General features: G+C 63.4%; 52 protein-coding genes, 3 pseudogenes and 1 riboswitch. Of the genes and pseudogenes, 30 read left to right on the forward strand and 25 right to left on the reverse strand.

All coding sequences use genetic code 11. The features are described from left to right. Positions 1–318 (forward strand): annotated as a pseudogene (locus tag ASE70_RS20090) (hypothetical protein); the annotation flags it as partial. A 16-nt stretch (positions 319–334) separates the two neighbouring features. Here the strand turns inward: ASE70_RS20090 and ASE70_RS02575 are convergent. Together ASE70_RS02575 and ASE70_RS02585 are read right to left on the reverse strand one after the other, a co-directional pair. Further along, positions 335–1,485, reverse strand: a protein-coding gene (locus ASE70_RS02575; RefSeq protein ID WP_156355931.1) for an IS3 family transposase whose coding sequence is annotated in 2 segments (ribosomal slippage) — positions 335–1,221 and positions 1,221–1,485 — 1,152 coding nt in all. Because the reading frame shifts where the segments join, the coding sequence is not laid out codon by codon here. Between the two features lie 157 nt (positions 1,486–1,642). Continuing rightward, positions 1,643–1,935: pseudogene (locus ASE70_RS02585) on the reverse strand (IS481 family transposase); the annotation flags it as partial. An 871-nt stretch (positions 1,936–2,806) separates the two neighbouring features. Here ASE70_RS02585 and ASE70_RS02595 point away from each other — a divergent pair. From ASE70_RS02595 to ASE70_RS02625, 9 genes are all read left to right on the forward strand, one after another. Beyond that, complete coding sequence (locus tag ASE70_RS02595; protein ID WP_082450570.1) at positions 2,807–3,919, forward strand: glycoside hydrolase family 43 protein; 1,113 nt, start codon at positions 2,807–2,809, stop codon at positions 3,917–3,919. Positions 3,920–4,068: 149 nt separating this feature from the next. Beyond that, the gene (locus ASE70_RS02600) at positions 4,069–5,562 is read left to right on the forward strand and encodes a diguanylate cyclase domain-containing protein (protein ID WP_056501184.1); all 1,494 of its coding nucleotides are present in this window, start codon (positions 4,069–4,071) and stop codon (positions 5,560–5,562) included. Between the two features lie 433 nt (positions 5,563–5,995). After that, positions 5,996–6,973: a glucokinase gene (locus ASE70_RS19040; RefSeq protein WP_082450572.1), complete on the forward strand. Its 978-nt coding sequence runs from the start codon at positions 5,996–5,998 to the stop codon at positions 6,971–6,973. Positions 6,974–7,044: 71 nt separating this feature from the next. After that, positions 7,045–7,278, forward strand: coding sequence for a hypothetical protein (locus ASE70_RS19465; RefSeq protein WP_156355933.1), 234 nt, complete (start codon positions 7,045–7,047; stop codon positions 7,276–7,278). 47 nt (positions 7,279–7,325) lie between these two features. Then, entirely contained in the window at positions 7,326–7,865 is a 540-nt protein-coding gene (locus ASE70_RS02605; RefSeq protein WP_056501186.1) for a TadE/TadG family type IV pilus assembly protein, read from the forward strand. Beyond that, positions 7,862–8,398, forward strand: coding sequence for a TadE/TadG family type IV pilus assembly protein (locus tag ASE70_RS02610; RefSeq protein WP_056501189.1), 537 nt, complete (start codon positions 7,862–7,864; stop codon positions 8,396–8,398). Before ASE70_RS02605 ends, ASE70_RS02610 begins: the two co-directional genes overlap by 4 nt. A gap of 62 nt (positions 8,399–8,460) precedes the next feature. Further along, entirely contained in the window at positions 8,461–9,738 is a 1,278-nt protein-coding gene (locus ASE70_RS02615; RefSeq protein ID WP_056501193.1) for a pilus assembly protein TadG-related protein, read from the forward strand. A gap of 762 nt (positions 9,739–10,500) precedes the next feature. Continuing rightward, positions 10,501–10,905, forward strand: a complete 405-nt coding sequence (locus ASE70_RS02620; protein WP_156355934.1) for a hypothetical protein — start codon at positions 10,501–10,503, stop codon at positions 10,903–10,905. 3 nt (positions 10,906–10,908) lie between these two features. Continuing rightward, complete coding sequence (locus ASE70_RS02625) at positions 10,909–11,892, forward strand: TerB family tellurite resistance protein (protein WP_056501197.1); 984 nt, start codon at positions 10,909–10,911, stop codon at positions 11,890–11,892. Between the two features lie 86 nt (positions 11,893–11,978). Here the strand turns inward: ASE70_RS02625 and ASE70_RS20505 are convergent, their stop codons facing one another. From ASE70_RS20505 to ASE70_RS02655, 6 genes and pseudogenes are all read right to left on the reverse strand, one after another. Next, on the reverse strand, positions 11,979–12,170 hold the full coding sequence (locus ASE70_RS20505) for a hypothetical protein (protein ID WP_156355936.1): 192 nt from the start codon (positions 12,168–12,170) through the stop codon (positions 11,979–11,981). A gap of 237 nt (positions 12,171–12,407) precedes the next feature. Further along, the gene (locus ASE70_RS19050) at positions 12,408–13,202 is read right to left on the reverse strand and encodes a site-specific integrase (RefSeq protein WP_082450579.1); all 795 of its coding nucleotides are present in this window, start codon (positions 13,200–13,202) and stop codon (positions 12,408–12,410) included. Positions 13,203–13,329: 127 nt separating this feature from the next. Beyond that, a pseudogene (gene hsdR, locus ASE70_RS02640) lies at positions 13,330–15,705 on the reverse strand (EcoAI/FtnUII family type I restriction enzme subunit R); the annotation flags it as partial. 783 nt (positions 15,706–16,488) lie between these two features. Beyond that, a complete protein-coding gene (locus tag ASE70_RS02645) occupies positions 16,489–17,508 on the reverse strand; it encodes a hypothetical protein (protein WP_056399234.1) in 1,020 nt (339 codons plus the stop codon). Positions 17,509–17,654: 146 nt separating this feature from the next. Further along, a complete protein-coding gene (locus ASE70_RS02650; RefSeq protein WP_082438941.1) occupies positions 17,655–18,575 on the reverse strand; it encodes a uracil-DNA glycosylase in 921 nt (306 codons plus the stop codon). 209 nt (positions 18,576–18,784) lie between these two features. Then, positions 18,785–20,743: an ATP-dependent nuclease gene (locus ASE70_RS02655; protein WP_200909504.1), complete on the reverse strand. Its 1,959-nt coding sequence runs from the start codon at positions 20,741–20,743 to the stop codon at positions 18,785–18,787. Positions 20,744–21,026: 283 nt separating this feature from the next. Here ASE70_RS02655 and ASE70_RS02660 point away from each other — a divergent pair, with 283 nt between their 5' ends. Then, complete coding sequence (locus ASE70_RS02660; RefSeq protein WP_056399240.1) at positions 21,027–21,386, forward strand: hypothetical protein; 360 nt, start codon at positions 21,027–21,029, stop codon at positions 21,384–21,386. Between the two features lie 130 nt (positions 21,387–21,516). Here ASE70_RS02660 and ASE70_RS02665 read toward each other — a convergent pair whose 3' ends face one another. From ASE70_RS02665 to ASE70_RS02685, 5 genes are all read right to left on the reverse strand, one after another. After that, positions 21,517–22,215, reverse strand: a complete 699-nt coding sequence (locus ASE70_RS02665; RefSeq protein WP_056399243.1) for a hypothetical protein — start codon at positions 22,213–22,215, stop codon at positions 21,517–21,519. After that, a complete protein-coding gene (locus ASE70_RS02670) occupies positions 22,212–23,015 on the reverse strand; it encodes a hypothetical protein (RefSeq protein WP_056399246.1) in 804 nt (267 codons plus the stop codon). The genes ASE70_RS02665 and ASE70_RS02670 overlap by 4 nt, the downstream gene beginning before the upstream one ends. Before the next feature lie 2 nt (positions 23,016–23,017). Continuing rightward, entirely contained in the window at positions 23,018–23,845 is an 828-nt protein-coding gene (locus tag ASE70_RS02675) for a hypothetical protein (RefSeq protein WP_056399251.1), read from the reverse strand. Between the two features lie 44 nt (positions 23,846–23,889). Further along, the gene (locus ASE70_RS02680; RefSeq protein ID WP_056399254.1) at positions 23,890–24,768 is read right to left on the reverse strand and encodes a 3'-5' exonuclease; all 879 of its coding nucleotides are present in this window, start codon (positions 24,766–24,768) and stop codon (positions 23,890–23,892) included. Between the two features lie 112 nt (positions 24,769–24,880). Next, entirely contained in the window at positions 24,881–25,678 is a 798-nt protein-coding gene (locus ASE70_RS02685; RefSeq protein WP_056399257.1) for a hypothetical protein, read from the reverse strand. 206 nt (positions 25,679–25,884) lie between these two features. Here ASE70_RS02685 and ASE70_RS02690 point away from each other — a divergent pair, with 206 nt between their 5' ends. Together ASE70_RS02690 and ASE70_RS02695 are read left to right on the forward strand one after the other, a co-directional pair. After that, positions 25,885–26,181, forward strand: a complete 297-nt coding sequence (locus tag ASE70_RS02690) for an ArsR/SmtB family transcription factor (RefSeq protein ID WP_162236187.1) — start codon at positions 25,885–25,887, stop codon at positions 26,179–26,181. A gap of 9 nt (positions 26,182–26,190) precedes the next feature. Next, a complete protein-coding gene (locus ASE70_RS02695) occupies positions 26,191–28,932 on the forward strand; it encodes a UvrD-helicase domain-containing protein (protein ID WP_056399262.1) in 2,742 nt (913 codons plus the stop codon). 103 nt (positions 28,933–29,035) lie between these two features. Here the strand turns inward: ASE70_RS02695 and ASE70_RS02700 are convergent, their stop codons facing one another. Together ASE70_RS02700 and ASE70_RS02705 are read right to left on the reverse strand one after the other, a co-directional pair. Then, positions 29,036–30,853, reverse strand: a complete 1,818-nt coding sequence (locus ASE70_RS02700) for a hypothetical protein (RefSeq protein ID WP_056399265.1) — start codon at positions 30,851–30,853, stop codon at positions 29,036–29,038. Positions 30,854–31,034: 181 nt separating this feature from the next. Continuing rightward, a complete protein-coding gene (locus ASE70_RS02705) occupies positions 31,035–32,027 on the reverse strand; it encodes a helix-turn-helix transcriptional regulator (protein ID WP_056399268.1) in 993 nt (330 codons plus the stop codon). Between the two features lie 64 nt (positions 32,028–32,091). On the opposite strand from ASE70_RS02705, the gene ASE70_RS02710 reads away from it, so the two are divergent. From ASE70_RS02710 to ASE70_RS02740, 7 genes are all read left to right on the forward strand, one after another. Further along, a complete protein-coding gene (locus ASE70_RS02710) occupies positions 32,092–35,427 on the forward strand; it encodes a TM0106 family RecB-like putative nuclease (RefSeq protein WP_056399274.1) in 3,336 nt (1,111 codons plus the stop codon). A gap of 217 nt (positions 35,428–35,644) precedes the next feature. Then, entirely contained in the window at positions 35,645–35,923 is a 279-nt protein-coding gene (locus tag ASE70_RS02715; protein ID WP_056399283.1) for a hypothetical protein, read from the forward strand. 13 nt (positions 35,924–35,936) lie between these two features. After that, on the forward strand, positions 35,937–36,737 hold the full coding sequence (locus tag ASE70_RS02720; protein ID WP_056399286.1) for a DUF1883 domain-containing protein: 801 nt from the start codon (positions 35,937–35,939) through the stop codon (positions 36,735–36,737). A 140-nt stretch (positions 36,738–36,877) separates the two neighbouring features. Continuing rightward, the gene (locus ASE70_RS02725; RefSeq protein ID WP_056399289.1) at positions 36,878–38,275 is read left to right on the forward strand and encodes a DUF2235 domain-containing protein; all 1,398 of its coding nucleotides are present in this window, start codon (positions 36,878–36,880) and stop codon (positions 38,273–38,275) included. After that, a complete protein-coding gene (locus ASE70_RS02730; protein ID WP_162235911.1) occupies positions 38,265–39,068 on the forward strand; it encodes a DNA/RNA non-specific endonuclease in 804 nt (267 codons plus the stop codon). The genes ASE70_RS02725 and ASE70_RS02730 overlap by 11 nt, the downstream gene beginning before the upstream one ends. A 53-nt stretch (positions 39,069–39,121) precedes the next feature. Next, on the forward strand, positions 39,122–39,973 hold the full coding sequence (locus ASE70_RS02735) for a hypothetical protein (RefSeq protein WP_056399297.1): 852 nt from the start codon (positions 39,122–39,124) through the stop codon (positions 39,971–39,973). Then, positions 39,970–40,341 (forward strand): hypothetical protein, encoded by a 372-nt coding sequence (locus ASE70_RS02740; RefSeq protein ID WP_156347384.1) that lies wholly within the window; start codon positions 39,970–39,972, stop codon positions 40,339–40,341. Before ASE70_RS02735 ends, ASE70_RS02740 begins: the two co-directional genes overlap by 4 nt. Before the next feature lie 128 nt (positions 40,342–40,469). Here ASE70_RS02740 and ASE70_RS02745 read toward each other — a convergent pair whose 3' ends face one another. From ASE70_RS02745 to ASE70_RS02765, 6 genes are all read right to left on the reverse strand, one after another. Continuing rightward, positions 40,470–41,327, reverse strand: coding sequence for a PDZ domain-containing protein (locus tag ASE70_RS02745; RefSeq protein WP_235512279.1), 858 nt, complete (start codon positions 41,325–41,327; stop codon positions 40,470–40,472). A 267-nt stretch (positions 41,328–41,594) separates the two neighbouring features. Next, positions 41,595–41,705 carry an SOS response-associated peptidase gene (locus ASE70_RS20510; protein WP_162235912.1) on the reverse strand — a complete coding sequence of 37 codons (111 nt, stop codon included), beginning with the start codon at positions 41,703–41,705 and terminating at the stop codon, positions 41,595–41,597. A 150-nt stretch (positions 41,706–41,855) separates the two neighbouring features. Beyond that, complete coding sequence (locus ASE70_RS02750) at positions 41,856–42,263, reverse strand: hypothetical protein (RefSeq protein WP_056399317.1); 408 nt, start codon at positions 42,261–42,263, stop codon at positions 41,856–41,858. Next, positions 42,263–42,481: a hypothetical protein gene (locus ASE70_RS02755; protein WP_056399325.1), complete on the reverse strand. Its 219-nt coding sequence runs from the start codon at positions 42,479–42,481 to the stop codon at positions 42,263–42,265. Before ASE70_RS02755 ends, ASE70_RS02750 begins: the two co-directional genes overlap by 1 nt. Next, positions 42,478–42,837 (reverse strand): hypothetical protein, encoded by a 360-nt coding sequence (locus tag ASE70_RS02760; RefSeq protein ID WP_156347385.1) that lies wholly within the window; start codon positions 42,835–42,837, stop codon positions 42,478–42,480. The genes ASE70_RS02755 and ASE70_RS02760 overlap by 4 nt, the downstream gene beginning before the upstream one ends. A 230-nt stretch (positions 42,838–43,067) precedes the next feature. Further along, the gene (locus ASE70_RS02765) at positions 43,068–43,730 is read right to left on the reverse strand and encodes a hypothetical protein (RefSeq protein ID WP_056399340.1); all 663 of its coding nucleotides are present in this window, start codon (positions 43,728–43,730) and stop codon (positions 43,068–43,070) included. A gap of 511 nt (positions 43,731–44,241) precedes the next feature. Between ASE70_RS02765 and ASE70_RS02770 the strand changes: the two genes are divergently transcribed. Then, complete coding sequence (locus ASE70_RS02770; RefSeq protein WP_156347386.1) at positions 44,242–45,243, forward strand: hypothetical protein; 1,002 nt, start codon at positions 44,242–44,244, stop codon at positions 45,241–45,243. Positions 45,244–45,320: 77 nt separating this feature from the next. Beyond that, positions 45,321–45,773, forward strand: a complete 453-nt coding sequence (locus ASE70_RS02775; protein WP_056399348.1) for a nuclear transport factor 2 family protein — start codon at positions 45,321–45,323, stop codon at positions 45,771–45,773. 387 nt (positions 45,774–46,160) lie between these two features. On the opposite strand, the gene ASE70_RS02780 is transcribed toward ASE70_RS02775, so the two are convergent. Further along, complete coding sequence (locus tag ASE70_RS02780; protein WP_235512280.1) at positions 46,161–46,391, reverse strand: DUF190 domain-containing protein; 231 nt, start codon at positions 46,389–46,391, stop codon at positions 46,161–46,163. A gap of 26 nt (positions 46,392–46,417) precedes the next feature. Then, the gene (locus ASE70_RS02785) at positions 46,418–47,776 is read right to left on the reverse strand and encodes a voltage-gated chloride channel family protein (protein WP_056501209.1); all 1,359 of its coding nucleotides are present in this window, start codon (positions 47,774–47,776) and stop codon (positions 46,418–46,420) included. Positions 47,777–47,799: 23 nt separating this feature from the next. After that, positions 47,800–47,876: riboswitch (Fluoride riboswitch) on the reverse strand. Positions 47,877–48,040: 164 nt separating this feature from the next. Between ASE70_RS02785 and ASE70_RS02790 the strand changes: the two genes are divergently transcribed. Genes ASE70_RS02790 through ASE70_RS02805 form a run of 4 tightly spaced genes read left to right on the forward strand, consistent with a single transcriptional unit; the run spans position 48,041 to position 51,125 of the window. After that, positions 48,041–48,406, forward strand: coding sequence for a DUF305 domain-containing protein (locus tag ASE70_RS02790; RefSeq protein ID WP_200909505.1), 366 nt, complete (start codon positions 48,041–48,043; stop codon positions 48,404–48,406). Position 48,407: 1 nt separating this feature from the next. Next, complete coding sequence (locus ASE70_RS02795) at positions 48,408–49,847, forward strand: beta-propeller fold lactonase family protein (protein WP_056399353.1); 1,440 nt, start codon at positions 48,408–48,410, stop codon at positions 49,845–49,847. 1 nt (position 49,848) lies between these two features. Further along, positions 49,849–50,358 (forward strand): RNA polymerase sigma factor, encoded by a 510-nt coding sequence (locus ASE70_RS02800; RefSeq protein WP_055998753.1) that lies wholly within the window; start codon positions 49,849–49,851, stop codon positions 50,356–50,358. Beyond that, a complete protein-coding gene (locus tag ASE70_RS02805) occupies positions 50,355–51,125 on the forward strand; it encodes an anti-sigma factor family protein (RefSeq protein WP_055998755.1) in 771 nt (256 codons plus the stop codon). The genes ASE70_RS02800 and ASE70_RS02805 overlap by 4 nt, the downstream gene beginning before the upstream one ends. A 51-nt stretch (positions 51,126–51,176) precedes the next feature. Here ASE70_RS02805 and ASE70_RS02810 read toward each other — a convergent pair whose 3' ends face one another. Together ASE70_RS02810 and ASE70_RS02815 are read right to left on the reverse strand one after the other, a co-directional pair. Continuing rightward, positions 51,177–51,689 carry an MgtC/SapB family protein gene (locus tag ASE70_RS02810; RefSeq protein ID WP_055998757.1) on the reverse strand — a complete coding sequence of 171 codons (513 nt, stop codon included), beginning with the start codon at positions 51,687–51,689 and terminating at the stop codon, positions 51,177–51,179. Further along, positions 51,686–52,753 (reverse strand): sulfite oxidase, encoded by a 1,068-nt coding sequence (locus tag ASE70_RS02815; RefSeq protein ID WP_055998759.1) that lies wholly within the window; start codon positions 52,751–52,753, stop codon positions 51,686–51,688. Before ASE70_RS02815 ends, ASE70_RS02810 begins: the two co-directional genes overlap by 4 nt. 146 nt (positions 52,754–52,899) lie before the next feature. Between ASE70_RS02815 and ASE70_RS02820 the strand changes: the two genes are divergently transcribed. The 4 genes from ASE70_RS02820 (at position 52,900) to ASE70_RS02835 (ending at position 56,742) form a co-directional block, all read left to right on the forward strand. Next, positions 52,900–53,772 carry a LysR family transcriptional regulator gene (locus ASE70_RS02820; protein WP_055982119.1) on the forward strand — a complete coding sequence of 291 codons (873 nt, stop codon included), beginning with the start codon at positions 52,900–52,902 and terminating at the stop codon, positions 53,770–53,772. After that, positions 53,769–54,920: a TDT family transporter gene (locus ASE70_RS02825; RefSeq protein ID WP_055982116.1), complete on the forward strand. Its 1,152-nt coding sequence runs from the start codon at positions 53,769–53,771 to the stop codon at positions 54,918–54,920. The genes ASE70_RS02820 and ASE70_RS02825 overlap by 4 nt, the downstream gene beginning before the upstream one ends. A gap of 89 nt (positions 54,921–55,009) precedes the next feature. After that, on the forward strand, positions 55,010–56,245 hold the full coding sequence (locus ASE70_RS02830; protein ID WP_056399355.1) for a molybdopterin-dependent oxidoreductase: 1,236 nt from the start codon (positions 55,010–55,012) through the stop codon (positions 56,243–56,245). 14 nt (positions 56,246–56,259) lie between these two features. Continuing rightward, the gene (locus ASE70_RS02835) at positions 56,260–56,742 is read left to right on the forward strand and encodes a c-type cytochrome (RefSeq protein WP_055998767.1); all 483 of its coding nucleotides are present in this window, start codon (positions 56,260–56,262) and stop codon (positions 56,740–56,742) included. The last annotated feature ends 67 nt before the right edge of the window (positions 56,743–56,809 follow it).

Below are 56,809 nucleotides of genomic sequence, written 5' to 3' on the forward strand. Positions count from 1 at the left end.
CTGGACCTCGGCGAACGGGATCGTCATCGGGCGCGCGACCTGCTGGTCAAGCAACGGACGCAGCTCGTCAACATGGTGCGGGCACTGCTTGCCGAGTTCGGCATCAACATTCCTCAAGGCATTCGTCTGGCGTTGGAGATGGCGAGCAAGATCATTGACGGCGAGGGGCCTCCCGTGCCGAGGGAAGCGGCAAAGATCGCTGGAAGATTGTCGCAACAGGCGCTCGATACCCATGCGCAGCTTCGGGAGATCGATCTGGATCTCCTCGCTTGGCAGCGGACAAACGATACAGCCCGTCGCTGGACTTGCCCCGCTTAAGTGGAGAGGCATTTGCTCAGCGTGACGCGGTTCGTTCGAACTGCGAGGGGCTGGTGTAGTCGAGCGCGGAATGACGCCTGACGGGGTTGTAGAAGCCGTCGATATAGCGGGCAATGGCATCCGCGGCTTCGTAACGGGTATAGAAGACGGTACGCCATACGAGCTCGGATTTGATGGTCTTGAAGAACGTCTCAACCATGGCATTGTCGTAACAATTTCCCTTGCCCGACATGGAGATACGGATGCCGTGGCGACGCAGTTCGGCCTGGTACTCCACTGAACAATATTGGCTGCCACGGTCCGAATGATGAATGAGCCCTTCGGGCGGACGCCGCATGACGAGGGCCTTGCGCAACGCCGCCAGCGCCAGATCGCGGTGCAGTCGGTCGCCGACGGCCCAGCCGACGACGCGGCGGGAGAAGAGGTCGATGACCACGGCCAGATAGAGCCATCCCTCCCGCGTCCAGATGTATGAGATGTCCACGCCCCACTTCTGGTTGGGTGCCGCCGCGGTGAAGTCCTGGTCGATCATGTTCGGCGCGATCGGCCAGGCGTGCTCGCTGTCGGTGGTCCGCTTGAACCGCCGCTTCTGCCGCCCGCGCAGGCCGTTCTCGCGCATCAGCCGGGCCGTGCGACGCCGCCCGATGGCAAAGCCATCATCCTGCAACTCGCGCGTCATGCGCGGGCTGCCATAGGTGCCGTTCGACAGCGCGAACGCCGAGCGGACATGCGCCAGCATTACCATGTCATCGCGCTGGCGCCGACTGGCCGGCCGATCCTTCCAGGCGAAATAGCCGCTCTGGCTGACGCCGAGCACCCGGCAGAGGCGGTGGACCGGGAAATCCTTCTTCGCCCGATCGACGAGCTGGAACCTCATCGACTTCCCTCCCGGGCGAAAAAAGCGGTCGCCCGCTTCAATATATCGCGCTCCTGCCGGAGGATCTCGTTCTCCCGCCGAAGCCGCTTCAACTCGGCAGCCATATCTGCCTGCGGCGTTTGATCCGGCGTATCCACCAAACGATCCCGGCTGCGGCCGATCCAGCGCACCAGCGTCGATAACCCAACACCCAGGTCCTCCGCGATCTCGCGCTGCGTGCGTCCGCTGGTCGCCGCCAGCCGTACCGCTTCGTTTTCAAATTCCTTCGTGAACCGTCGCTGCTTCGTCATCGAGTTCGCCTTTCACCTTAAGGAGAACTCTCCACTTTTCCAGGGCAAGTCCAATCCAACGCGACGCCACTCGACCCTGGGTTATCTCAGCCCCATGGACTTCGAGCGGCAGGCGCAGGTAGCTTAACCTCGTGTCTACCAGACCGGCAGCAGCTCACAGATGCGGGATCGACGGCTGCAGGGCGTAGAGGCAGTCGTCGAGCGGCAGCAGCGTGTGCCGGCGGAACGCCACAACCATCGCCTCTTCGGCCTCGGACAAGGTGGTGGAATGGGGGGGCCTTCGGCCCGGTCTTTAGATCCTCGACCGTGGCCCGCTTCCGCCATTTGGCCACGGTCTTGGGATTGATCCCCAACTCACGGCTCAGCGTCGTGAGCGAAGCTTGCGACAAGCTGTATTGCTGCTCGGACGGCGTGCGTGGTCGTGGCGCACCCATGACGTACCTGTCCCATACGGCTTCCTTCCATTCCAACGAAAGGATCGCACCATCAAACCGTGGGATCAAACAACTAGCCCGGTCGCTAGCTGCGTCCCTGCTTAAAAGGGGTATAGCGTAAGTCGGCCCCAGTTCCCTATTCAGGGCGACCCAAGCGGCTTCCCAACCGAACGCCCTTTCGCGAGCAAGTGCCGAAGATTCCTACTGGAAGGGGTGGTGCCGCTTACAGGACTCGAACCTGTGACCCCCGCATTACGAAGGCTACTGAAGCGGATTAGTAAGTACATGTAAAATAACGAAGTTTTTGCGTTACGGCTGGTTCCTTTGCCGCTGACCCACGCACATCCAAATCGGGCAGAAGTTCGGGTTTTGGCGGTTGCCTACCCAAAGTGCGTTGGCTTGGAACGGGCCGCGGAATCGACCTGCGCTATACCTGCGCGGGCTACTTCGTACGGGACTGATTGAGAGCCTCCCCGTCGGTCACTCCCTTTTGGTAAATTTGGCACTGTGTCGACAGCGAAACCCGTCCGTAACTGGACAGTCCGTTGCGATCCGCGAACGCTTTGATGAACCCGTCGGGGTCGCTCGTTGCAAGGGCGTTTCGGCAGACTTCGACGATCGCTGGCACCTGCCGCGCCGCGCGCCGTTCCGCCGCTCCAACTTCTCCCGCGGCTGGTGGGCGCATGTCGAGGTCCGTCGACAACCGTTCGGGGGTTTGGAGCGCGAGGATGAATAACGACAGCATAACCCGGTATGCCACGGCAAGTGTTCGATCGCGAGCGGCACGTCGTTCTTGCTTATGGCGACCGTAGAATGTTAGCGTTACCGGAAAGCAGCATAAGCTGCGGGCAAGTGGATGAGAGGGTGGTCCGTTGCGAATTTTGCCTATGATTTCCGTGGCTGTGGCCGCCATTGCCGTTCTTGCTGGCTGTTCGGGGAATGGCCCTGAACAGAATGAAACGGCGTCGAATGCTGTAGCGTCTGAAAATGCAGCTTCGGAGCCGCGCAGCCCGGATGGTAAGCGGTATCTGGCGCAGCCGCTGGTAAAGGACCTCTTCTTCGCCGATCCTTCCGCGCACGTCTTCAACGGCAAGATTTACGTGTATCCCAGCCACGACGTTGATGCCGGCATTCCGGACGACGATCTTGGCAGCCAGTATGCGATGCATGACTATCAGGTGCTGAGTATGGATCGGCCCGGTGGTCCGGTAACCGTGCATCCGGTTGCGCTCGATCTGAAGCAAATCCCATGGGCATCCGAAAAGGCGTGGGCACCGGACGCTGCGTACAAGAACGGTACCTATTACCTGTATTTCCCAGCCAAGGATAAGCAGGGCGTGTTCCGCGTTGGCGTAGCGACGTCTTCCACGCCGGTTGGTCCGTTCAAGGCGGAGCCGAAGCCGATCGAGGGTGCCTACTCAATGGACCCGGCGGTGTTCACCGACGATGACGGCCAAAGCTACCTGTACGTCGGTGGCATCTGGGGCGGTCAGCTTCAGCGCTGGGCGACTGGCAAATATGATCCGAATGCTGGCGATACCGATTTGAAGAAGGACGATCAGCCTGCTTTGTCGGGTAAGGTTGCGCGTCTGTCCGCCGACATGAAGTCGCTTGCCGAACCGCTGCGCGACGCGACCATTCTCGACGAGAACGGCAAGCCGGTCCTTGGCGGTGATCATGACCGTCGCTTTTTCGAAGGATCGTGGACCTTCAAGCGTGGCGGCAAATATTACTACATGTACTCGACCGGTGACACGCACTTCCTGGCTTACGCGATCGGCAACAGCCCATACGGGCCGTTCAAATATACCGGGCGCGTCCTCGAGCCGGTTCAGGGCTGGACCAGTCACGGATCGGTGTTCGAGTTCGACGGCAAATGGTATCTGGCGTATCACGACAGCCAGTTGTCGAATAAGAACCACCTGCGTTCGGCCAAGATTACCGAACTGCGGTTCCGTCCGGACGGCACGATCGAAACGCTCAATCCGCTCAAGGACTGAACACAGCGTTTCGGACCGGGTTCGTCAGCAGGATATGAGTGAGCATTCCGGCGGAGCGAACCTTCAGCCTACCTCTCTCGGATCGCCATCGTCGCATCATCGGCACGAACGCCATAAGTCCTTAATAAAATACGTGAATAACGACCGATATGGACCACGCTTCTGTAACGACCGAACGCCGTGAAGCCGAGCGGCTGCAAAAATTGCAGAGCTTCGCGATTCTCGACACGCCGCAAGAGCATGAATTCGACACGGTCGTGCTGCTAGCGCAGCGGCTATTGAACGTACCGATCGCGCTGGTGTCGCTGCTCGACGATCACCGGCAATGGTTCAAGGCGAAGTGCGGTCTGGATGCGACTGAGGTAGGGCGCGGCGACGCTTTCTGCAGCTATGCGATCATGGCTGACGACATGATGATTGTAGAGGACACGCTCCTTGACGAACGTTTTGTCGAGAATGATTTTGTCGTGCGTGCGCCGTTCATCCGTTTCTACGCTGGCGTCCCGTTGCGTCCCCATGCTGCAGGATACGCCGACGACCTGCCTGGTATCGGCACGCTCTGCATCATCGACACCAAGCCGCGGACGCTGTCGGCAGCGGACCGTAAGGTGCTGCGGCAACTGGCAGCGATGGTGAGTTCGCTTATCGCCGCCCGCTCAAGTGCCGCGGCCGCGTTGCGTCTGTCACAGGAAGCGGTGCGCCATGCTAACGCGTTGGAGCGGCAGCACCTTCAGCTGCGGCAGGCGGAACGAATGGCCGGCATCGGTTCGTGGCGGCTCGATCTGACGGACATGAGCCTGCATTGGTCGGATCAGGTCTATGCCATTTACGGCCTGCCGGTCGGACAGATGCCGTCAGTCGAACAGGGACTGAGCTTCTACCCCGAGGGCCGGCGCGCTGAGATCGCGGGAATGATCGAGCACGCTGCGACGGTCGGCACCCCGTTCGACTTTGAAAGCGACTTCTATACTGTTGACAGACATAAGCGCCGCGTGCGGTCGATGGGCGAAGCGCAGATGGTTGATGGCCGTCCCACGGCTCTGATCGGTGTATTCCAAGATATTACCGATCGCTACGCCCGCGAGCAATCGCTGCGATTGACCGCCGACACCGACTCTCTAACCGGTTTGCCGAACCGCGCCTGTTTTGAACAGCACCTGCGGGAGGCCGTTGATCACGCCAGCGTTGAGCAGGAGCCGCTTTGCCTGCTTTTGTTGGATCTGGACGGGTTCAAGTCGGTCAACGATGCCTTCGGGCATGGCGCGGGCGACGAGGTTCTTCGGATCATGGGCGAGCGCCTGCGTGCGCTTGCCTTCACCAGTACCTTTGTGGCGCGGCTCGGCGGCGACGAGTTCGTCATGCTGCTGACCCGCCCGCGCGATTGCGCTCGTATCGACAAGCAACTGCGCCTCGTCCTTCGCTCGCTACAACATGTCATCGAACGTGACGGTGCTCGACGATACGTCTCGGCAACAATTGGCGCTGCGTTTCTCGAACCGGACATCGCCAGCCCAATCGATCTTGTCCATCGTGCTGACCTTGCACTGTATCAGGCGAAGCGCACACAAAGGGGAACCGCTTGCATTTATGGCGTTGAGCAACCCGTGACCGTCGACGTGCAACTACGATTAGCAACGAACTGATGAACCTCGCAGTTGCAAGGCAGACGGCTGACCCTCTGCCGATTGCCGCCAAATATATCGCAGCACAGATGGGGGTAGAGTATATCGAGATCGGCGCACATCGACCCCGCCGCCTACTCCGTGAGTGATCAAGACGCCAACCGACGGTTCGTTAGCGAGGCGATCAAGCAGCATAAGCGTGATTTGAGCGGAGTTTGCGAACTTTGATGCCGCGGAACGAATGCCCCATCCAGCGGCCGACGTGCGATTAATGGCCTATCATCCCGTGACGCTGTGCAAACCCTGCTCGCCCCGAAGCCTCCACCGTCCAGCAAATACCGTATAAGAACAATGTGAAGATTATCGCCTAATCGTAATTACTTGCGAACTATTCCGGTCTACAGGTGCCTGCCATAATAAGCGGCAAAACGCGTCGCCAATATGGGGGGATCTAATGCACGCGGACAACGCTGTTTTAGGATCGATAGGCCGAAAGCGCGTTTGCTTGGCGTTGTCGACGGTGAATGGTTCGGTTCTGCACGAGACCATTCGGACGTATGATGCGCAGGTTGTAAACGGCGTCTCTGCCGCCCTGACGACCTTTCAGCGCGATCTTGGCATTTCCGCCCTTCCGCGTCGATCGGCGTTCTCGGTTCCGGGCCTGGTTCGGGGAGACGCAATATCGATCACCAAGACCAGCTGGTTCTTGTCCCGGTCCGGCTTGAAAGCGATGTTGGGGGAGCCGCCGCTCGTACTGAACGACTTCGCTGCTGAAGCTTGGGCGCTCTGCGCGGCAGAAGGGCAAGTTCGGGAAGCATTCAGTGGATCGAATGGAAGCCCTGCGAAACGGTCGGGTACCTTCTTGGTGATGGGGATCACGTCGGGATTGGGCGTCGCCGCAGTCCATCGCAGCGAAACGGGCGTGGTAACGGTGCTGCCAACAGAGGCGGGGCATGGTGCTTTTGCGGCTGCTACACCGGAGTTGGCCGATTTAGCGGCATCGCTTTCACTTGGACGCCAACCGGTAACGGCGGAGGGACTGGTATCCGCGCCCGGGCTGCTGGCTATTTACACCGCATTGTCGCGCCAGCGGGGTTGCTTGCCCCGTGCTAAATCCCCGGAGGAAATAACCCGATCGATGGCAACCGATCCGATCGCACATGCCGCTTGCGATTTGCTTGCCAAGGCGTTCTGGGCGCAAGCCGGAAGCCTCGTAATGACCCTCGGTGCTTGGGATGGCCTGCTGGTTGCAGGAGCGGTCGCTCATGCGATCCTGCCGTCTTTACGAAAACCTGAAGCACAGGCGCTGTTCGCAAATTCGATAAAATACCGGCGCGCACTCTCGGATGTCCCAAGATCACTGGTTTCTTACGAGAATGCCGAGCTAGTCGGTTTGGGAGAAGCGTTACGACACCGTTGGGGTCGCGCCTGACCGAGTATGCGATGCAGGGCATCTAAAGTGTCGTTACCGATACTGCCGGCGATCGACGCGTTTTTTCGGCCATGTCGACTCTGGCTGTGAGCTTCTCCAACGCGTTCAGGACGCGACGCTGGTCAATGGAAAGCTTCGTGCACACGCTCGTTGGCCAGCTTGCGGAGCTGCCATTCGTCGAGCGCTCGCTGCGCACGGCTCCGGTTGACGTCGGGAAATTGTCCGATCGTCAGCGGCAGCTTTCGATCATCGAACCGAAATCGCGTTGCCACTCGCAACCGTCATCTTCTGGCGCTAATCAATGACGGTTGGCCCTAACCTGTTCTTAATATGTGAATATTATGGACAATCGATGCATTACGATCTTCCAAAAAGTTGGATCGCTCGTCGCCTTTTCGCGGATAAGCGAGGTGCCGCTACCATCGAGTTTTCCCTTTGTGCTGCTGGTTTTTTAGCGCTGCTGATAGGCACGCTACAGGTCGCGGTTGTCTTTTTCGTTCAGAACGTCGTGCAGACCGCTGCAGAGAAAGCAGCCCGAGAGGTGCTGACGGGCCAAATTCCTTCGGGAACGACGCAAGACCAGTTTCGTCTACGAACATGCGGCAATCTTCCGCCGTTTCTGACGTGCAGCAACCTGTATGTCGACGTTCGAAAGCTGAGCGACCTGAGCGCCGTTGGGTCGGTCGATGCCGGGGTTAGCGTCAACGCCGCCGGTCAGGTAGTAGATGCTACGCGCTTTGAATTGGGCGGTGCCGGTGACATCGTTGTGTTGCGGCTACTTTACAACTGGCCTATCGGTACAGCTCCATTGGGGCTAAAGTTGAGCAATCAAGACGGCGACACCCGTTTGATTGTAGGCACTATGGCGTTCAAGGCGGAACCGTACGCATGATCCGCGCGCCTTTTTCTTCCCTACTGGATGATCATCGTGGAACCGCGCTTATCGAGTTCGCTATACTTTTGCCAGTGCTGCTGATCCTATTCCTTGGCGTATACCAGCTAAGCGACGCAATTATGGCTAAGCGCAAAACGACGATCATGACACGGGCGGCAGGTGATATGACCTCGCAATACCGTGGGTTGACCACCGGCGAACTAGATAGTTTGTTGGATGCCTCGACAAAAATCTTGATGCCGTATTCCGCTGCTTCTGCCAAGTTGCGTGTTACCCAGATAACGGTTGAGAGCAGCGGCACCGTTTTCCGGGTAGACTGGAGCCGCAGTCGCAACGCTTCTGCGCTTGCTACCGGACGCTATTACGCAACCGCGATCCCGGCTGCGTATCGTCAGCCGAATACGGTCTATATCTACACGCAGTCAGCTTACACCTACGACAACGCGCTCTCCAGTTTCTTTGGGCCAATCACGTTCTCCGATGACCTCTGGCTACTACCCCGCCGCTCTTCCACCATCACCTTGTCATGAGCCAAGCGATGCTAATATCATTCTTACGCGCATTCGGGTGTAATCAGCGCGGTAACGTATTGATGATCTTCGGGCTGGGCTTGGTGCCGATAACCTTCGCTACCGGTATGGCGATCGACTACGGAAAGGCGATGCGGTTGCAGACCGAATTGAACGCTGCTGCGGACGCTGCGGCACTGTCCGCAACCAGTGCAGCTATGATGCGCCAATCGCTCGCGACTGCACAGGCGCAGGCACGCGTTATGTTTCAGGCGCAAACCACGGATCTGCCCGGCCTCATCCCCTTGAACTATGCGGACACAGCGCAAGTCTCGGTTACCGTTACTGAAGGAACGTCACAAGTAGAAGGCTTCGTCCGTACGTCAACGGTTACCTACCGTGGTCAATCAACCAACAGTTTCGCCGGAATATTGGGCAAGGAAACGCTAACGGTTTCAGGTACAGCTACTGCGAAGGCGTCTACGGCCCCTGATACCGATTTCTACGTGCTGCTCGATGCGTCGTCATCCATGGCACTGCCGACCACAACCGCCGGCATCAATTTTCTGAAGTCAAGGACGGTTCGCAACGGAAATCCTGACGGCTGCGCCTTTGCTTGTCACCAAACGAACCCGGACAATCCAAACATTCGTAATTCCAGCGGTCAGATTATTGATTATTATACCTTTGCGCATGACAACGGCATCGAGCTACGAATTGATGCCGGCAAGCACGCCATCCGCGATATGGTCGCAAACGCGCGCAGCGAGGGTGCATCGAACGGCGCGGCTTATCGCTTCTATCTCGCCACATTCGATCGCAGTGCCAATTATCGTGAACTGACCGGCGCTACACCGTCAGCTGACTTCAATTACGTCAGTTCAAAGGCTACCACGGCGGAGACCATTGCCGTGCAGATGCACGGCTACATGTACGATCGACAAACAGAGCATGCCGGATCACTGGCCAAGCTGAACGCCGCCGTGACTTCCAACCCGGGAAATGGCCTTCGCACGCCCGGCGATCGTCCGAAAGCAACATTGTTCCTAATTACCGACGGCATGCGCGATGAGGAAATAAACGGTCGGCAAATGGGTCCAATAGCCCCAGATCAGTGCGACGCTATTAAGGCGCGCGGCATTCGCATTGCTGTCCTGTACACAACCTATACGCCTGAATCTATCAATTACGAGGCGTGGTCGGTTAACAATGTCGTCCCACGGTTGCCCGAAATTGCCCCGGCTCTCAAGCGTTGCGCATCGGATGACCTATTTTTCGAAGTTTCGACAGACGGCAACATATCGCAAGCGCTGGCCGCACTGTTTCAAAAAGCTGTGCAAACGTCGCGGCTGACACGCTAGCCAGTCCAATACCGTGGCCGTCAAATATCTTCCACGACATAAAGTCTCGGGCATGATCACCGTCCTGCTCTAGAATGACGTAAGCCCGGCCCTTCAGGCGTAGTTCCTGCGAATTGAACCGGTTGTCGCGTGGGCGCTCGGGGAACAGCTTCGCGGCTGATCCGAACAGGTCGGCGGGTTCACCCGAAGCGGGCGCGGTTGCACATTTTGGCGAAGATGGGATGCGGCGGCGGCGGACGGAAGTCGAAAATTCTCTTCGATAGATTCGCCCGTCGCATAAGGCAGGAACGCGAACAGTCGATTTCGGCTGGTGAAGGAGGGCGGACGCATCGAGGCGTTGTGCGGTCAGGAATTGGCGCTCTTATCGGATGAACAGGCGTACGAAACGCAGCTTCTGCTACTCGATCTTAGTCGAGGGCCATCGGATGGCGCGTCACCCGACCGTCGAACGTCGGCTTCGTTGGGCAACCGCGATGCAGGGTAAAGTGCTCAAAGTGCGCTCTCGTACCGGTGCTGTAGGCTCGAAACGCTTTCACTCGGCCGTGGCAAGCCGGACAGCGTTTCACCTCGCGCGGTCGTTTGAGAGCCTCATCAATGCCGACGATGACCCATTCCGCCCCGTCCCGCATCTCGCAAGTGTCGCCCGCCACGTCAGTCCTCTCTTATTCGGGTCTAATTTCGTCCTTGGACCTGCTTGGAGGACGATGAGGAATCGGGCAAGCATCTGAACTCACAGAACAGCAACTAAGGGGGGAGAAGGCAGTGGCGGACACAATCGTCGTTCCTATGGCGTCGAAACGAGAAATTCTCGACCGCATCGAACGGTTGACGGTTTCGGCTGATGCGAAGGTTCTGTTGCATCAGCTTGCCGGTGTCACGATGCGGGTGGGGAACCAGCTTGTGGAAGTAGGTCGCTGCATCCTTTCCTTCGTTTTCGAGGCTGTGAAGCTCTTTCCCCACATCGCTTTGGGGGTCGTGGTCGGCTTCACGATGTGGTGGCTTATTGGATCGGCGGCGCTCTTGGGTGCGTTGCTCGGTCCCATTCTTGGTCCGCTTCTGGTGGCGTTTGGTCTCGGCATGGGTGCGATCGCGGACGTCGCCGACGGCGGGCTGCGGTCGCGAGTGGAGGACTTCGCGGGATCGTTCGATCCAGCGGATCGAAACTGACGAATGCCGGCAAGCATCGACCGGGTTGTCGCTGACACCCTACGCTTTAAAAACAGGCTTCAAATAGGTGAAGACGCGTATGCGCTCCTTCGCGCCCGAAAGACGCTTTTTTCGCTGTGGGACGCTGGGGGTGCTGGTTGGACCGGCGTCGGGGTCGCGAAATCATCTTGGGTCGCCACCTCGTTCTTCGCGCCGGCAGCATCGACCGGTGTAATGAGCTGGTTAGGGCTGGCTGCACCGGCAGCTGCGGTGACGCCGCTCGGCTGGTTGGTTGTGGCGGGATTGGTCGCCGGCGGCGGTTATTACGGGGTAACCCGATGGATGGCGAGCGGTCCGGATAAGTTCGTCGACACCATTCCAAAGTTCATCAACACGCCAATCGATTTGCTGGGTGCCGGCCTTTTCGACTTGACCGCACCATTGGCGTTGCAGGTTGCGCGAGCCGACGGCTTCATCCACGAAACCGAGCGGGAAACGATCGCGCGACATTTCGTAGAGGATTGGGGCTTCGACCCGGTCTATGTATCGGAAGGTTTGCGGCTGCTGGAAAATCGGCCCGACGAACGGCGGGTTACGGCGTTGGCGAAAGCCCTATCCGATTTCCAACGCGCCAGCCCGGACTGCAACCCGGCGGCGATGCAACACGAATTGATGCAGTTTCTGAACGACGTTGTCGAAGCCGACGGTGTGATCGCCTGGCGCGAGACGCGAGCCTTAGCGGCGATTGAGGCTGTGTTCAAAGCTGAGAACGCACTGCTTTCCCGTGACACGGTTCGCCGAGCGAGGGGAATGGCCAAAGGTGTTCGAACAACTGTCGAGAAGGCGGTGACGGCTGCGAGCGGGGCGGTGGTCGAGGCTACACAATCGGGCACCGCCATTTTTGACGAAGTGTCATTGGCAGTGAGGGCGAAAGCTACCGAAGCGTTACGGCGTTCCACGCAATCGGAGGGTGTCACCGAGTGGCCTCGACCGCCCGGGGACGAGTAGCGTTATTGCGACCAGCCGGCGGGACCAGATGAATGTGGCCATCCCTACGCCGCGGATCAACGCACGCAGGGATGGCCGTTCTCCCCTTATTCGAGCAGGAAATATCTGCCGTCTGGTCCAACATTCCAACGGTGTCGCCGTGGGTCAGCGCCGGTGCCGGTCGAAATCCTGATGCCGAAATGTTGTGAATTGAACCCGAGCGTTCCCATCACCGCTCGTAACCGCGGCAGGGTGTCGATGCCCTCAGTAATGCACGCCATGATGAGTACGTCGGCCATGTCATGCCGGTTGTCGCCACATTCGTTCATGAGCTTACGCAAACGGCAAAAGACGTCGTCTTCACGGTCCGGTGACGGTTTGATGGGGCGGGGTTTGATAATTATTCCTGCCGCCGACTTTGGTGTAGTCATTAGCTTATACCTTCATGATCGGGGCTTGCGCCCAAAAAAATAGCCTGAGCCAACGAGGAAGCTGCCCGTCCCCGGCCGAAGCCAGGAACGAGCGAAAGATCGAGATTAGGATGGGGTCCAGTCTACGCCTTGACGGTTCGCGCCGGCCTCCACCGCGGCCAGCAGCGTGTCGTTCGCCAGATGGCTGTACCGCTGGGTCGATTTGTGGTCCGCGTGCCCGAGTACCCGTCCGACGGCGAATAGATCGATGCCGGCGTTGATCATGAAGGACGCGGCGCTGTGGCGCAGGTCGTGTATCCGCAAACCCGGCAGGCGCGCCTTGTCGCGAGCGTGCTGCCAAGCGTGCTTGATCTCCGTGAAGGGCTTCAACGTGTCCGGGTTCGGCAACAGGTACGGACATGTTCCGAACCGGGGTATGCTCTGGATGACGTCGACGGCCTGCTTCGAGAGGGGAACGTGCCGGGCCTTTCCCGTTTTCGACGTGGGGATCAGCCAGGAACGACGCTCCAGATCAATGTGCCGCCATTCCGCGTTCAGCAACTCCGACACTCTCGCGCCGGTCAACAGCAGCAAGGCCACGATGTATTTCAGCTGCTTATTCCGGGACTCTGAGACGGCCGCTTGAAGCCGCTGGGCTTCCGCGGGGTTGAGATAGCGCTCGCGAGCGTTGTTGATGGGCGGGCGCTTGATGCCGTGGGTCGGGTTCCGGCTCGCCCCGGTCACGTTCCATTCGATCGCCAGTTCGAACGATCGGCCGAAGATGACGCGAATCTTCTCGACGGTCGCGGGAGCCAAGCCTTCCGCACTCTTGGCGGCGAGCCATTGCGCGACGTCCGGCTGGTGGATTTCCGACAGCCGAAGCTTGCCCCACCGCGGCAGGATGTGACGACGCATGTACATTTCGGTCGTATCGTACGACCGTTGATAGGTCTTGGCGTGCGTCAGATGGCGGCCGGACAGTTCCGCGTAGGTCGGAATGGCTTTGACGTCGGCCTTCTTCGCCGCGGGGTCGCCGCCCAGCACGACTTCGGACTGGCGTGCCGAGCGTGTTCAGCGGCGGAATGCGCAGCACGTTAGTATCGTCAAGATTGAGCACCCCCTCGTCGGCATATTTGTCGAGCAGGGCGCGTAATACGGCGCGGGCCTGCTCGCCATATTTGGCGAAAACATCGCGTTTCTGAACATTCTCCGCTCGCTCGCGGCGGGTCAGCGGATTGCGATCAAAGGCAACGTGGCAAATCAGGTCGAACGGATCGAGGTCCTTGCCGAGTTCATCCGCAATGACATCAAGCGCGAGGCCTTCCGCTGATATTTCCTCGACCAGCGCCTGTTTGCGTTCGGCACCATTCCACCGGGTAAGGAACTCATCCAGGCTCGAAAAGTGCTTACGCAGCGCCTTCTTGGTGAAATCACGCAGGCTTTCGGTAACGAGCTTTCCGCTTTCTTCCAGATATTCCACGCGCTCGGCTACGATGACGACGGGCACGCCATCGACATAGACCTTGCCACGCCTGCCGCCGTCATCTGTGATGGTCACATCCGGCGTGTCGCCATCGTCGATGATGATTTCGTCCTCGCCCGGTTGGTCGCCCTGATCGTCGGCGGGATCGCCGACAGTGCTGTCGTCATCGGGTGGCGTAACAGGATCATCCTCGCCCGGCTTATAAATTTGAACGGGTTCGCCATCGAAATCCGGGTCGGCGAAATGGTTTGTTGCCCCTCGGAAATCCATCAGCGTGAAGAAAAATTTGCGACTGTCTTCGTGAACACGCGTGCCGCGCCCGACAATTTGCTTGAACTCGGTCATCGACCCAACGTCTCGATCGAGGACGATCAGACGGCAGGTCTGGGCATCGACGCCGGTGGACAGCAGCCGTGACGTTGTGACCAGCACCGGATTGGGGCTCTCGGGGTCGATGAAATTCCCGAGTTGCGCCTGACCCTCGGGATCGTTGCTCGTAATCCGCATGACATAGCGGGAACTCTTTGCCGCAAGGTCGGCGTTCTCATTTATCAACGCCTGTCGCATTCGCGCCGCGTGTTCCTGATCGACGCAGAACACGATGGTCTTCTGGTAACGGTCGCCGCTGTCCTTCAAGAATTCCGTAACCTTGCGCGCCACGAGCTTGGTCCGGTCATCCAGGACCAACGTCCGATCGAAATCGCGCGTATTGTAGATGCGATCCTCGACCTCTTTGCCGTCGCGATCAAGCTGGCCCTTCTCGGGGCGATAGCCCTGAATGTCGCGATCTACATGGACCTTGATGACCTTATAGGGCGCAAGGAAGCCGTCTCGGATGCCCTGTTTAAGGGTGTAGCTGTAAGCCGGTTCGCCGAAATAGTGGATGTTGGAGGCATATCGGGTTTCTTTGGGCGTGGCCGTCAAGCCGATCTGCGTGGCGTCAGAGAAATGCTCAAGAATTTCGCGCCATGCGCTGTCCTCCGCCGCGCTACCGCGGTGGCATTCGTCGATAACGATGAGGTCGAAGAAGCCGGGCGAGAACTCCCTGAAAAGCTTCTGCCGTTCCTCCGGCCCGGTGATAGCCTGATAAAGGCCGAGATAAATCTCGTATGCCGTGTCCACGCGCCGCTTCTTATCCATGGCGATTGGCAGGTCGATGTTCGTGCCGTCATCACGTTCGATGGTCTTCGCGTTGGCGGAAAGCTTGGCCATAGCCGGGCCGAATGGCCGAAAATCGTTGACCATGGTCTGATCGACCAGCACGTTCCGGTCAGCGAGAAACAGGATGCGCTTTTTGTGCCCGCCCTTCCACAATCGCCAGATGATCTGGAATGCGGTGTAGGTCTTCCCGGTGCCGGTCGCCATGACCAGCAGAATGCGGTTTTGCCCAGTCGCGATGGCTTCCATGGCCGCGTTGACCGCATTGACCTGATAATATCGCGGCTGCTTGCCGCTGCCGTCGTCATAGTAATCTTCAAGGACGATCTCCTCACCTTCTGGCGTCAGGCCCTTCCAAGCAGCATATTGCCGCCATAGCTCGTCCGGTGACGGGAAAGCTTCCAGGGGCAACGTGATTTCGCGCGTGTCGCCTGCGCCCGTGCGGTTATGGAATACGAACCCATCGCCATTCGACGCGAACACGAAGGGGATATCGAGGGTTTCAGCATATTCCAGCGCTTGCTGCATACCCGCGCCCATGGGCTGGGTATTGTCCTTTGCCTCAATCAGCGCCAGCGGGACGTTCGGTTTGTAATAAAGGATGTAGTCAGCACGCTTGCCTTTGCCACGACTGACCATCTTTCCGCGAACGATGATGCGGCCTTTTGTGAAACTGACCTCTTCTCTAATCTGCATCATTTCATCCCAGCCGGCGTCCTTGACAGCAGGCGTTATGAATTTTGTGCAAATGTCTCGTTCGCTCAGAGATCGTTTATTGAACATCGAAGGCCCATCCCGTGTGACCTCACCCTAGAGGCATGATGACGATCTTGCCAGTTGGCATGTGAATTTGCCGATTCGGGCGCATTCTCGATGTTCCTGCGCTCGGGAGCCGATAGGCAAGGCGCCGCCAGCGCAGCGATAGGAAGGCTCATAATTGAAGGGTCTGGTTCCGCCGGAAGCAGCCGTTGACGGGCGCTACCCCTAATGGCCGCAATGTCCCAAACCCTGCCGTTCCGTGCACCTGCACGGGCTGGCTGAGGGAGTGAGCCTAATCGTCTTCAAGAATGGCGGGTTGGGAGGGGAGTTCGAACGGCGATGAACGCCCGTAAATGAGTCGTAGAGCCTACCCATTTCGCCCTTTGGCTTAAGGTCAGCCGTCATTATGGCGTGGTCCGGTGTCGGCGGGGAAAGCGACAGACCGGCTAGGGCAGGCGGGCTCAGATGTTTTGTCGATTAGCGCCTCGCTCTGCACGAGCCGCTGTTCCTACCCAAAGGCGTCCCAAACAGGACCCACGCAACCAACCAGCCGAACGCACGTTCGCTGGGCCGCTTCATTGTTTCCTACTGAAAGGTGACACTGCTACTTAAGGACTTCGCAAGTGACACGAGCGTTTATAGCGGCTTAGCCGGAAAATTGCTACTTATGAAAAGCGGTTAGCGGAAAAAGTGCTACTTGGCACCTTCGCTGCCCCGACCCGACTGCGCCACAGGGCGACGCCACCGTGGCCATTACGGGCAGATCGGCGATGATCGGTCTGCTCTACGTCGTATGGTCGGATCTCATCAGTCCAGTCCACACAGACCCAGGAAGGCATCGTCGAACTCCACCTTGGCATACGCATCTGGGGACTGGCGTCGGTAGGTGTGGAGGAGAACGCCACATTCATCGATCGCGCGAACGAGCGCCGGCTGAGGCAGGCCCGGGAGCAGCAGGACGAGTCGATGGTCCCCAAGCCTCGGCAGAAGCCTTGGATAGAGCTGAAGCTGGCCCATCCCACCGTAGACATCCGCGGCCGAATTACCCGTCTTGATCTCGACTAGGAGGGCACCGGCGGGCGCGGCAATGACCGCGTCTACTTCGTAGCCTGCAGCGTGCCTCGGCTTGTCGATCAGGATGCCAGCCGAACGAAGGAGAAGGGCGAGCTGCTGCCACACCTCGCCCTGCAGCCGCCGCACCTCCTTTGCATCGACCGCGATCCTTGGCCCGACGGTGTAGCCTTCAGCCTGCTCGTCACGCCCAAGTCCCTCCACAGGCGCGGTGTCCGGCAGATCGCCATCGACCTCGGCGTCGCGCAGTCGCGCCAAGGCGCAGCGATCGACGAAGCGGCCGGTCGCATCCCTGATGTCCTCCGCATCGACGTCCAGCCGCGTGACAATGTGCCACTCCCGCTTCTTCCCGCTGGTATCGCCGTTCAGGACGGGGGTCGGTTCAAGGTTTGTGAGACGACGAAAGTCAACCTCCAGGATGTGCGGATTACCCGCGATGGGCGAATTGAGCCGCCCCTGCCTTATCAAGAAGGGCGCTCCCTGCTCGTTGACGGCGATTCCCGTGGTCACGTTAGCGTTGCCTGGTGTGTCGGCCTCGTTGATCTGCACGGCCCAGTAACCGCCCGTCGGGTCGGTCCCAAGCGCCGTCCGCTCGCCCAAACTTTCGCTACGGTTGTCAGCTTGGTTGCGGAAGACGATGCGTTGCTCGGGCAGGCGCCATAGTAGGCCGTCCCTTACGCCAGTCTCTATGAGCGCTCGACGCCATGTCTCGAATCCATGACCGACGACCTTCGGGTCCGAACTCATCGTCAACATCGAACCGCTCCTCCGCATGATCGAAGTGGATCGTGCCCGACGACCTACTCGGTCAGCAAGGGTCTCCTCAGAACGGAGCGCTTCGAAGACCTATCCGTCAGCCCCTGGACCCGCCCGGGGTCGTCTCCTCCCAGCTCTCGAAAGCGCTAGGAGGATCGCCGCCGCCTCGTCGACGCTCGTTGCCCGGACGAGGCGTCACGGCGCCCGCGGGCCGGACGTGGGCCAGCCGGCGGCAAGGACCAGTCGATCTCGGGAAGGCGTTCATCCCTCAGGAAAGCGTTGGCTGCGCTGAACGGCTTGCTTCCGTTGAACGGAACGTCCGTCGAGCCTTCGACCAACTTCCGGCTGGCGCAGGGGTGGTCCGAGAGTAGCACCTTGTGGTCGGTGCCGTCGAAGACCGACTTGAACTCGCCAGCCTTGCCTCCCCATAGAAGGATCACGGTCTTGCGTTCCCGCCGCGCCATGACGCCAAGCACGGCCCGAGTGAACCTCGGCCAGTCGAGGTCGCCATGCGCCCACGTGTAGCCGACGAGGTTGGTCAGCGCCGCGTTGAGAAGTAACACGCCCGACTTCGCCCACGGCTTCAGGTTTCCACTTTTCCTCCCGTTCCACCCAAGGTCTCGCCGAGCCTCGGCCAGGATCTTGGAGAGAGCGCTCGGCAGCTTGGCGTCGCGACGCACGCTGAAGGCCAAGCCATCGGCGTCACCGGGGTTAGGATACGGGTCCTGCCCGACTATGACGGCACTCACCTTATCCACCGATACGAGGTTCAGCGCCCTGAAGATGTCGGACCGGCAAGGCGCCACCCTCGCGTCGCCACTCTCCGCAGACAGTTCAGCCGCCTCCAGGGCGTTGGCTATCTCTGCCATGTATGGCTGATCGAATTCAGCCCTCAGGGCGTCACGCCACGACGGCTCCACTAGCAAAGAGAACAGCTGGTCCGTGGAAGATGGCGTAGTCATGGCGCCGAGGTGCGCGGACGCAGGCGTACGATCAAGCCCTCCATTCCATGGAGGGCCAAACATGGACCGGTATGCCATCAACGACGACATTGAACATGTCTTCATGCCTGGCCGATTCACGGGAGTTCCCGGGACGACGTAGCTGGACTAGCAGACGATAAGCATCTCGCTCCGGGGCGCTGATTTCAGGCTCGATATCAGCTGCCCCGTAGCGATCGTCGCCATGATGCTCGGAAGCCGCCTCGGTGACGCCGTTTCCGACTCCACCGGAGCGCAGAACTTCGCTTTACATAGCAGCGATGCCGACGCTCCGATTAGGCGGTGACCGGCATTGGCGCCAGACACGCTTCCAGCAGTTGCCGAAGATCAGGCGCTACTTCGTGACCAGGCACGATGCGATAGGAGTTCAGCAGCTTGTCGTCGTGACCATCGGCCTTCACGACGACCTTCAAGGCCGCCAAGAGCTTCTTACCCTTGACGGTTTCCGGCCGGGCGCCGCCGGCCGCATCCCACAGCGCGTCCGAACTCGGTGAACCGCCGTTGGGGAAGAGTTCCCAGTTGACCACCTTCCGCTTGGCGAAGAACGTGTCCTTTGCCTGCCCGACCTTGGCGGCCGCTGCGACACGCCAGCCTTCGGCGACAGCCTCATCTACACCATAGATGGCCACGAGGTGGGCGGCAGCGCAGAAGTAGGCCTCGACGTCGCATCCGGCCGTAACCCATGCAAACGCGCCGTCCGTCTTGAAGCGTTCGGCCCACGTAGTTGCCTCGTCCGGCGACATGAAGTCGCCGTCCCGGTGAATGATCGCCTTGATCTTGAGCTGTCCGTCCACGAGCAAGCCGTTCAGCAGCTTGTCCTTCGGCAGGTTCTCGATGCCGAAGCAGCGGCACACCGCGAGCTGCCGGGACAGTTCGGGCCATTGACGCAGGATCGCACGAAGCGCCGTGTCGTCCTCATCCTCGACGAAGAACAACGCGGACTTGTCGAGGCCTCCCCAACCTAGGAGGCGACGGATCGCCTCGCCGTCGTCCGTCTCGATCCGGCCGTCGTTCATCCATACCAGCTTGACCGCCGGGCTTGCGCTCCGCGCGATGTGGGGGCTGTGCGTGGTCAAAATGATCTGGGTGTCCGTATCCGCCGCCGCGAGCTCAAGCGCCTCAATGAGCCTCTCCTGCTTGTCGGGATGCAGATGGGCATCAGGCTCGTCGATGAGCATGATCTTCGGCTCGAAGAGAATCAGATACGCGAAGATCTGGATGACCTGCAGCAGGCCGGTGGCCGCGGTCTCCAGCGGCCGGTTCTGATTGCCGAGGCCCGGAGACGTGTACGTGGCCGAGATGTGATAGTCTTCGCGCTCGTCGAACGACACGTCGACCTGAATGCCGGGATGCACGGTGCCGATGTAGGCGTTCAGCTGATCGAGCCGCGCCACGCCACCGTTTCCGTCGGTCTCGGTAACGCGTCGGCTGCGCAGGCTGAGCAGGATGTTCCTCAGCACGCCGCCGGCGTCGCCGCTAGCCGCCTGCCTGCGGAGGGACGGCTGCGCCAGGATGCTCTCGCGTTCGGACAGTCCGGCCAGGCCGGGTATGTAGGCGGTTATGAACTGGACGCGTTGCTTGTATGGCGTCACCGCCGCGCCGCCCTCCATGTAGGCGGTGATGCCGCCACGGTTGCGAGCCGCCCGGATCCTGACCGTCGCCTGCGAACGCTCCTCGCCGATCGGAACGTGACCGAAGATCACCTCCACCGGGGTCGAAGTCTTGTCCGTCTTGAGTTCGCTTTTGTGGGCGGTGCGCAGTGGCTCGCTACTCGGCAGGTAGTCGAGCCGCTCGAACGAGATCATCTCCGTGGTGTTCCGGTGGGCGATGTAGCTCGCCGAGCGTGCGGCCCAGTGAACCGCCTGCAGAACGGAGGATTTGCCCGAGCCGTTCGGGCCGACAAGGATTGTCACCTGCCCGAGCGGTATGACGGCGTCCTGCGTCGCCTTGAAGTTCCGGACGGTGATCGACTCCAGCCGGGTCCAACGTCTCGCCCGGGTGGAGCGGGTGTCGGTCACTCCGGTTGCCGGCTGCCCATCACCCATAGCTGCATCATAGGCGGGCTCAGGTATGTCGCTGACGAAGGCCACCGTGCTTGTGAGATCGCCTGCATCTTTGAGAATCTGAATCTCATCCCCGGTTGAGATAGCCGTGGCCGCGGCCTGATCGACAACCGGCTCGACCTCGTTGATTTCGAGTTCAGACGCCGACACGGTTTGCTCGTCATCGTTCAAGTCATTGCCCCCTCTCGCCGAGGTTGTAGGATCGGAAGTCAACACCGCCAATAGGATATCCGTAGAAGCTCGGACCGCCGGCCTTCCGAAGAAGAGAGATCTGCGACATGGATCCGCTCGGACAGCAACCCCCCGCAACTCCGTTTGAAGCCCGCCGCCCGTCCGGGTCCGCGAGCCAGCGGCCTTAATGGACTGATCGAGGCCGCCAACGTATTCGCTCAGGGGTCAGGCAGCCGATCCGCTGAACTTCGTATATATCAGCTCAGGTGGACTGGGCGGCCGTATGACCCGCTCAACCGCGACCAAGTGGATCGTCCCGGGATTCACCTACTTGGGCATGAGATTCGTCAACGGGCAGACCCTTTTTCACCCCGGACCGAACGGCGAGACTGCCGGTGTCACCTTCATCGCGCCTCGGGACGGCGACTATCGGTTCGTCGGGAAGTTCCAGATCACAGCAAGGTGCGGCAATGGGATCATTGCGGAAGCAAATGGGATACGCGCGCCGCTTGTCGACGGGGATCTGCCGTTCTCGTTCACGAAGCGACTGTCGAGAGGCGAGACGGCATCGTTCGTCGTCGATCCCAATAGGGATGCGGGTTGTGACGAAACATCGATCGAACTCACCGTGGATCGACAATGATGCTCGGCAACGAGCCGAGCCGCCCACCTGCAGCAAATCAAAGGTATCCTGCACTTGGCCGGCTAGTTTCCGCACGGTCATTGGCCGGACCGATCGTGCCGAACCACCGTGCCCCCCTCCGGGTCGCTGGTCAGGGTCGCCACGGCATCTCGATGTCGACCCGGCCGACGTCGAATGAAAGCCGCGTCGAACCCGCGACCTGCGCCGCCCGCTCGATCACGAAACCACCCGCGCGCAGAAGCGGATGATCCACGACCTCGACGAGCGGACGCCCGACGCATGCGGCCGTGACGGTGGCGGGCAACGACCCCGCCAGCTTCAGATGCGCAGCACCCGCATGGGTCGACAGTTCGTAGCCATCGCTGCGCAGGACGATCTCGAGGGAGTCACCCAGGATGGACGCTTCGATCCACTCTCCCGGTGCTCCTTCCGAGATGATCGCGTCACCGACCAGCGGCGTCAGGGGATAGGTAGACGTGCCGGGGTTGGCGAACGACGGGGACGGGGCGACCCGGCGAAACAATGGCGGGGACTGCGGACGGCGCCGCACCTTGCGCACCATCGTGCTCCCCGGCCACCGGTGGCCGGGCCGGATCCGCTGCAGCGCGGACCCGACGTCAGACCCGGCCATGGCCAGCACGTCAGGCACGATCGCCGACATGGAGTGGACCGTAGCGACCAGGTAGGAGCGGAAGCTCGCAAGGCGCATAGTCTCGACCAAACGGTCGAGCATCAGACCCTCCTTGCGCGCCCGGGCTCCGGCCGCGTCGCGGGCGAGCGTCCGCTCGTCGGCGATGGTCAGTTCGGCCATGCTCATATCGGCGATCATGCTTCACCTCCCGGCGCATGCGACGCCACGATCAGGCCGAGGAGGTGCTGCGTGAGCACGTCCGATCCCCTGCAGTGGGCGAGTTCACCCCAGTCGTCCCAACGGTGCACGCGCGTCGCCAACCAGCCGAAGAAGTCGTCGCGGACCTCGGCATCCGTGAACGACGTCGACCACGAGACGCGAAGGGTCGGCATTCGCACGCCGGCGCCGGCCGCCATGCCGGTCAGCGTGACGAGATGCGTTCGCCCGACCTGTTCGCGTGCGAAGAGATGGCGGCGGCGACCGATGGCCTGCTCGAAGGAGCGAAGCGCGCGGTCGCGATCCTCGTGAGCCGAGCCTCGGCCTCGCGCCACAACCGCGTCGACGACTTCCGGCAGGGGCAGATCCTCCCATTCCGGCTCGCGCGTCGCCTGCAGCATCAGCATGACCGATCGACCCTCGGTGCTGAGCGGTGCCTCCAGGCAACTGACCGGACGCCCAAATCTGTCAGCGGTCTCCAGCAGGCCGATGCTGGAAAGCCAGCACATGTAGAATCGCCACATGGCCATATCGCCGTCGAACAGGTCATGCCTGCGCTCGATGGTTCCGGTCCACGGGTCGTCGATCGAGGTCAGTACGCGCAACAGCAGCTCGTGCTGCTCCGGGGCGAAATGGATGTCGGGGAAGTCCATCCGCCCGTTCCAGAACGCATCGCGGACGCTGCGGAAGGTGCGTCCCTGCTCATCCTCCAGCTTGGAGCCGTTTGCGCGCAGCCACCAGCCCCACGGCAGGTCCACGCCGGCACGGTTGCGATCCACCATGGTCAGCCCCCTTTCCGCGGATCGAGGCCGATAGCCGGAAGCGGCGGACCCTCGCGCGGCTGGACCGGCTTCCCGTCGGCGATGGCGCGCAACTGGGCGGCGAGGTTCGTGACCTCCCGCACCACGTAGGCGTCGTCCCGATAGACCGCCGCGGTCTCGGCCGCCAGGAACGACCGGGGGCGACCATCGGGGATCGGGACCTGGTCGTAGAGGTGGTTGCAGTCGAAGCCGAACCACCAGACGTGCCCGCCGCTCTCGACGCGATACTCGCTTCCGTGCCTCAGCGGCTCCCACATCTTCGGCGTCACCGGCACGTGGCAGATGCGGCGGGACTCCATGACGAGGCCGCGCTGCGGCGACGGACCGTCCTCGTCGCAGATGCGCGAATAGGTCAGTCCGCCGTGCACCTCGATGCCGAGGTCCGGCGCGACGGCGTCCTGGTCCCATCCCCAAAGCGGATGCCCTTCGGGAACGCCGACGTAGCCGCTGAGGTACGCCTCCTTCCTGTCGCGAAGCATGATGCACTCGTACCCGCTGGCCGGATCCCGCCAGGCGACCTTATCGGCCTCGCCAAGCCACGGGCCGGTCCCGCGCGGTTTGGCGCCATCGACGAAATAGATCTCGGCTGCCGGGATCGTCATGTCGCTGGTCGCGTATGGGCGGTCGGTCACGAGGGTGACGCCGTGCTCGCGGGCGACGCTGCCGCCGTCGCCCGGCAATTTCGCCAAGGCTCGGGGCGACTCCAGGATGGGCGCCAGTGACGTGCCGGTTATCGGTGTCAGCGCCGAACTGTTGGACTTGGGTGACGCGCTCTTCTTCTTGCCGGGCATGATGTTCTCCTTCGATTTTGGTCCGGGGGTGCGATCCTGCTCGCTCAGGCGAACCGTGTTCTCGGGGTGATGCGGACGAGTTCGGGACAGAGCGCCTTGGCGTTGGCCTCGACCGCGTAGACGTTGGCGGCGAGCCAGAACTGTTCGCCGACGAGGTCGTCGTCATCGACCTCCTTCGCCCACATCTTGATGTCGGCGAACCAGCGATAGCCACGGGCGCGCAACTGATCCTTGACGTCGAACGCGGCCCCGCGGGCACGGACCAGCCAGCTGGACCTGCCACCGCGCTCGATCATCTCAGCGAGCGCGGTGCGCCCTTCGGCGTCGCGTCCGCGCAGCATCTGGATCAGCGCGTCGACGTCCGAACTGGCGCGGTGGCCACAGTGGTAGAAGCCCGACTGCAGTAGCAGATACCCCAAGACGCGGCCGTCGAACCCGCGTGCGCGCCAGTCGACCTGGCGCATCGAGCAGCACCAGCTAAGGCCGCGCGCGTCCGGCAGGCGGTTCTCGATCCAGCGGCGGTCGAAGACCGAATTGTGCGCCACGACGAAGCTGGCCGACCTCAGCAGCCGGGTGGCGTCGTCGGTGTCGATCTCGCGACCCGCCACGTCGGCGTCGGTAAGCCCGGTGAGCGCGGTGATGTCGGGATGGAGCGGATCACCCGGATCCTCCCGCCATTCGAACGCCTCGTCGATGTCCGTGATGACGCCGTCAGCGTCGTACCGAAACCGGCGGATCGCCAGCTCGATGATCTTGCCCGTGGCCGGGTCGAGCCCGGTGGTCTCAACGTCCAGCGCGACGCCGACGTGACGACCGCGACCGACGCCGTCACCGGTCGGACCCTCGTGCAGGCGGAGCGGATGGAGGACGCGCGCGTCCCCGTTGCCGGCCGCGGGGCGGCCGACCTCGACTTGCAGATTCATGTCAGTCTCCCCGTGCTGAACAGCGCTGGGGTTGGATGGACGGTGCGATCTCGGTCAGCGATCGCCGGGCGATCTTGGCCGAAGTTGCACTCACACCGTCATCGCCAACCCGTCAGGCCTGGATCACCTGCTGGATGTCGACGGCGAAGGTGCGCGCCGCCGAGGACGCGCAGTCCTCGCCCATCTGCACGATCATCGCCGCCACGGGGCTCGGCACCAGAGCGATCACGAGCGGTGCCGAAGGATGGATGCCGAGGCGGATGTCCGCCGCATCGGCGAGGTCCGGGCCGAAGCGCCCGGCCAGACGCGCGCGCACCTCCGCCGCGCTCCGCGCCACCGAGGCGTGGAACGCCTGCAGCATCCGATTCTCGCGCGTCTCCGCGATGGTCGCGGTGAACAGGCGCAGGCGTGTCGAGCGGGCGACGGCGTCGCGGTCGCTCTGGCTCGATCCCCCGGCACCGGCACCGCCCCCGTAAAGGTAGTCGAACTCGCTCTCGTCGAAGTCGTCGTCCTCGCCGTCGCTCGCGAGCAGCGCGTCGACCGCGGATCGCTCGACATCCAGACCGAGCCCGAGACCGTGGACGAGGATGCCGCGCATGCAGGCGTCGCGGTCGCGACAGGCGTCGATGGCGGCGGCACCGTCGAACACGCGACGCGGCGAGAACATCCAGCTCATCGGATCGTGCCCGACCGCCTCGCGCTGGAACCGGCTCGCGGTCTCGGTCGCCACGAGGGCGACGCGGCCGATGGCGCGTCGCGTGGTCACGACCACCTCGTCGTCGTCGGCGTCGTCATCGAGCGGATCGGGGAACAGCGCTCCGATGCGTCCGATCGGTTTCTTTTCGAGGGCGGCGATACCTACTTCGGGTCCATGGCCGGCGTCGATGCGCTCGGCGGCAATCGCGTTCATATGTCACTCCATCGTCGCCGATGTCCGTCGGGCCGGCGGAGGCGACAGGCGCCGGCGCCACCGAATATGGAACCGAAACAAAATAATACAACGCTTCGCGAATTATTGTAGCGTTAGCGCCGTGCTAACGATATGAGGGAGTGCTTTGCATGGGGGCGGCGCCCGCATAGAACCGTGGAGTGGAAAAGATGCATGCCCTTCAAGTCATGTCGGCGCTGTCGCAGGCGAGCCGGTTCGCGGCGTTCAGCGCGCTCGTCGATGCGCTGCCCCAGGGAATGGCGTCGAGCGACATCGCCACCGCCATCGGGACGACGCCGAACACGATGAGCGCCCACCTAGCCATCCTCGAACGAGCGGGCCTCGTCTCGTCGGAGAAGATCGGTCGAAGCGTGATCTACCGTGCCGAGACCGGTCCGGCCGAGGGGCTCAGCGAATTCCTGGACCACGCGTGTCGACGCGGCAGGACTGCGCGCGGGGACCATCCTGTGACCAAGCCGCGGTAGGCGATAGAAATGCTGGGGCGTGCCCAGACCTACCGTCCGGGCATCTGGGCCCGCATGTTCGGCGGCGGCGCCTGGAAACTGGCTCTCGATAGCCGACATGACGCTCGCATGATGCTTGGTGGTGACGAGATCGCGTGCCTAGACATCACCGCCATCGACACTTCGAAGGCGCTGCTTTGGCATACCGTTGAAATCAGGACGTCGTCACGGATTGAGGCGCTGACCGGTCTGACAGGCAATGCCGCTCGACGTCTTCGGGACGACCTGCTCGCATTCGTGAATGGTCACCTTGGCAGTCTGATCGATGACGACAAGGAGCAATTGCGCGAGGTCGACAGGATCGTTGGCGGCATGGTCGACGCCCATCGGCAGTATTTAGCGCAGTCCGACATCGGCCGCGCCATCGCCGCCGTGCCGGGAAACGCCGCGCGGGCCTTGTCCCATCCCCTGTTTGATGCTGCGCTGATCCCCGCCACGGTACGGCGCCATCTGCCGAATGCGATCGGCCTGCTCACCGATCCCGATGCGCGCACGAAGTACAACGAAGCGTTCGTCACCCATGAGCTAAACGCCTTCCGGCCTTTCTTCGATGGTCTCGGCGAATTCCCTCTTTCGGACGAGCAACGCGAGGCGTGCATTCGGCTTGAGGATAGCAATCTCCTCGTCGCGTCAGCCGGTTCAGGAAAATCGGCCACGATGGTGGGCAAGGTCGCCTACGTGCTGGAAAAGCAGTTGCACGAACCAGGCGAGATACTCGTCATGGCATTCGGCAAGCCGGCGGCCGAGGAACTCAAGGTGCGGATCGCCAAGCAACTTGGACTGGAGTCGGGCGATCTGAAATGCCGGGTCACCACCTTTCACGCGCTCGGGCTGAGCATCATAAAGGAAGTCGAAGGACGGCCCCCGCAGATGGTGAACTGGGTCGAGAGCGCGACTGGCGAGGCGCGCTTCGTCGATGGCATCATCAAGGATCTAGTCGAGAACGATGAGGAGTTCCGCAGGCTTTGGGTCGAGATCCTCCTATTGTACCCGAAAGCGCACATACCGCCGGCGGAATTCAAGACGCCCGAGGAATACCGCGACTACATGGCGGACAACAACGGCAAGCGCCCAAAGGCGATCGCGACCCTTTCGGGCGATTACGTGCAATCGCTGGAGGAAATGCGCATCGCCAACTGGCTATGGATGCACACCGTCGATTTCCAGTATGAGCGCCAGACCCAGACCATGGACGAGGATGGAAGCCCACGCTGGCTGAAACCGGATTTCTACTACCCGGCGACGGGCACCCTCCACGAGCACTTCGCCATCAACGCCAACGGTACGTCGCCGTTCGAGAACTACGTCGAGCATGCGAACCTGAAGCGCGCCGGATACGCCAGGATCGGTGCCGATCTCTTCGAAACCACTTCGGCGCAGGCAAGTGACGGCTCCCTGCTGGACCGGTTGCGCGACGAACTCGTCGATCGGGGGATCCAGTTGGCCGAAAGGTCGGCCGACGATACGCTGAGGGCGGCGGCCCCGCTCGTGCTGGCCCACTACCGTAAGATCATCGGTGTCTGCATCAAGCACATCCGCGCAAGCGACCTCACCCTGGACATGCTGCTGGAGAAGGCGAAGTCGCTGCACGACCGCAACCGCGCCGAGCGCTTCGCCAGGGTCGTTACGAAGATCACGGACGCCTACACGCGCAGGCTGGACCAGCAGCGTCGCATCGACTTCGACTCAATGATCGGAGATGCCGTCAAAATGGTCGAGACCGGTCGCTACCGCAGCCCGTTCTCGCTCATTCTCGTCGACGAGTTCCAGGACATATCGGATCCCCGCGCCAAGCTGATCAAGGCGCTGAAGCATCAGAAACCGTTCACGAAGCTGTTCGCCGTCGGCGACGACTGGCAGTCGATCTACCGCTTCACCGGCTCCGACCTCACGATCTTCACCCAGTTCGAGACGAACTTCGGGGCGTCGTGGCAGGGGCGGCTCGAGCGCACGTACCGCTGCAACCAGATGCTGGCCGACGCGGCCGCGTCCTTCATCCAGCGGAACCCGGCGCAGCTGAAGAAGACGGTGCGGTCCTCGCGTCAGGCGATTCCGCGCTCGATCCGTGCGATCCCGGTCAAGGCGGGTAAGAACAAGTCAGCATTCGCCGATGCCTGCCATAGGGTTCTCGACCGCCTGGACACCTTCCTGTCGGGGAACGCCGAACAGTGGCGGCGCCACGATGGGGAGAAGCTGAAGGTGCTAGTGCTGTGGCGCTACAACCTGCTCAACCCGTTTCACGGTAATTCTCCAGAGTTCGCTAACATCGTCGTGACCGGCAAATCTTTCCACAGTTCGAAGGGCCTGGAAGCGGACTACACGATCCTGCTCGACGTTAGCGAGGGCGACTACGGGGTACCAAGCCGCATCGAGGACGACGAGCTGCTGAACCTCGTGATCCCACGCCCGGAGACGTTCGAGTACGCGGAAGAGCGACGACTGTTCTACGTCGCGCTGACCCGGGCCAGCCGCGGCACGTTCCTGCTCTACGATCGCGATCAGCCGTCCCGCTACATCGCGGAACTATGCGATCTCGCAGGTGACGACGTCCGGTTCGAGAGCGTCGATGGAACAAGGCTGTGGCAATGCCCGGTCTGCATAACAGGCGAACTGGCGGACCGGATAGACGAAGGGGGTGCGACCGTGATCGGCTGCAGCGCGCACCCACGATGCCACTACGACCGACCAGGCACACCGGCCAGGCTGGGATAGTCGCGATAGCGCTCCAAACCGTGTGGTTCGAAATGCCACCGATCGACATTGCGCTAGTTCCGGCAGGACATCATGCTCCCGGACACTCCGAATGCAGCGCCAATCAGGGCCGGCAAACAACGAACCCGACGGCACCAATCTCGGCACACGACGAGAAGAAACCTGCAAGAAGCCAGTACAGCTGCACGAAGTGCGGCCTCGGCGCTCCGCCCGCTCTTACCGCCGCGAACGCAGCCTCCACATCCATCCGGCTGAGAGACGATGTCACGATGAGCACTCGCCGCTGGACGTCCGGTGCCCCAGTCGCGTCGGCGATCTTGGCGGCCACCTCGTCGCGCGTGCCGCCGCGAATCCGCTTCCGGATGTCCGTGACGACGCCGCCGTTCGCATATGCCGCGTCCCAACCGTCATGCTTCGACGTCATCCTGTCGCCCGCCATGCCCAGCCGTCCGAGGTTCTTGATCCCTTGCCCGACGGCATCGTGGAAGGCGGATGCGCTCAGGGACGGCGCGCCATGCTTGGCGTGGTAGAAGCTGATCGTCACCGGGGTGGTCGCGGTCGCCACCCCGATGAAGTCCGCCCACTCGTCGCCCAGGTCGTCGCAGACGAGGACGTCCTCCCGCGCGATCGTATCCACGACGGTCCGGAACACCGACCCCGGCGAGAATTGCGTCTGTCCGACCGCAAATCCTCCCTTCTCGCTGGTCGTCGCGGCGAGTGCGGGCTCGGCGATCAAGTGGCGCATAAACGTGGTACCTCCACCGACGATGTCCTCGTCCCGGAACAACGATCCCTGGACGTAGGCCAGCGCGTGATCGCTGAAGAGTACCACGAACATGTCCTCGGCATCGATGTGGCGGACGATGGGGACCCGCTTCGGATCCTGGCCGACGCCGAACGACGCATCCTCCACGAAGACACCTGCCAGAAGCGGACGCTCCAGCCCCCTGAGCGCGATCCTCGCCTTGTTGAACCTCAAGGCGCCCGCAACCACGCCAGCCTCATCGAGCAAGTCGTGATGACCTGGCGATGCCGCCGGCCGCACTTCAAAACTGCCAGCGAGGTCTGCGATGATCGCGTCCACATCGGCCCTGCCCAGTTCGTGCCATAGACCTCCGTTCTCACGTACGAGGCGGATGCGCTCGTCGCCCTCCCATATCGCATCGGCCAGAGCCATGGTGTCCACCGCGAAGTAGGTCGGCAGCACACCCGTCGCGATGCCGTCGAGGTCCGCGGGGCGCGCGAACCGGGTGATGAAGGCCGATGCGTCGGCGCCGTCCGCTAGGAGGTCGACGATGTCACGAACCCAGGCGATCGCGCCGACGAGATCCGCCTTCTCGGCACGCATCGCGATCCGGCCGGTACTGGGTGTCGCGGTGTAGCTCCCCCCATCGCGCCGCACACGGTAGTTCTGCGGGATGAATCGGCCGGTGCTGGCCGAGGCTATCGCGTTCTCGAGGTCTTGCGACTCGAGCGTCTTCGATCGCAACGCCAGCCTCGACGTCGTCATATTGCGGAGACTCAGGCGCTCGAATACCGCATCGTGCCGCGCGATGGCCGTCTCGACGCGCCGACGCCCGATGGGAGCGAGGCATGCCTTCCGGAACGCCGCCGTCGCATCGAGCCCCGACCTGAGGATCGCCACGGTGGTGCCGATCTCGACCATGAGAAGGAACCCGTGCACCCGGTCGGCCTTGCCGCTGCCCTCATCCAGGAATGGCACCGGGCGGTCGTGGGCGAAGCAGAGCGCCGAATAGCGAGCGTCACCGTCCAGGTTCCGCTCAATGCGAAACACCGGCCGCGCAGCGTTTACGGCATCCGCAAGCAACTCATCGAACATCGCACGAACCGCCTTCTTGGTGATCCGCTTCACACGGCGGGAGAAGTAGGCGCCACGCGCCGAACGGAGCTGGTCGATCATGACCTATAGTCTGTCTGTGCCATCGAGGAATGGAACGGAAATTATGGCCAACGGTCAGACGCGAAGATCGTGGATCTGCGGCGTCACTGACCTTCGGCCCGGCGGACGGGTCGGCACTGCGATCAACGCCGATGAGCTGATGTCCTTTATATCTCGGCGCATCGAGTACAGCGGTGAACGGTCATGGTAGCGCTGGGAACCGCCGCCGGTGTCCCTCCACCATCTCCCGCAAGGCCAAAGGGGCGATCACCTCGACCGCATCACCCCATGCGTATAGGTGCCATGTCATCTCCAGATGACCCGATGCCATGAACCGCACTATCAGCGAGCCATCGGCCATCTCCTCAGTCGTCTGCGTCGGATGGAAGACGAACCGCCTGGCATGCGCGGCCGCGTCGGATGTGAACCGCCAGACCACCTCGCCGAACTCGTCCGCGCTCTCGTAGGAGCCGAAGCCCTTCTCGGCGTGGCGCTTCAGGCTGAACCCGGGATCGATCTCGCACATGCCATCGAGCAGGTCCGCACGCTGGATCTCCTCCACCCGGTAGTGCCGCAGGTTAGCCTGCGGACCCTTGGCGGTGTCGCGGGCGACGAGGTAGCGGCGCACCCCGAGAAGGAGACCGTGAGGCGCGACCACCCTCTCGTGCGGTTCGTCCTCGTCCCGTCGCCGATACATGATCCGTAGCAGGTTCGGCCCCTTCAGCGCCTCGTAGATCGCCTCGACCACCCCTTCATCCGCGGCGGGCCGCGGACCGGGACGCGCCGCATGGCCGAGCGCTTCGAGAACCGCCTCCGTATCGACGTCCAGCCGCGTCCCCTGCTCCGGGGGGATCAACGCGCGGACCTTGCGTTCGAGACCGCGCGCATGCGCCGCCTCCTTCCTGAGCCCGGCCATATCGAGCTGGGCGATCGCCTCCGCGAGGGCGACAAGTTCGTCGGCCGACGGCGTCAGCAGCGGCGCGATGGCGCGCGCCGGGATAAGCCATCGTGCGCGACGATCCTCATCGACGCGGCGCTCGGTTTGCGGGAACGCGGCCTGCAAGGCGTCCGTCATCCGCTGAGCGGTTCGTTCCGAGCAGGCGAACTCCTCCTCGATCTCCATCAGCGACACACCCCGCCGCCGCGTCGCCATCATAGCCAGACGCAGCAGATCCTGACCCTTCGCGAACGACATGGCGACTCCACGACAGCTTCTGTCACCCCTATGTGCGCTGAATAGGCTCGAAGGGGAACGACCGATGCGACTGCAGGACGGCGAGATCAGGCTTTCGGCTTCGGACCTCATGCGGTTCAAGGGTTGCCGCCACGCGACCACGCTCGATCTCCGATACATGGAGTTCCGCGACATCACTCCCGCTGCCGATGGCGACGAGGCGGAACTGCTCCAGCGTCAGGGCGATGACCATGAGCTTGCCTTCCTCGCGGAGCTGAAGCGATCCGGCCGCTCGGTGGTCGAGGTGCCGAAGGACGGGATCCCGCTGGAACGGTCCGTGGAACTAACGCGCGAGGCACTGCTGGCCGGGCCAGACGTGGTGTTCCAGGGCGCGCTCCTCGGTGGCGCCTGGGGGGGATACTCGGACTTCCTGGAACGGGTCGATCGCCCGTCCGGCCTCGGCCCGTTTTCATATGAGGTCGTCGACACGAAGCTGAAGCGCAAACCCGACCCCAAGCACGTCCTCCAGCTGGCCCTCTATTCGGACCTGATCGCCGCCGTGCAGGGCGCCCAACCCGAGGCGGCGCATCTGCAGCTGGGCGACGGCTCGCGCTTCACGGTGCGGCTCGCCGAGGTGTCCGCCTACGCGCGGCACGCCCGCACCGTGTTCGAGACATTCCTTCGCGAACGTCCCGTCACCCGGCCGGAACCGGTGTCGGCATGCGCGCTCTGCAGATGGAAGAACCACTGCCGAGAAGAATGGGACCGCAACGACAGCCTCGCGCTCGTGGCCGGCATAACAAAGATACAGCGCGCGAAGATCGAGGCGGCGGGCATCACGACGCTGACCGGACTCGCCAGCCATGCCGAAAGGATACCCAGGCTGGCGCCCGAGACGCAGGAACGCCTCCGCATCCAGGCACATCTACAGATGAAGCGTCGCGCCGGCGGACCGCCCGGCTTCCATCTGCGCGACTTCGTGCCAGGCAAGGGCTTCGGCCTGCTGCCCGAGCAGGATGACGGCGACATATTCTACGACATCGAGGGCGATCCCTACCACGAGGGCGGCCTCGAATACCTTCACGGCATCTGGTACCGCGAAGCAGGCGAGTGGACCTTCCGCGCCTTCTGGGCGCACGACCGCGAGGCGGAGGGGCGCGCCGTCGCCGAACTGCTCGACTTCCTCGTCGACCATCTCCGCCGCCACCCCCGGGCCCGTATCTACCACTACGCCAACTATGAGATCGCGGCGTTGCGCCGCCTCACGGCCGAGCACCGCGTCGGGGAGGCGGCGATGGATCAGCTCCAGCGCGAGCGGCGCTTCGTCGATCTGTTCAAGGTGGTGTCCGGCGCGCTGATCGCTTCGGAAAAGGGCTATTCGATCAAGGACCTCGAAGCGTTCTACATGGAGAAGCGCGACGCCGACGTCGCGACCGCTGGTGCCAGCGTCGTCTTCTACGAGAAGTGGCGGGAAACCGGCGACGACGACCTGCTCGCCAAGATCCACGACTACAATCGCACCGACTGCATCTCGACCCAGCTGCTGCGCGACTGGCTCGTCCGCGACGTCCGCCCGACGGATATGCCCTGGCCGCAGCTGGGTGACGTTCCCAACGCCGGCGCGCTGTCCAACGTCGATGCCGAGGACGCCGAGATCGAGGCGCTGCGCTTCCGCCTCGAACCCGTGCGGGCGCGCCTCGGCGACGCGGTCGCCGATCTGCTGCTCGACCTCAACTTCTTCCACAAGCGCGAGGACAAGCCAGCATGGTGGGCGATCTTCGATCGCCTGGCGCAGGAGAGCGAGGAACTGATCGACGACCTCGAATGCATCCAGGGGCTGGAGGCGATCGCACCGCCGGTTAAGGTCACGGCCAAGTCGTTCGAGCGGACCTACCGCTTCCCGCCGCAGGAGACGAAGCTGCGCTCGGGCAAGAAGCCTTGCATCAAGCCGGCGGCGATGCCCGAGGACATCGACCTGCGCTCGATCGATACCGACGCCAACACGCTGGTGCTGCGTCGTTCGACCTCCAAGGGGCCCTTGCCCGATCACCTGGACCTGATCCCGGCCAAACCGATCGCGAACGCCACCCTGCGCACCGCGATCGCCGCGGTCACCGACGCCATCATCGCCAACGACGTGCGGGCGCGACCGGTGGAGCAGCTGCTGTCCCAGGCCCAGCCCCGCTTCCTCGATGGCCCCCGGCCTGGCGGCGTGATCGATCCCGATGGCGATCTGCCAGCCCAGACCGCAGCAGCGATCGCGGCGATGGACGGAACGATCCTGGCGATCCAGGGGCCGCCCGGCACCGGCAAGACCTACGTCAGCGCACTTGCCATCGTGAACCTGGTTCGATCCGGTCGCCGCGTCGCCGTGTCGTCGAACAGCCACAAGGCGATCGGCAACTTGCTGGAGGCGGTCGCTGCACGTGCTGCAGCGGAAGGCATACCCTGCCGGATCGCCCAGAAATCGACCGGTGATGGCGACGAGGACACCCATCCGGGCATCGTCATGGTTTCGGACAACGACGCGCCCGAGATCGCCGCCGCCCACGTCGTCGGCGCCACCGCGTGGCACTTCGCCCGATATCCCGCCCCCGAGTTCGATCATCTCATCGTCGACGAGGCGGGGCAGGTCTCGCTCGCCAACATCATGGCCATGTCTCGCGCCGCGCGGAACATCGTGCTCGTCGGTGACCCCATGCAGCTGCCGCAACCCCTCCAGGGTACGCATCCCGGTCGCAGCGGCGAATCATGCCTGGAATACCTCATCGACGGGCACCGCATCGTCCCGGGCGATCGCGGCATCTTCATGCCGATCAGCCGTCGCATGCATCCGGCGGTGTGCGGATACATCTCCGCAGCGGTCTACGAGGAAAGGCTGCAGTCCGACGAGGCAGCGGGGATGCAGACGCTGAGCGCCCTCGACGGCATGTCTATGATCGGTGCCGGCGTCAGAACCATTACCCATACGGGACGATCGCAGGTCAGCCCCGAGGAGATCGAGGCCATTCGTGACCAGATCACCCGGATCCTCGGTGCGACCTATCGCGGTCGCGACGGCGCATCCCGCATCGTCCATCATTCCGACATCCTGGTCGTCGCGCCCTACAACGCGCAGGTCAACGCATTACGCGCGGCGCTGCCGCCCGCGGTCCGCGTCGGCACGGTCGATCGATTCCAAGGTCAGGAGGCGCCGGTGTGTCTCGTCTCCATGACCACCTCGAGCGGCGAGGAACTACCGCGCGACATCGCTTTCCTGTTCTCGCTCAATCGCATCAATGTCGCCGTTTCTCGCGCGCAGGCATCGGCGGTCGTCTTCGCCAGCCCACTGCTGCTCGAGACGCCGTGCCGGACTGTACAAGAGATGACGCTGGTCAACGCGTTGTGCCTGCTGCGCGAACATGGGGGCAATGCGTTCTGACTCGGGTCGCGGTTCGCCGCACCACCCCTCCCGACTCGATGATTGATAACCTCCAAATTCTGCCATGGCGGCTTGAACCGGGAAGCGTCCGACCGAACGCGCAGATGACGTCCATGGCGAAAGGCGAGATCATTCGTGTCATCGCACGAGTGGGTGACAGGTTCTGACATCCTTGCATGCGAATGTCACGATCGTGGATCGCATAGGAGATTCGGTCGTGAACCTGGGTGGCATCGAGCTTCGGCACATCGTGGACGTGGATGGACAACTGATCGGCATCGACGCCGAGATGATCAACGCGTCCTGTCTCCTTCGCCGGGCGGCCCGTGGCCACGACCGGCGCCTCTTCCTGCTGCGCGCCGGCGAGCGGATCCCTGTCATGCCGCACCAGCACATCCGTCTCAACGAGGAGGAGGTTCTGTTCTTCGAGACGATGCCGGCGCCGACGGTTCTTGCATACGCCGCGTCGCCCTTGCCCACCCGCCTGGCTGCATAAAGGACCGACGAGGATGAACTTCACCCACTACAATCTCGGCCACGTCGAGCGCGGCAGCGTCGTCGCCGTCACCCTGCAGGGCAGTGCCGCCAATGTGCGCCTGATGGATGGGTCCAACTTCAGCAACTACAAGGCCGGCCGGCAGCACCGCTACGTCGGCGGTCTGGCCAAGCAGTCGCCCGTCAGACTGCAGATTCCCAACTCCGGGACATGGCATGTCACGGTCGACATGCAGGGAATGCGCGGCTCCGTCAGGTCCAGCATCAACGTGATCCCCGCAGCAGCTCTGCGCCCGCTGCCGACCATCAACGAGGCGCCGCTGCGCAGCATCCCCACGCTCGTCCGGGACGCCGAGGAGGAACTCGCACCAACGCCGGAGGCACCGGACGGGCGTGTATTCGACGTCTTCATCTCGCACGCCTCGGAGGACAAAGACGAGATCGTACGGCCGCTCGCCAACGCGCTCCGTGATGCCGGCCTGTCCGTCTGGTACGACGAGTTCGAACTCAGGATCGGCGACAGCCTCCGGCGCAAGATCGATCGTGGGCTCGGCAGCAGCCGTTTCGGTGTGGTGGTGCTCTCCAAGTCGTTCTTCGGGAAGGGGTGGCCGGAATACGAACTCGATGGCCTGGTGACGAAGGCCGTCTCCGGTGATCAGGTGCTGCTGCCGATCTGGCACGACGTGACCAAGAAGCAGGTGATCGGCTTCTCCCCGTCTCTCGCGGACAAACTGGCGCGTAGCACGGCGACCCACACCGTCGAGGAGATCGCAGCCGAGATCGCCGACGTGGTCGGACCGTCGGGGGCCGCGTGAGTGCGATCCGCCGACATCCGGAGATCCTCCGTCGCCGGACTCACGGAACGGAGCGGCGACCGGGATCGATCGGCGCCTTGGTTGCCCGAACTATGGGTCCGGCGGCATGATGATCTACGATGATGTGGGAGAAGGCTGACATGGCACGAAACATCGTCATATTCTCGGACGGCACCGGTCAACGGGGCGGCGTGCTCGTCGACGAGCGTCGCAGCAACATCTACAAGCTGTATCGCGCGACCCGGGTCGCGCCCGACAGTTGCGTCAATCCCGCCGACCAGACCGCGTTCTACGATGCCGGCCTCGGAACCCTGCCCGGCGGCATCGACTCACCGGCTGCGCTCGCGCGATCGCTGTACAACCTAGCCAGCCAGGCGACCGGCATGGGGATCACGCGCAACATCGTAGAGTGCTACGCCGCACTCGTCCGCCTGTGGCGACCTGGCGACCGCATCTTCCTCTTCGGCTTCAGCCGCGGCGCATACACGATGCGGTGCCTGGGCGGCGTCCTGAAGCTGTGCGGAGTGCCGACGACCGGAGAGAAGGGCGCGCCGCTCAAGCGCGATGCATCTTCCGCGCTGAGGATCGCGAAGGAGGCGGTTGCCGTCTACAACTACACGAACTCGCGCCCGGAAAGTGATCGGACCGATCGGCAGAAGGAACTGCTCGGTCACCGCGCGCTATTGGCGGCGCGCTTTCGCAAAACCTACAACTCAGGCGGTTCGGAGGGCGGAGACGCCCGTCCCTGGTTCCTCGGCGTGTTCGACACCGTCGCGTCCTTGGCCAACCCGGTCGCCATCGCAATGCTGACGATGATCGCCTTGGTAATGGTCGCCGCATGCAGCGTCGTCGCATACTGGGTCACGGGCGAATACTGGCGGTGGTTCGGCATCATCACCGCCACGCTCACCGGCATCGGTCTCGGCTTCAACATCGCCTCCCGCTTCAAGGTCGCCTTCGGGCTGCCGGGCATCCGGTGGTGGCGGACGATCCATTTCGCCAGCGCACGGATGAAGATGTACGACACCGAACTGGACGAGAAGGTGCAGTATGCGCGGCACGCCTTGTCGATCGACGAGGCGCGTGCATCCTTCGCCCGCGTCCCGTGGGGCATCCCTGGTCAATGGCGGGGTGGCGACCCAGCGTGGTTCGAGCAGCTGTGGTTCGCTGGCAACCATTCCGACATCGGTGGCAGCTATCCAGAGGACGAGTCGCGCCTCTCCGACGTGGCGCTCGACTGGATGCTCGGAGCCGCCAGCGCGGTGGGCCTGAAGTACGATCCCACCGTCCTGCGCCTCCATCCCGATGCGCTCGGCATGCAGCATGACGAGACGCGAGGCATCGTCTTCCGCTTCGCAAGGAAGAAGCGGCGCACCTTGAAGACGAACGCGCCGCTGCATTCATCCGTTCTAGACCGCCTGGCGGCTGCCGAAGTGGATCAGTCCGGGCTGTCGGCGCCGTATCGCCCGGAAAACTTGCGCACCCACGACAAGGCGAAGGGCCATTACACCGTCAAGGATGTTCCGCATGCCCAGTGACACCATCGGATCATTCCGGTCGATCCTGTTCGCAACGATACTGGTCCTCGGACAGTGCCTGCCTGCGCGTCCGGCGCAAGCGCGGAACACCGGCGAACTCCATACCTTCCACTGCCTTCACGGCTGTCCGATCGGGGCGGCTGACATCGACGACATCGTTGTGCGTGAGATCTACACCCTCGCCTCCAACGACCTGACCAAGATGGCCGATTGGGTCGCCTACCGCGTGACGCCGGCCTCCATCGGCCCCTCGGGCGATCGCAAGTGGGCCGCGGATCCGTGGCTCGATCCCGACGAGGCACTCGAACCCGACGACTACGAGGGCGCACCAAGAGCGCTGGGTATCGACCGCGGTCATCAGGCGCCGCTCGCAGGTCAGTCGGGAACGCCCTTCGCGGCCGACACCAACATCCTGTCCAACATCACGCCGCAGGGTGCGGCGTTGAACCAAGGCGCGTGGCAGCGACTGGAGGCGCGGGAGAACGATCTCGCCCGCGCGGAGAACATCGCCGTCTATGTACTGACCGGGCCGCTGTTCGAACGCGTTGTCGCGCCGATGCCGAAGGCGGATGAGCGCCACCGCGTTCCGTCTGGTTACTGGAAGGTCCTGGTAACGCAGGACGGTCGAATGGCCGCCTTCATCATGGATACGGCCGCACCGCGTGCGCTCGACCATTGCGCCGCGCAGGTGGCGCTCGACGAAGTCGAACTGCGCTCTCGCCTCGGTCTATTCCCGAGGCTGGATAAGCGATCCTTCTCCAACTTGTCGCCGTATCTGGGGTGCCCAGCATGAGAACCGGCTCGCCGCGTATCATTTGTCGACCGTCCGCCCGGCGGTTCCGGGCCATGATCCTGCTGCCGGCGCTATTGACCGCGTCGTGCGCGACCACGCCGTCCGCCGACCTGAGCGGTTTCGGCCGGGCGGCGACGGGACTGCAGGCGGACGTGGGCACCACGTTCACCGAGGCGAACAGAATTGCACGCTCGGTCGAGGTCGATCGCTTCGTCCGGTCAGGCGCCATCGGCCTGTCGGAGCGTCGCTTCCCTCCGGCCGTTCCACGCGAGGTCGCCGCCCGCTGGCGGGCGGCGCTTGGGGATCTTGCGCGCTACGGCAACCTGCTGGCGACGCTGACGGACGCTGGTCGCGGTGGCGTGCAGACCGACGCCTTCAGGCAACTGGGGGCGCAGCTGAACGCCAGCTCGACCGGAGCCGACCTTGATCCGGGGATCACCGCCGGCTTCGCGGCGCTGGCGGGCGCGCTGGTGGACATGAAGGCGCAGGCGAGTGCACGCGACATCCTGCGGCGGACGGACCCGGACGTACGCAAACTCCTCGCTGCCATGGCCGACGCCGTTGGTGCCGACGATGCGCAAGGTCTGCGCGGGACGGTGGCGTCGAACTGGACCGCGGCACTGTCCGCATACCAACGCACCTACTCGGTCGCTGCCACCGACAAGGCCGATGCGAGGCAGCGCCAGATCGTCGCCGACTATCTGACCGGCATCGACAGGCGCGACGCGCAGCTCGCCGCGCTGGCAGGCCTTCGATCGTCTCTTCTCGGCCTTGCTGACGCGCACACCGCCGCCGCCGCGGGATCGCGGCGCCCCTTCGACGAGGTGCTGAAGGACGTGAATGATAGGGTCGCGCGGACGGAAGCCACATACCGGGCGGTCGAGAAGGCGGGAGAGACGCGATGACGAATGGCTACGGCGGAGTCCCGATGGATGGGGAGAACCCGGACCTGAAGGCGATGCACCGCGACCTCATCGCCTTGGTCAGGCGGTTGGAGGAGTCGGTCGACTCCGCCCCGACCGCTGCGGCGATCGGGGCGCTCTCCGATCAGATCGTCGAGGTGAACGCCCGCGTGACGGCGACCGGACGCTTGTTGCTGGCGGCACAGACGGAGGAGATATCGCGGCACGCTTGTGCGGTATCGGCCGCCATTCCCGGGATCGAGGACGAGATCGAGGATCTGCGGAGATACGAGCGCGTGGTTCGCAGCATCGCCACCGTCCTCGACGTAGCCGACGAAGCGATCCGTGTGGCTACCATGGTCTGCCGCTGAGATCTCACGATGCGCGGATGAAGCCGTTTTTATCGACGGTGCCACGTCGAATATGTCGGGGAAGGTCGTCAGCCCCCCCGACAGCCCCCGGATCGCCGAGGGCCACGTAATCGCCGTCGAAGACCGCATCAGCGTGCCAGCAATTTGACCTTCTGCTGATCGAATTCGGCTTGGGTGATGAGCCCGTCAGCCTTCAGCTTGCCGAGCTTGGTCAGTTCATCGGCGACGGATAGCTCAGAGGCATTGGCCATGGTCACTGCAACCGGCGTCGCGGCCACCGCGACCACCTCCTCGGCGTATGCCGGACGGTATGCCCGCGTCACGGTCAGTTTCAGGGGCTTGCCGTCATGCAACACGTCCATGCCGTAAGTGGGCGTCTTCGCCGCCTTCGCCAACGAATCCTGGAAGTCGTCGCCGTCCTTGAAGCGCTTGCCCGCTATCGAGGTGATCTGGTCGCCGACCTGCACGCCTGCCTGTGCAGCGGCTGAACCATCCTGCAGCGAGGTGATCCGCATGCTTGACGTCTTTCCGCTCCGAACAGGCTCAAGACCGACGCCGAGGAATGCGTGGTTGGGGAACATGGTGCCCTTCGGTAGCTTGCCGCCCGCCGCGCTCATGAAGTTCATCGCCCCGTTGTGGAACTGAGGTCCTGAGAAATCAGTGCGCTTCATCTGGCCGAAGGCCATCTGGAGCTCCATCCACCCCGATGCTTGCACGCGAGAAACGCCGCCGACGGTGGACACCGTGTACTTGAAGAAACGTCGCGGTGGCGTCGAGTAGCTGTTGCCCATCAACAGCGTGCCCATCAACGACTGGCCAAAATTCATCGGCGCTTCGCACACGACCTCCGTGCTAGTCGATGAAGTCACGCTCCAGCTGCCGTCGATGCACTTGGCCGACAGCTTGCCGATCACCTCGGTTGGCGGTTCGGCGAAGATCATCTCGGTGGCACCTGTCGGGGTCACCGCGAAGAATTCGTCTGCCATGGCTGGCGATGACGTCAGGACGGCGACCGCCACAGCGACCGTATGCATTGCTCGCATTTGTAATTCATCCCCCTGCGCCGGGTGTCCCCACACCCGCAATGCCGCAGTACACAAGCGGATCGCCGAAGACGCAAGACGAATCCTGCTATGACCGCCGCCCGAACCTCCTTTGTGGTCTCCGGTGACCACCTTAACGAACTCCCTTCGGCTATCTGTCGGAGGAATCGAACGGCAAATGGCTGGTCGGGCTCACGTGACGCCGGCTGATCATTCCAACGACATCAACTGCGACGGATAGCCGGACTGCAGCTGCATGACGTCGTCGATCGATCCGCGCAGCCACTTCTCCTGATCCTGGGCCATCAGGATGACCGGCATGACCTCAGCAGCCGTTCACGCGCCGCCGCGACGTTCTCGACAAGGCCGTCCAGCAGTTCGGACCACGCAGTCACGGCTTCCACTCCTCCGACTAGCATGGCGTCTGACACCCCGGTGCGTCGCTACGCCCGCCGGTCTCCTCACCCAACCCTATTCGGCGTCTGGCGACCACAACGCTCTCCATGTCGTCATCGCAGGCGACGATTCGAACTCGATCTGAAACGCGCCATCGCCAATTCGGTCGTACATCCCTCGACCTGCCATGGTGACCGTGGCGCCGCCCGAAGCCATGCCGATGATCGTGACGACCGCGCCTGAGCCGATCCAGACGTCGGGTTCGGGCGTCGCGCGGGGGCGGACAATGCAGTAGTAGCGCAGCTCGGACGCCCGCGGTCCGTCATCCACCTCGGGCAACGCCTCTTCACGGCCTTCCTCGATTGCGAGGTCGAGCCCGTGGAATACCTCAAGACCACCATCGTCCAGAAGGACGACGACGTTGGCACCATCCAGGTGCCGCATGATCGAGGTGTCAAAACCTTCACATTCGGCGACGCTCATCAGTCTTCGCGGTTGCGTCCAGTGCGCATCATCGTGTCGGTAGCCGCGGCGGTGGACGATGGCACGACCCGCATGGGGATCAGCCCCGCCGGCATCGATCCATGCTTGGCCAAGTGGACGAACAACATGCGGACGGCCGCCTCGGTGGTCAGGCCCGCCCGGCCGAGCACCTCGGCAACCTGCGTCTCGAGGACCGGATCGACTGGAATGGAGATCATGCGTCCATCATAGACCGATCTCCTGCGGCGCGCAGCAACCTCATCTGCTCCCATTTCTCCGACATCAGCCACTCGCGCGCCTTCGGCCAGTCAGCGACCACGGGCCGCGGCCCCCCGGCGTCCACCGCCGCGGCGATGAGGAACCCATGGTCGTCGTCGAAGAAGCCGAGCGCCCAGCCCGGGGCGACCTTCGTCCACGGACCGCCCGTCAGCCAGCGACAGCCGAACATCGGGATCGCGCAGAGCCGCGTCGCCAGATCATCGGCGAACCCACGGAGCATCTCCGCCCGGTCGATGGCCACGTACGTCATCCTGGTATCGGTCGACTTCGACGTGACGCCGAGCGTCATGTCCATCCACTCGATCCCGAGTCCGCCTCGGCCCCAGCGACGCGCCACGACGCGGCTGCGCTCACCTAGATTCACGAACCTCTGGACTTCGCCGCGAGGACCGAGCTCTTCCGGCATGTCCAGCCGCCCCGCCGTCAAGATCGTCCTGCACATCGCACCGTCACCCCATTGTCGACCATCGTCGGTGAGGTCGGCGGCCGCCGTCTCCCGTGCGATGGCGAAAGACCTACCGTCGATCAGGCTGCCCGCAGCCAGCGCATGTGGCTGTAGCCGCCGACCGACGCGAAGCCGCTGTGACGGAAGCAGACGGTCTCCCCGTCGCTTTGGAAGCATGCCCCGCCCTGGATCGGCGTTCGCCGGGCATCACCATTCTCGGCGCCGTCAGCTGCGCGTGTGGTCAGGCGTCGCGACGAGATCGCCACGATCTCCACACGGGCGCCCTGATGGGGCAGAACGCCGGCGATGTGTTCCAACACGTCGCCTGGACGAGCCTGCCGCGTGAATTCTGCGAAACTAAGCCGCGGTTGCAGCGATGGTGCATCCTGCAACGCCGCCGCGTGCAGTGACGGATCGATCTGGGTGCTGGTGTAGAGCGACACGTTGCGAAGTCCGTAATGCGGCTCCCAGTCGTGGCGCGTGAACCGTTTGAGTTCGGCATCGATGAGGCGCCGCGCGGCGGAGCCTTCCTCCCGAACCGACAGGTCGGCTGTGGAGTAGCCCAAGATTGAGACGGTCAGGCTGGAGTGATACCAATCACCGCCAAAGCGCATCGTCGCCTTCATGCCCGGGAACGTCTCCGCCAGATGCGCCTTGATGCGCTTCAGCAGGTCGGCCCTCTCTTCACCTTCGCGATAGAGGTCGCCGCGAAACTCATGCGCGGTGTGGATATCGGTCTTCAAGGGCTGGTCCCCGGTGGTGGAATCGAGACGGGCGTAAAGCGCATCCGTTGACGATCCGTTGCCGAGCGCCTCCGACCTGTGGTCACTACCATTCGCTGATCGGGCGATCCCGACGTGCGACCAGAATCTCGACCGTGCAGACCACATCCATTGATCGTGCCCGGCCTGTAACCGGGACGACTGACGCGGTCTCCCACCCGCCGGGCCATGCTTCGTTGAATGGGCACATGATTTAAGAACCACGCTTGGCTGAGCGTCCCGAACGGCTACCGGCAGGCTCCGTCTAGGGCCTGTGCCCGGCTTGGCGTCACGACGGCCGCCAACCGGCGGGCGATCGATCCGCAACCTGAGCGTCCACGACGCCGGAATGCGGCGGATGCCGGCATCCGCATAGGCGCCGCCTAGTCCGCCAAGCCGACGGAGAGACCGAGAGCCATCAGGCCGGACCTGCGGCCGCGGCCTACCGCGCCGATGCGACGACGCATCCGACATCACGATTGGAGTGGAAAAGATGGTAGAACCCGAGATCGCGGGCGGCATCGCCGTGTCTGCAACGGATGACCATTCGGCCGCACCGCCCCCCGCGTCGGACGACGGCGACATCGATCTCTCCGGTGTCGACCCCATGCGTCGTGTCGAGGTCCGTCGGCGGATCGCCGTAGTGAGGTCGTTCGTCGCGCTCGCCGCACCTGACGACAACGATGTGCGACGTCACGCCGCGATGCTCGACCTCAGCATCAACCAATTCAAGGCGCTGGTACGCGCATGGCGGTCCCAGCCGTCCGCCGACAGCGTGGCCCAATCGGGACGGTCGAAGGGCAAGCCGCGTCCGGTCGGCCCGCGGCAGCTCGACGCGGAGGTGAAGGCGACCGCCGAGGCCGCCATCGCAGGGCTGAGCCCGACCGCGACCATCGCCCAGGCGACCGCGGCGGTCGCAGCCGCCTGTGAGGCGCGGGGTCTGGCCGCGCCCAAGGCGACGACGGTCTGGAAGATGATGATCGCGGCGCGGCAGATGCAGGTCGATCCCGCCGGATGCGGCGTGGTCGTCGTCGGCCGTTGCTGGATCCGGCTCCCCGTGCTCGACGGCGACGACCTCGTCACGCCCTCGGTCGCGCTCGTCGTTCGCGCCTACGACGCCGCGATAGTCGGGGCCTCGATGCGTTCCGATGCCGCCACTGACGCCGCACTGATCGCGCTCGCGCGCGGTCGATCAGATCTGAAGACCCTTGAGATCGACGAGCGCATGATCGGTTCCGATCCGGGCGCTGCGGGGGCGATCGGGCAAACGTCCCCTGCGTCGACGATCCGACGCCGGCTCTCGCGCGTCCTGGGCAACCGCATCGGCAAGGTGCAGCCCATCTACAAGGCCGGTGCGGAGAGGGGCCCCGAACGCCTGCTGCGCTCGCGCAAAGACCGGCCGCTATCGAAGGCGGACGCCGCCGCCGTCATCCGCGCCGCGATCGCCGCCCACAACGCAGAGCGTAGCATGGGTGGGGCCATCTGGATCGACTAACCGCCCGCCAGCGTGTTCAGTTCTGTTGCGATGCCCCCCTAGCAGAGCCAATATGGGAAAAGCGCATCGGAGAAGACATGATGTACAGGATCGCCGCACCGCTTTTGGCTCTTGTTGCCGCAACACCTGTGTACGCACAGCTTGCTCCTGGCGTTCAAATGCCGCCAGAGATCGGCCAAGCCTACGGGCGGCTGGGCAAAGCGATGATGGCGCACGATGCAAATGGCGTCAGGACGGTCTGGGCTGATGACTTCGTGGTGAACTCGCCAAACAACACGGTCCTACAACGTGAGGAGGTCATCGCGGTGATGGAGCGTGATTTCCTCGACTACCGGGACTTTCGAAAGCACATCACCTTCGTCGGCGAGAAACCCGAGGTGACGATCGTCATGGGATACGACACGATGATCCCGATCAATGGACCAGGTGCAGGCAAGCAGGTCACGCGGCCATTCACGGACATCTGGGCGAAGCGTACGGGGGGCTGGCAGCTTATCGCTCGTCAGGCGACGATCGCCTTTGCGCGTTGAACTGTTGGCTCCAGTCGATATGACTCGCCGTTCCACGCACGAGTGACTCGCAGGACCGCTCCCTGCCCGTGACTTCCGGTAACTGCCCGCCAGGTCTTGGTGGGCGCCCGACTTCGATCGGACATTCCCCCATTCCCTTAACTCCATGTCGACCAAGCCATTTTGGGAAAACGGTTTCGGGAACGGGTTTTGGGAAAACGGGCCTAATGGGAGCGGATCGACTGAGCCGTCGACATGGTCGTCTCACTGGCCGTTCCCATTCGGGACGGCAGGTGCCGACCAGTTCCCGACGTTCAGCTTGACCGAGCGCTTTCCCGGAAGCGGCCATTTGTTCACCTCGCTTCCGGCGCGGACCGTGGTGACCGACATTGGGGACTTTCCTGCCAGTCAGCTTTCAGGATCGGAACGGTTGAAAGCCGCTGGGCCGCGATTGCTGGAGCCGTAATGCATGTTCTGCGCGACGGCGTTGATGATGCCGTCCGCCTTCGCGGTGCGGATCAGCTCGCGATAAAAAGGTTTCGCACCCCAGAAGCGACGTGGGCCGACCTTGTCAGACGGCTTCAAATAGATGCGCAGCATTCCAACCTCGCGGTGCTGGACGTTGAAACGATCAGGCATAACGGGCCTTTCGATAGGAAGCAGGATCAGACGCGCGAGCGTCGGCGGGAAGCACCGTGCGTGCGGGCATCACGCAGGGTCGCATCGGGTGTGAGGTGCGCAGCAGGCACCTTGGGGACTGCGACGCGCTGCGACAGATAAATGCCGTTATGACCCGAGCAAAGGTAGGCGACGAAGCATGCGACCGCGATCGGCACAGCATAGGCCGCCCCGAACAACTCGATCCCCATGAACGTGCAGGCAAGCGGCGTGTTGGCAGCACCCGCGAACAGCGCAACGAAGCCGATCGCCGCGAAGACCCCCGTCGGGACTCCGAACATGGGCGCGAGTGCATTGCCGAGCGCCGCGCCGATGAAGAACAGCGGTGTCACCTCTCCGCCCTTGAAGCCAGTGCTCAGGGTGACGACGGTGAAGAGCAGCTTCAACGCCCCGCTCCATGGATGGGTGTCGGGACCAAAGAAGCTGGCGATGGTCAGGCCGTCCGGCGTCGCCGCCAGCGTGCCCAGACCGAGATAGTCCCGCGTGCCGAACAGCCCGACCAGTGCGATCACGGCCACGCCCCCGATGACGGGTCGTAGTGGGCCATAAGGCACCATGCGCTTCAGCCATCCGCCAAGCGCATGATTGGCCTCCGCAAAAGCTAGTCCGACCAACCCGAATACGACGCCCGCGACGCCAGCCTTGATGACAATTAGAGCGTCGACCGGCACTGTCGCATCGACAAGGTAGGCGCCGTGATGAATGCCCCAGGAAAGACAGGTCCAGTCACCCACCAGTGCCGCGACCAGGCATGGCACTAGCGCACGATACTCGACCCGGCCGATCGCCAGGACCTCCAGCGCGAAGACCGCGCCCGCGATCGGCGTCCCGAAGACCGCGCCGAAGCCCGCCGCGATTCCGGTCTTCAGCAGGATGCGTGTCGCTTCCGCATCCAGCTTGAGTGCGCGGCCGAAGCCGCTGGAAAGGCTGCCGCCCAATTGCACGGCGGTGCCTTCACGCCCCGCCGATCCCCCGAACAGGTGCGTCACGACCGTGCCGAAGAAGATGAGCGGGGCCATGCGCAGCGGCACACCGCCCCCTCGTTCATGGATTTGCTCGACGATGAGGTTGTTACCGCCTTCGACCGAGCGCCCTGTCAGATGGTAGAGCAGTCCGACCATGAACCCGCCGATCGGCAGCAGGTAGAGCAGCCAGGGAAAGGCAAAGCGAAGCCGGGTCACGGCATCGAGGCTCCACAGGAAGGCTGCGCAGAGCGTTCCCACCGTTGCGGCCATCGGGATCAGGATCAAAGCCCACCGCAGCACCGACATGGCATGGGTGCGGCGATCGCGAATGAACGCTGCCATGTTGAACTGGTCGTAGAGATTGCGAAATGTCGCGCGCACGATTCCTCCTTGCTGCCTTGCGGCGCCTGGTAGGAATCATCGGCCCTTGCGAGGGCGGTTCGGCCGAATGGCCCGGCGGAAATCCATCGCCTTGCCTGAGCATATGCTGTCCGACGGCGACCTGGTCAACCAACGGCAGGGTCACGATGAGACCATTGTTTTGCTGAGGATCAATAATTGGCTCACCCATGGAATAAACCCCGACGGGCGTCGTCTACGCTTTCGAGACTGATGCGCCGGAGGCTTATGCGTAGACGAAATTGGATGCTGGGTCTGACCGCTTCGGTTCTGCTCACCGGCGCAGTCGCGGCCGCCCCCGCCGATGGATACGCCAGCATGATATCTGCCGCGATGGACCGGATGATGGCGGGCATGATGGTCAAGCCGTCCGGCGACGTCGACCGCGACTTCGTCGCGATGATGCTTCCGCATCACCAGGGCGCCATTGATATGGCGGTGGCAGAGCTGCGCTACGGCCATAACGAGCAGCTCAAGCGCATTGCGCAGGAGATCATCATCGATCAGCAGCAGGAGATCGCCGCCATGAAGTTGGCGATCGGTCAGCCGCTACCCCGTTCGACGCCAGCCCCGACGCAGGGCGGCGACCACCACAGCCATATGGAGCACTGACATGATCCGGACCTTCCTGCGCTCGGCCGCCTTGCTGATGAGCGCCGCACCGGGCATTGCCATGGCCCAGCAGGCGCCGTGGAACGCCAAGGACGTGCCTGTCAGCCACCGCGACCGCGTCTATGCATCCGAACAATTCTCCAACACGGTGTCGGTGACGGACCCGGCCGACAACAGGTTGCTCGGCGTCATCAAGCTCGGCGATCCGCAGCCGATGAATTTTTCCCCGCTCTACAAGGGGCAGGTGCTGGTTCACGGCCTCGGCTTCTCGCCGGACGGGAAAACACTGGCGGTCGTGTCGATCGGATCCAACGCCGTGTCGTGGATCGACACCGCCACCAACACCGTCAAGCACACGACGTATGTCGGGCGCAGTCCGCATGAGGCGTTCTTCACACCGGACGGCAAGGAGGTGTGGGTTACGGTACGCGGCGAGGATTACATCGCCGTGCTCGACCCCACGACGTACAAGGAGACGGGGCGCATCAAGACGCCCGGTGGTCCGGGCATGACGATCTTCTCTCCCGATGGCCGATACGGCTATGTCTGTTCCTCGTTCAATCCGGTGCTGGCCGTGTTCGATGTTGCAACCCACGCGCAGGTCGGACAGGTGGCGCAGCCGAGTCCGTTCTGTCCCAACATCGCCGCGACGCCGGACGGCAAGCAGGTGTGGTTCACGCTGAAGGACATCGGCAAGACGGTCGCATTCGATGCCAGGCCGCCTTTCGCGATCCTCAAGGTGCTGGATACCGGACCGATCACCAATCACGTCAACTTCGCCCGCACGGTCAGGGGACAGTTCGCCTATGTCACGGTGGGCGGGGAAAACGCGGTGAAGGTGTTCCGCACGTCCGACTTCGCGCTTGTCGCCACCATCCCGGTCGGCAAGATGCCGCACGGCGTCTGGCCATCGGGCGACGGCCGGCGCATCTATATCGGGCTGGAGAATGCCGATGAACTTGCCGCGATCGACACCGCCGGCAACAAGGTCGTTGCCACCGTGCCGGTCGGACAGGCACCGCAGGCGATCGCCTATGTCCCCAACGCTGTTCCGACAGGCCCCGGCACCGACAATCTTCAACCGCTCGGCACGGCCGGCAAGGCGTTGCATCTGAATATGGGGCCGGTTGGCGGCAGCCGCGCGGCAAGCAGCATTACCCTCTTCGACCAGGGTATCATTCAGGTGGTGCAGAGTGCCGTTACCGGTTTACAGCCCAAAAAGCCTTACATGCTCGTGCTGACCGCCAATGCGGACGGCAGCGGTGCGGTAGAGCCGCTTGCGAACTTCATGAGCAACCCGGCAGGTGCGGCGATCGTCAATGCGTCGGGACCGATCCGGCAGATCGTTCAAGGCAGCACCGCGGCACCCCGGCGTTTTCTGGCGGTAGCTGAGGTGGTAAATGGTGCGCCGGGCCGCATCGTGCAGGTGCAGCGCGACTGAAATGGACCCGCTTGCCGCCGCGATCGAATCACTGATCCCTGGTCTGCGTCGCTATGCCCGGTCGTGGTTGCGCGATCAGGCGATGGCGGATGACGTGGTGCAGGATTGCCTTGAGCGCGCGGTCGGGCGCTGGCGGCAGCGGCGTGGCACGGAGGTTCGCCCCTGGCTTTATGCGATCCTGCACAACCTGTTGATCGATCAAAGGCGGCAGCATATCCGGCGAGGTACGGCGGTTCCGCTCCACCTCGTAGACGACGCTGCGCTCGGCCGCCCGGCCGATCAGGACACGGGTCTGCACCACCGCGACCTGTTGCGCGCCCTTGATGCGTTGCCCGAGGAGCAGCGGACGGTGCTGCTGCTCATCTCGGTCGAAGGTCTGTCATATGGGGAAGTCGCTGCCGTCGTAGGAGTGCCGCTGGGAACGGTGATGTCGCGAATATCGCGGGGGCGCGACCGTCTGGCGACACTCATCCGAGAGGGTGAACGGCCGCGATTGAGGAGTGTGCGATGACCAGCCCGATCGGAGAAGACGATCTGGCCGCGTGGATCGATGGAAGGCTGTCGCCCGAGCGGCAGCGTCTGGTCGACGCCTACCTTGAAGGCCAGCCGGACATGCATGCCCGTTTGCGGGAGCAGGCGGAGCAGGCGCGAGCCCTTGCATCCCTGTTCGCCCCGATCGCGGATGAACCTATCCCGGCGACGATGCGCGTTGCAGCCATCAGGGGACGGCAACGCCAACCGCGTTGGCAACTCGCCATCGCCGCGTCGCTTCTGTTGACGGTCGGGTTTGGCGGGGGCTGGTCGAGCGCGCGTTGGAGTGGCGAACCCCGCGCGGGTATCGCGGCGCTGGCCAACGAGGCGAGTGACAATTTCCGTGTCTATGCCGCCGACCGGATACGACCAGCGGAGATCGGCCCCGACCAGCGCGCCATGCTGATCCGATGGACCTCCGCTCGATTGGGTGAGCGCGTGACCATCCCGGACCTCAGCACAGCGGGTTACCGCTATGGCGGGGGGCGATTGGTCGCGACGCCCCACGGCCCTGCGGCGCTGCTCCTTTATGATGGACCGCAAGCGTCGAAGCTCGCGGTGCTGACGAGGCCCATGCAAATCGACAAGAGCGCAAGCATGACCAGCACGTCCAGCGGGACCATGGGCCGGGTCACATGGGCGGTCGACGGGATCGGCTATAGTGTGGTGGGGGAGCGCCCCGCTGCCGAGCTGCATCCGATCGCCAACGAGGTCCGGCGCCAGGCCGATGCGGCGCTTGTGTCCTGATAGCGCCTGGCCGGTTCTCAGCGCCGACAGGCACTGGGCGGACCAGCGGGATCACGGCTTGCGCTCGGCATCCTTCCGGTCGGCCTCTGCCGGAGTCAGCCTGGCCCGCTCGCGAATGCGACGTTCGAGCGGAGCGCCGACGAACAGTACGAGCATCGCAAGGCTCAACCCGCCGATGATGAGCGGCCACACCGCCAACCCTGCTGCCGCGCCGATCGTGGCTGTCACCCAGATGCACGCGGCGGTCGCCAGCCCATGCACTTCCTGACCCTGGCCGACCCGCAGCACAGCGCCGGCACCGATGAAGCCGACGCCGGACAGAATGCCCTGCATCGCCCGTCCTGCGGCATCGGCGTTCACATTCGGCAAGCCACTGTGCACGATCGCCTGCACGGCGATGCAGCTCGCCAGGCCGACCAGACCCAGCGTCCGCAAGCCCATGATCTGCCGGTTCTCGCGCGAGCGTTCCCAGCCGAGCACCATCCCGGCCGCGGTCGCAATCACCAGCCGGCCGATCGCATCGATCCAGAAGCCGATGTCCGATGCCGCTAACGCTTCGATCATTCGACCAGCACGTGGACGTGATGCCAGGCGGTGCACAGATAGCCGGCGAAGTTCCACATCGTGTCCGGCCGTTCGGGCTGTCCCTGTCCAGCCCCGTCAAAGGCGCGCACGACAAGGTGCTGGCGCCCCTTGGCGAGCGTGGCGTCAAGGGTCCAGCGCCGCCAACCCCAGTGCGTCTCCGGATCATCGGCGAACGTCGCCTGTTGCCAGTCGCGACCACCGGTCACCGACACTTCGACCCGAGAGACGCGGCGATCATAGGCGATGGCATAGCCCTCGATCCGCACCTCCCCGGCCGGCAGGGCTTCGCCAGAGCCGGGCGCGCAGATCGCGGCGTTGAGCGGCATGGCATTGATGGTCAGACCCTGGCTCCAGTCGGCGGTGTCGCTCGTCACATCGGCAGGAAAGAGCTTGTAGTCGTGCGCCTGGATCGGTGCGTCGGATGGCGTGTCACGCACCTCGATCCGTGTCAGCCATTTGGCGCTCCGCACCCCGGCATAGCCCGGCACCACCATGCGGAGCGGTGCGCCGTGTTCGGGCGTCAGCGGCTCGCCGTTCATCGCCCAGGCAATGAGGACGTCGGGTTGCCGCGCCTTGTCCATGGCGATCGAGACCCCGAACGATGCTTCCTCGCCTTCGACGTCCACCTCGTCCGCGCCGGTGAACGCCACAAACAGGTCGGACGCATCCGGCGCACCGACGGCATCCAGTACGTCGGACAGTCGTACGCCGGTCCACTCCGCATTGCCGATCGCGCCCACGTCCCACGGGTCGCCGGACGTTTTTGCGACCTGCTGAAGATCCGTGCGCCGGTTGCCGGCGCACTGGAGAACTGCCGTCACCGTCCGCGTGGCCAACGCGCTCTTCAATTCCTCCACCGAGAAGGAGCGTCTTTCCATGCTCATCCCGCTGACCTCGATCCGGTGATCGGCAGGCAGATCAGGCACCGCACCATGGCTGCGCACGTAGAACAGCGCCTGCGGCGTCAGGAACCGCTCGATCAGCGCGCCGGGCGTCGGCTCGGCGTTGTAGGGCTCGGATTTGCGCTCGATCATATCAGTCATGGACGAACCAACGCCGCAAGCGCGCGGATCGCTTCAAGTCTTCAAGACTATCGCAGACGAAGGATTACCGATCGTTCCGATATCCAGATTGAAATAAACAGATCAAACGGTTGGTCGTATCGATCAGTTTCCGCGATACAAGCTGCATGACCCTGGAGCAGCTCAGAATCTTCGTCGGTGTCGCCGAGCGCGAACACGTCACCAAGGCAGCAGAGGTGCTGAACGTCACGCAGTCCGCTGCCTCCGGCGCGGTCGCGGCCCTCGAAGCGCGCTACGGGGTTCCTCTGTTTCACCGCGTCGGGCGTGGCATCCAGCTGACCGAAGCGGGCCGCGGCTTTCTGGAGGAAGCGCGCGCGGTGCTGGGGCGGGCAGCGCATGCCGAGACGATGCTGGCGGACTATGCCGGGCTTGCCCGTGGTTCGTTGCGGATCGTCGCCAGCCAGACGATCGCAAGCTACTGGTTGCCCGCAAGGCTTGCCGCCTTCCACGAGCGCCACCCGCAGATCGCGGTCGAGCTGGCGATCGACAACACCGAAGGCGCGGCAGCGCAGGTCCTTAGCGGAGCGGCGGAACTCGGTTTCGTTGAAGGCGAAGTGGACGAACCAGCGCTGGCGCATTGGGAAGTCGGACGCGATCCGATGGTGCTGGTCGGACGCAGGGACGCCGAGCGTGTCGACGAGGACTGGCTTCGCGCTGCACGCTGGATCGTCCGCGAGCAGGGTTCGGGCACGCGCTCGACCTTCGAGGACGTGCTGCGAACGCGCGGGTTTGATCCGGCCCAGCTGACGGTAGCGATGACGCTGCCGTCCAACGAGGCGGTGCGTACCGCGGTCGAGGCCGGTGCCGGCGTCGCTGTGTTGTCGCGATTGGTCGTCGCACGCGCGCTCAAGGCCGGCGATCTGGTCGAGCTGGCGCTTGAGTTACCCGATCGCGCCTTCCACGCGCTGCGCCACAAGGAACGCTATCGCACCCGCGCGGCCGACGCGCTGACGGACCTCATCAAGGAGCAGGTCGCATGACTGCCGACGCACCTTCGGCCCTGACCGGCCTCAAGCCGCTAAGCAGGCTCGATCACCCGCGCGAGATGATCCGCCAGTTCACACCCAACTGGTTTGCCGCGACCATGGGCACCGGCATCCTCGCTCTCGCGCTGCCGCAGGTGCCCGGCATCGGCCCCGCGCTCAAACCGATTGGCGAGGTGTTGTGGTTCTTCAACATCGCGCTCTTCATCCTGTTCGCCGGTCTCTATGGCGCGCGCTGGGCGATGTTCGGGCATGAGGCACGGCGCATCTTCGGCCACAACACCGTGTCGATGTTCATCGGGACCATCCCGATGGGCCTGGCGACGATCATCAACGGATGTCTCGCCTTCGGGATCGCGCGATTCGGTAACGGCATCGTGCCGGTCGCACACGTCCTGTGGTGGATCGACGTCGCCATGTCGCTCGCCTGCGGCGTGTTGATCCCCTACCTGATGTTTACCCGCCACGAGCACAGCCTGGACGGCATGACCGCGGTATGGCTGCTGCCGGTCGTCGCAGCGGAAGTGGCGGGTGCCAGCGGCGGGCTGCTCGCTCCGCATCTGACCGATCCCCACGCGCAGATCGTGACGCTCGCGACCTCGTATGTGCTGTGGGCCTATTCGGTGCCGGTCGCGTTTGGCATCCTCGCTATTCTGATCCTGCGCATGGCGCTCCACAAGCTCCCGCACGAGAGCATGGCGGCATCCTCCTGGCTCGCGCTGGGGCCGATCGGCACCGGGGCGCTGGGTATGCTGGTGCTTGGTGCGGATGCGCCGGCGATCCTCGCGGCGCACGGGCTGGTCGGTGTCGGTACCGTCGCGCAAGGGATCGGCGTCGTCGCCGGGCTCTGCCTGTGGGGTTTCGGCCTGTGGTGGCTGGCGCTCGCGACGCTCATCACCATCCGCTACTGGCGCGCCGGCGTGCCGTTCAACCTGGGCTGGTGGGGCTATACCTTCCCGCTCGGCGTCTACACCGTCGCCACTTTCCGGCTCGGCACGACGCTGAACCTCGGTTTCTTCGGTATCGTCGGCACGGTGCTGACGATCGCGCTCGCGGCGATGTGGCTGCTGGTCGGTGCCAAGACGCTCGCCGGAGCATGGCGCGGCAACCTGTTCGTCTCGCCCTGCATCGCTACCCCGAACTGATCCACCCTGATGATCGGATCAGTCGGTCCGATCACTTGCAGAACGCCCCTTCGATCCGCCAGCGTGGCTGGCCACAGGAGAGCCTTTTCATGGACAATTTTGACGCCGCGCTGGCGATTGAAACCAGCCGTCGCCGCTTTCTCAGGCGTACGGCGCTCGGCACCGCCGGCCTTGCCGCAGCACCTGCGCTGGCGCAGCAGCTCGTCGACCTGAAGCTGCCTGGCGGCAATGCCGAGCGGCCGATGACCAGCGCCTTTCCTGGCAAGGGCAGCATGATCCTCCAACGCATCCATCCTCCGCTGTTGGAGACGCCGATGGACGTGTTCGACAAGTCGGTGTTCACGCCCAACGACCAGTTCTTCGTCCGCTGGCACTGGGCCGACATCCCGACCTCGATCGACGTCGAGAGCTTTCGCCTCAAGGTCTTCGGCCACGTCAACAGACCGCTGTCGATCAGCCTCGCCCAACTGCTGCGCCTGCCGCGGGTCGAGATGGCCGCCGTCAACCAGTGTTCGGGCAACAGCCGTGGGCTGTTCCAGCCGCGTGTCGCCGGCGCGCAATGGGGCAACGGCGCGATGGGCAATGCCAAATGGCTCGGCGTGCGCCTGCGCGACGTGCTTGATCTCGCCGGGGTCAAGGCAGGCGCGGTACAGGTGCGCTTCGGCGCTCTCGATCAGCCGGTCGTCGCTGGCGCCCCCGACTTCGAGAAGGCGCTTGGGCTCGACCATGCCCGCGACGGCGAGGTGATGATCGCCTTCGGCATGAACGGCGAGCAGCTGCCGCTCCTCAACGGCTTTCCCTGCCGGTTGATCGTGCCGGGCTGGTACTCGACCTATTGGGTCAAGATGCTGAACGGGATCGAGGTGCTGCCCGGCCCTGACGACCAATATTGGATGGCCAAGGCTTACAAGATTCCGGCGACGCCGGGCGCCAACGTGATGCCGGGACAGAAAGACTTCCCGACCGTCCCGATTAACCGCATGATCCCGCGTAGCTGGATGACCAGCCTGCCGGATGGCCAGGCGATCGCCTATGAAGCGTCCATCCCGGTTGGCGGGATCGCGATGGGCGGCGACTGCGGCGTCGCCAAGGTCGATGTCTCATCCGACGGTGGCCGCACTTGGTACAGGACGACGCTCGGAGCGGACGAAGGCAAGTATAGCTTCCGGCGCTGGGATGGTCGCGTGCCGCTTAGGCGCGGTCCCAACCCCATCATGGTGCGCTGCTGGAACGCCAACGGTGTCGCTCAGCCGATGAAGCCGATCTGGAACCCCGGCGGGTTCATGCGCGGCAACATCGAAACCACCACCATCATTGCGGCCTGAGGAGCGAGCAATCCATGAAGACCCCGTCTCCCGGCGTAATGGCCGCTGGCTTGATTGGCCTGACCGGTATCATCCTCGTCTCGATAGGGGCGCCGAGCAGCCGCAAGGCGTCTGCCCCGATCTCCGAGACGTCCGAACCGGCGCCCCCCGTCAGCGTGTCGGCCCGCGGCTTCTCGCTTGCCTCGACCAGCGTCGACCTGCCGGTCGACGACGCGACCTATCCCGATGGTCCGCACGCCGACGTTATCAACGCCAACTGCACCTCGTGCCACTCGGCCAGTATGGCGCTGACCCAGCCTGCGCTATCGGCGGATCAGTGGAAGGCGACCGTCACCAAGATGCGCGAGGTGTACAAGGCGCCGGTGGCCGAGAAGGATGTCGACGCAATCGTCGCCTATCTCACCGCCATGCCGCATCAGAAGGCGGCACCCGCAACCGGCAAGGCGCAGGAGCCCGACCCCAAGGTCGCTCCCGATGTCTCAGGTGGCACCGGCTAACCGAGCCATGATCCCAAAATACCATCTCAATCGGGAAAGTCGTCATAACCGGTCGGTTGTGACGCTG

The organism is Sphingomonas sp. Leaf22, from assembly GCF_001421715.1.
Classification (GTDB): domain Bacteria; phylum Pseudomonadota; class Alphaproteobacteria; order Sphingomonadales; family Sphingomonadaceae; genus Sphingomonas.

What these genes read in the sequence shown, in the direction of transcription:
- ASE70_RS02595 (WP_082450570.1), top strand. Translation starts at nt 2,807, where the DNA reads ATGATTTCCGTGGCTGTGGCCGCCATTGCCGTTCTTGCTGGCTGTTCG.
- ASE70_RS02600 (WP_056501184.1), top strand. Translation starts at nt 4,069, where the DNA reads ATGGACCACGCTTCTGTAACGACCGAACGCCGTGAAGCCGAGCGGCTG.
- ASE70_RS19040 (WP_082450572.1), top strand. Translation starts at nt 5,996, where the DNA reads ATGCACGCGGACAACGCTGTTTTAGGATCGATAGGCCGAAAGCGCGTT.
- ASE70_RS19465 (WP_156355933.1), top strand. Translation starts at nt 7,045, where the DNA reads ATGTCGACTCTGGCTGTGAGCTTCTCCAACGCGTTCAGGACGCGACGC.
- ASE70_RS02605 (WP_056501186.1), top strand. Translation starts at nt 7,326, where the DNA reads ATGCATTACGATCTTCCAAAAAGTTGGATCGCTCGTCGCCTTTTCGCG.
- ASE70_RS02610 (WP_056501189.1), top strand. Translation starts at nt 7,862, where the DNA reads ATGATCCGCGCGCCTTTTTCTTCCCTACTGGATGATCATCGTGGAACC.
- ASE70_RS02615 (WP_056501193.1), top strand. Translation starts at nt 8,461, where the DNA reads ATGATCTTCGGGCTGGGCTTGGTGCCGATAACCTTCGCTACCGGTATG.
- ASE70_RS02625 (WP_056501197.1), top strand. Translation starts at nt 10,909, where the DNA reads ATGCCGGCAAGCATCGACCGGGTTGTCGCTGACACCCTACGCTTTAAA.
- ASE70_RS20505 (WP_156355936.1), bottom strand. Translation starts at nt 12,170, where the DNA reads ATGGCCGACGTACTCATCATGGCGTGCATTACTGAGGGCATCGACACC.
- ASE70_RS19050 (WP_082450579.1), bottom strand. Translation starts at nt 13,202, where the DNA reads ATGTACATGCGTCGTCACATCCTGCCGCGGTGGGGCAAGCTTCGGCTG.
- ASE70_RS02645 (WP_056399234.1), bottom strand. Translation starts at nt 17,508, where the DNA reads ATGTTGACGATGAGTTCGGACCCGAAGGTCGTCGGTCATGGATTCGAG.
- ASE70_RS02650 (WP_082438941.1), bottom strand. Translation starts at nt 18,575, where the DNA reads ATGAAGACATGTTCAATGTCGTCGTTGATGGCATACCGGTCCATGTTT.
- ASE70_RS02660 (WP_056399240.1), top strand. Translation starts at nt 21,027, where the DNA reads ATGACCCGCTCAACCGCGACCAAGTGGATCGTCCCGGGATTCACCTAC.
- ASE70_RS02665 (WP_056399243.1), bottom strand. Translation starts at nt 22,215, where the DNA reads ATGATCGCCGATATGAGCATGGCCGAACTGACCATCGCCGACGAGCGG.
- ASE70_RS02670 (WP_056399246.1), bottom strand. Translation starts at nt 23,015, where the DNA reads ATGGTGGATCGCAACCGTGCCGGCGTGGACCTGCCGTGGGGCTGGTGG.
- ASE70_RS02675 (WP_056399251.1), bottom strand. Translation starts at nt 23,845, where the DNA reads ATGCCCGGCAAGAAGAAGAGCGCGTCACCCAAGTCCAACAGTTCGGCG.
- ASE70_RS02680 (WP_056399254.1), bottom strand. Translation starts at nt 24,768, where the DNA reads ATGAATCTGCAAGTCGAGGTCGGCCGCCCCGCGGCCGGCAACGGGGAC.
- ASE70_RS02685 (WP_056399257.1), bottom strand. Translation starts at nt 25,678, where the DNA reads ATGAACGCGATTGCCGCCGAGCGCATCGACGCCGGCCATGGACCCGAA.
- ASE70_RS02690 (WP_162236187.1), top strand. Translation starts at nt 25,885, where the DNA reads ATGTCGGCGCTGTCGCAGGCGAGCCGGTTCGCGGCGTTCAGCGCGCTC.
- ASE70_RS02695 (WP_056399262.1), top strand. Translation starts at nt 26,191, where the DNA reads ATGCTGGGGCGTGCCCAGACCTACCGTCCGGGCATCTGGGCCCGCATG.
- ASE70_RS02700 (WP_056399265.1), bottom strand. Translation starts at nt 30,853, where the DNA reads ATGATCGACCAGCTCCGTTCGGCGCGTGGCGCCTACTTCTCCCGCCGT.
- ASE70_RS02705 (WP_056399268.1), bottom strand. Translation starts at nt 32,027, where the DNA reads ATGTCGTTCGCGAAGGGTCAGGATCTGCTGCGTCTGGCTATGATGGCG.
- ASE70_RS02710 (WP_056399274.1), top strand. Translation starts at nt 32,092, where the DNA reads ATGCGACTGCAGGACGGCGAGATCAGGCTTTCGGCTTCGGACCTCATG.
- ASE70_RS02720 (WP_056399286.1), top strand. Translation starts at nt 35,937, where the DNA reads ATGAACTTCACCCACTACAATCTCGGCCACGTCGAGCGCGGCAGCGTC.
- ASE70_RS02725 (WP_056399289.1), top strand. Translation starts at nt 36,878, where the DNA reads ATGGCACGAAACATCGTCATATTCTCGGACGGCACCGGTCAACGGGGC.
- ASE70_RS02730 (WP_162235911.1), top strand. Translation starts at nt 38,265, where the DNA reads ATGCCCAGTGACACCATCGGATCATTCCGGTCGATCCTGTTCGCAACG.
- ASE70_RS02735 (WP_056399297.1), top strand. Translation starts at nt 39,122, where the DNA reads ATGATCCTGCTGCCGGCGCTATTGACCGCGTCGTGCGCGACCACGCCG.
- ASE70_RS02740 (WP_156347384.1), top strand. Translation starts at nt 39,970, where the DNA reads ATGACGAATGGCTACGGCGGAGTCCCGATGGATGGGGAGAACCCGGAC.
- ASE70_RS02745 (WP_235512279.1), bottom strand. Translation starts at nt 41,327, where the DNA reads ATGGCAGACGAATTCTTCGCGGTGACCCCGACAGGTGCCACCGAGATG.
- ASE70_RS20510 (WP_162235912.1), bottom strand. Translation starts at nt 41,705, where the DNA reads ATGCCGGTCATCCTGATGGCCCAGGATCAGGAGAAGTGGCTGCGCGGA.
- ASE70_RS02750 (WP_056399317.1), bottom strand. Translation starts at nt 42,263, where the DNA reads ATGAGCGTCGCCGAATGTGAAGGTTTTGACACCTCGATCATGCGGCAC.
- ASE70_RS02755 (WP_056399325.1), bottom strand. Translation starts at nt 42,481, where the DNA reads ATGATCTCCATTCCAGTCGATCCGGTCCTCGAGACGCAGGTTGCCGAG.
- ASE70_RS02760 (WP_156347385.1), bottom strand. Translation starts at nt 42,837, where the DNA reads ATGGACATGACGCTCGGCGTCACGTCGAAGTCGACCGATACCAGGATG.
- ASE70_RS02770 (WP_156347386.1), top strand. Translation starts at nt 44,242, where the DNA reads ATGGTAGAACCCGAGATCGCGGGCGGCATCGCCGTGTCTGCAACGGAT.
- ASE70_RS02775 (WP_056399348.1), top strand. Translation starts at nt 45,321, where the DNA reads ATGATGTACAGGATCGCCGCACCGCTTTTGGCTCTTGTTGCCGCAACA.
- ASE70_RS02780 (WP_235512280.1), bottom strand. Translation starts at nt 46,391, where the DNA reads ATGCCTGATCGTTTCAACGTCCAGCACCGCGAGGTTGGAATGCTGCGC.
- ASE70_RS02790 (WP_200909505.1), top strand. Translation starts at nt 48,041, where the DNA reads ATGCTGGGTCTGACCGCTTCGGTTCTGCTCACCGGCGCAGTCGCGGCC.
- ASE70_RS02795 (WP_056399353.1), top strand. Translation starts at nt 48,408, where the DNA reads ATGATCCGGACCTTCCTGCGCTCGGCCGCCTTGCTGATGAGCGCCGCA.
- ASE70_RS02800 (WP_055998753.1), top strand. Translation starts at nt 49,849, where the DNA reads ATGGACCCGCTTGCCGCCGCGATCGAATCACTGATCCCTGGTCTGCGT.
- ASE70_RS02805 (WP_055998755.1), top strand. Translation starts at nt 50,355, where the DNA reads ATGACCAGCCCGATCGGAGAAGACGATCTGGCCGCGTGGATCGATGGA.
- ASE70_RS02810 (WP_055998757.1), bottom strand. Translation starts at nt 51,689, where the DNA reads ATGATCGAAGCGTTAGCGGCATCGGACATCGGCTTCTGGATCGATGCG.
- ASE70_RS02815 (WP_055998759.1), bottom strand. Translation starts at nt 52,753, where the DNA reads ATGACTGATATGATCGAGCGCAAATCCGAGCCCTACAACGCCGAGCCG.
- ASE70_RS02820 (WP_055982119.1), top strand. Translation starts at nt 52,900, where the DNA reads ATGACCCTGGAGCAGCTCAGAATCTTCGTCGGTGTCGCCGAGCGCGAA.
- ASE70_RS02825 (WP_055982116.1), top strand. Translation starts at nt 53,769, where the DNA reads ATGACTGCCGACGCACCTTCGGCCCTGACCGGCCTCAAGCCGCTAAGC.
- ASE70_RS02830 (WP_056399355.1), top strand. Translation starts at nt 55,010, where the DNA reads ATGGACAATTTTGACGCCGCGCTGGCGATTGAAACCAGCCGTCGCCGC.
- ASE70_RS02835 (WP_055998767.1), top strand. Translation starts at nt 56,260, where the DNA reads ATGAAGACCCCGTCTCCCGGCGTAATGGCCGCTGGCTTGATTGGCCTG.